Genomic DNA, 57671 nt, shown 5'->3' on the forward strand with positions numbered 1-57671 from the left:
CCATAGTTGCGCCAATTATAATAATTTTAAATATATCTACTATAGTCGTTAATAATTCATTAGTAATAATTCTAGCAATAGAAGAAGTATCTTCTTGAAATCTTGAAATTAATTCTCCTACACTAATTTCGTCAAATATACTTTAATTGGAAAATCTAATATTTTATTATACATATCAGTCTTTAAGTCATATACAATGTTAGTAGTTGAAAAATTGAATAAATAGGATTGAATAAAATTTACAATTGAATTTGCTATAGATGCCATTAAAACATATTTAATATTGGTATAAACTGAATTTATATCCTTTTTAAATAGATCTGTTATTATTTCTCCCCATAATAATGGTTGAACTAAAGAAAATAGTATTCCACAAAGTATACATAAAAATAATAATATTAATTTTAATGTATAAGGTTTAATGTACTTGGATACTTTCTTTACTAATAATAAATTTTGTTTTTTAACTATATTCATCGTGGTCGAGATAAAAACTCGACATTCACCTCTTTTGGCCCAGTTTGTTGATATAAATAAGTACTAACTCCCAATAATTATGCCCATCTTATTTATAAGGATTATGTATAATTATAGTGTTATTTCATTATCTGCATACTGGTATTTCTACCAGGTAAAATAAATTCCCACGGTAGTTCTGTTGTATAAATCTAGATTTTCTATTTGTTACTAAAGATGTTGGGTCCGATAACGGCTTTAATGCTTGTTCAAGATGAAATACTCACTCTATCGGATTAGTAGAACTACGACCTAAATAATGAGCTTAGGATCTATTTTCATTCTTAACTTTAGGGGGCCTACCAGAGGCCTTTAAAAAGTTTTTGAAGAGAAATTCGAGCAAAAATTGGATTAACTACTTTACATATTTAGACGGTTTGCTAAATCCCCTTAGAAAGAGGGGAGGTCCATGAGCATTTTACAGACACTTATTTTACTGACACTTATGGTAACGATTGGTTTCGCTTCACGTGTTGTTGGAATACTTAAATTATCTCTAGATATAGCGAAAAAGTAGCCCCCTGCCAAGGAAAAGCTACATTTTAACCCACTGAAAATGGTCGCACTTTCGGACTAAGTTGTACATAAAGCTGGGATATTAGAGCATCCCGGCTTTTACTTTTAACACTATGATTTTAAACTGCGTTTCACTCGGGTTCGACAGTTAAAAGCCGTTTTGCTACTTAAAATCCCGGAACCCGCTAAAATACTGGATATTTCCCTTCTGAGGGGGTAAAAAACGTAGACACACGGCAATTTATCCACGAGTGCCTCTAGCCCTTGCGCCACAAAGGTTTGAGGCACTTCTTGTGCCTACGGACTGTCGAACCCGAGAAGCAGCTTTCGGCTGTTTGACGCCTGTTCCTACAAACCGACTTCGGAGGGTCTACCTTCATCTCGGATACAGCATCGTGCTCACCGAGCACGTTCTTGGCACAAGCCACCCCGGCGGGTTGTATCTCTGCGTAGTGACCACTGGTCGGTATGGATGGCAAACACTTGTCCTGAGTTACCTAACTATGGGAGATAAAAGTTATTGAATACAAATAATGTGTTCCCCTTGTTTCAGTAAATAAAGTAGAAATGCACCCAGTCCATTTTCTTAACATCCATTTTCTTATACAATATAGAAAAAAGAATCCAATCAGACAATATTACGTATCACATACCTTGAAATAAAGCTAATTCTTTGAAGTTTACCATAGCTTGTCTGCAAACGCTTTTTAAGTTCAAATATATCATCAAAGTCGTTGCCGATTATTTTAATTATCAAATCAATATCGCGCTCGTAAATCCCTAAATCGAGCAACATCTTTTTTTGCTTGGAGGTCGAAAAGTAAAGGTATTCAATAGCACCAATTACCTTATCGTCTAAAACATTCAGCAAAGAGCTTTTTACAGATTTTAATCCCATAAAATACCGAACAAGCAATACCTTGGTATAAAATTGATGCTCGATGAAGCTCATTTTAATACTAATTGTTGTAGAAATTATATTATCAATCCCTTTTGAAGCAAAATACTTCTTTGTATTGTCCACAATTGTTTTAATTTTAGGGCGTCTTCTATGTATAAGGCTATTAACAATATTAGCTCTATAATTATCGCGTGTGCCTTCGGCAATATAATACAGACACTTGACTAAATTCAATCTTCCATGTTGAGTATTGATTAGGAGCGTTTGTAGTTCTTGTAGTAATTCTTGTTCGCACTCTTGGTAACGATAGTAAATTTCCCTTACTGTCTTAAACCTTGGACGACTGCCGATGTGCGTCAGGTATTCATCAATTGTAATCCCTAATGTTTGAAGAAATATAATTACATCAGGATGATTTGCTATATTGCCCTTTTGAATGTCTATATCTTTACTTTCGTCGGTCAATTCAAATTTTATACTTTTGATTGCATCAATTTTTTTATATTCTGGATCAGTTGGAGATTTTAAATAATATGCAGTTCCAATAAAATGCTTATTTAGCCTGCCAGTCCGACCAACTAAGTTATAAAAATCAAATGCCGAGAAATCTGCTTCATTATTGTTCTTATCGGACATTCTCGATGGCTTAGTAATAATAATGTTTTTTGCAGTTGTATTTACACCCTCAAGGAGTGTAGATGTGCAGAGTAAGCGATTATAAATATCACTGCTTTCATAGAAATTTAACTGGAACAATCTTGTGCCAATTGGTATTTGTCCATTGTGAATTAAATAACCTCTTTCCATTGCCTTGATGACGCACCAATCCTCGTGGATCTCTTCCCTTGCCCATTCCATAAAGAATTTCACTGTTTGATCTAACTCATCGATTATTGGCTCCTGTGCAATAAAATCATTTACGTATTTGTAAATTCCTGTAACAGTCGGAAAATAGATTAAGGTTTTTTCATTGGATGGTAATTTTACTAACAATTGCTGACACTCGGGATAGCGATCGTCATGTCGCAATATATTAATACTTCTCACTTCATTAACAACCGGCGAATAGGTTGTATTGTAAAACGCGGGTCGTTTTTCCAGTTGCTCAATATCCTCGACCGATTTTATAAACGGTGCCAGTAAAACGTATTTTTGAGCCTTTTGAGCCAAGTAAAAATATGCCATATTTAAAACTAAAACTCTGTCATTTTGAGGGTCGGTTTCCAATTTATACACTTCGTCGATAACTAAAAAATCAATTTCCTTAATCATATCATAAGCGCTTTCTTGCACGACTCTATCATGGGTAATAATGAAAATATTGTTCTGATTAAAGTCATAAATTTTTGCTTCGTCAATATGTGTATGAATTTTATATCTTGAAAACATACCTTGATATTTTTTGATTACTCTCTTAACGTATTCATCTACTAAAGCTAAAGTAGGAACAATGAGTACAATGTTTTGGGGTAAATAACGGGTAATATACTCAAAAATGCAATAGGTTTTCCCAAAGCTAGTTGGGGCGCTGACAATAAGTGCATCGTTATTTTTAATTTGATTTAAGATTTCAATTTGTTCAGGGTGCAGTGACAGTTCATCATCTAAAACTGATTCTGCCAAGGCTGAATAAAGGACAGAATCTAATGAGTAAGTATTTGAGTAAACGGTTAAATCTAATGCAAATAGATCATCTGCAAGCTCCCGTGCTTTTTGTGTTGGATTCGGTGCCGTAGCTAAAGATCGGATATAGTATTCCCTCAAAGTTTGAGGGTCATTACTTTGATGCTTCTCGCTCATAGTACGCCCTCCTTTCAGCTATTCCTTGGGTAAAGACTGCAATCAATTTGCTCTTATTGAAAATCGGAAGTGAAACTATTATGTAAACCGTTTCAAGCCCAAGTATAGCACCTTTTTTAATCATGCATAATTTTTTTAAAATATTGTCTGCTGTAGCGTCTGTTCCATGGGCAATAAAAATAGGTATGCCGATCTTTTTTACATCTGCTTTTTCGATAAAGTTCTCGATAGAAAGGCTTAACTCAACAACATCAGCATATTTATCTCCGAAGATTCCCATATTGTTTTTTAAAAAACGGCTGCTTAACATTAGAGTAAATTCGTCTTTAATCTGCTGTTCGTAAGTTTCTAGAGATTTGTTAATTAAGCCAGTACCATTTGATAAAGATTTACTTAGCTTAGATTCACCGAAAAGAATCAAATCATTTTCATGAGAATAAAAGAGCGTATCAATGCCATAAACATTCATGTTGGGGTCAGTTGTTAAATGCACCTTTGGAATGATGCAATCAAACTCGAAATATTCTGAAAGCAAATTGCAAAAAATGTATTCTCCCACCTTTCCCATTTTATCTAATCGGACTTTAAGGTAACCATCGCCAGTATCCTCTAACTCGTATTCATCAGTAAGAATCCGTTGTACCTCTTTCTCTATGGAAGCAGGAATTCTTTCAATATTATAATCATCAATATACAGCCTTAAATGTTTGAACAAAGTAACATAGTTCTTAGCCATGGGTTCAAAATGCAAATTCATTTTGTTTTCAGCATATCTCAATAAACGAGTTTCATCAAAAAAGTAATCAAACAGACCTTTATAAAAACTATGTGAATCAGCCAAATCGATGTGTAGAAAAGTTGATTGTTCATTTAGTATATGAACGGTAAAGTCATTAAATTTTTCTGTGCTGTGTGCAATCATAAAAACATCCCTTTCAAATTACCAACAGCTAACACTTTCCACATTTCTCATCGAATTCCTCCTAAGATCGCGGAAATATTCCAAGAAAAAGCAAAAAAGGTCAGATCGTCCAAAAAACGGCCTGACCTTTTGCTAACAAATAAACTAATTCACTTTTGACCAAGCACAAATATCCACAGAAAAAATTACCAACTGTAATGGAAACATTTACATATCTAATATGTTCCCGCGTTCGTCCTATACCTCAAAACTATCTAACCCAAACCCTCAAAACATGTTTTCGTGGACGTACCTGGTCCTATCAAATTGTTCTACAATTTGCTCCCTAAACTCCGAAACCCACACCACAGGCCACTCTCAGACTGTGAGTTTTCTCATACTTACCACGCACTCCACGTGCTGCGTCCACGGAAACAGTGCAGCGACACGTTGCTGTACAAAATTGTATGCGGGTTAAATCCTGCAACAAAGTAAAAACAGCGGAGATTAATAATCTCTAACTGATAGTTTGAGGAGTGGAATGATCGGGTAACGCCGTGAAACGCTTCCCCTGAGACTACGGCAAAAGGGAACGTTTGTAATAACAAATCCTTGATGCAGCCCGTCGAAGTCGGCGGAAGTCTGCCCCAACAATTGTTGTTGTGGAAATCGGCTTGGAGGCAAGCTGTGCAGATGATACGCCGGGGGTCTATAAATTGCTCATGGTGAGAATGTGGTGTAATGGCCACTGACGAAAATCCGAACGGAAGGGTCTACACGCGGAATTGGTAGAAATGCCATTGCTGTGCAATGCAGCGTATGTGGGGAAGAGTAAAATGTGTTTCTATGAAATTCCTTATACTATTATAGGTAGTATCAAGCATACAGGCTCAAAGGATAACCTAAAAGCAAATGTAAAGATAGAACTATTGGAACGTGGGAAGGTCGAAACGCTGAGTGATTACACACAATGAAGCGTTGGCAGGGAAAGCATAAACTATGTATAACCTGGCTTTATTCGGCGGATAGCGCAGTCAATATACCTATGAAACGGGGATAATAAGCCGTGGAGGGACAGGCTGTAGTCACAAAAAGTATAAACATCTAAGTGCATAGTATTCGAAGGTTCGAGTATGACTAACAAAGGTGAAATCCCCCCTTGTAAAGGAGAAAGTAACCGACTTTGACAACTGAAAAGAAGCTTAAAAGGCAAAAGCTACGAAATGCTGAATATTACGATTTCCAAGCAATTCAAGATGAGCTATACGAACAAAGCAAGCGAAATGAAGTATTTACTAATTTAGTAGAACTAATTACGATGAGAGAAAACATCGGTCTTGCTTATCGCAACATCAAGAAAAACAAGGGAAGTAAAACAGCAGGTGTCGACAAAAAGACGATTGATGATTTGGCAAAATGGGAAGATGAGCAACTTATTGATTATGTGAGAACCAGACTACAGTGTTACAAACCTCAAGCAGTCCGCAGAGTAGAAATACTGAAGGATAACGACCCAACGAAGAAGCGCCCATTGGGAATACCCACTATCATGGAAAGACTCATTCAGCAATGTATATTACAGGTATTAGAACCCATTTGCGAAGCGAAGTTCTTTGAACGAAGCAATGGATTTAGGCCGAATCGGAGTGCAGAACATGCAATTTCGCAAGCACATAAATATATGCAACAAAGTGGACTACACTTTGTAATAGATATTGATATTCGGTCATTTTTCGATAATGTGAATCATGCAAAACTAATAAAGCAACTATGGACGATGGGTATTAGAGATAAAAAGCTACTCTCTATCATCTCGGAGATGCTGAAAGCTGAGATTGCAGGAATAGGATTTCCAGAGCAGGGAAGCCCCCAGGGCTCGGTAATTTCACCATTATTTTCTAATGTCGTGTTAAATGAATTAGATTGGTGGATAGCAAGCCAATGGGAAACGATACCTACACAGCACCGATATAACCTGAAATATAAAGGTGCTAAATACACAGCACTACGGCGGACAAACTTAAAGGAATGTTACATTGTAAGATACGCTGATGACTTTAAAATCTTTTGTCGTAAAAGAAGTGATGCTGTAAAGCTGTTTAAGGCGACGAAGCAGTGGTTAATGGAGCGATTGGGACTAGAGATAAGTCCAGAAAAGTCCAAAATCGTAAACCTCAAACGCCACTACTCTAACTTTTTAGGCTTCAGATTGAAACTTCACAAGAAGGGCAAAAAGAAAAACGGAGATCAAAGATATACTGTAAAATCTCACATTTCCAAGAAAGCTGAAAAGAAAATCAAGGACAAAACGCATGAATTAGTGAAGGAAATCCAGAGACCACAAGGAGCGCAGACAGGTTACGGGGCAGTAAATAAATATAATGCTTACGTAATTGGAGTACACAACTATTATGCTATAGCGACCCTTGTAAATTTGGATTTCAGCCAAATTGCCTTTGGAGTTAGAAAGAGTCTTAAAGCAAGGTTCAAAGATGGAATAAAGCGGGCAGGAAAAGACCCACCGAACTATGTTAAAGAACGGTACGGGAGCAGTAGAGAACTGAGATATATCTATGGCACAGCAATAGTTCCCCTTGCCTATGTACGGCATAGAGTAGCGCTGTATAAGAAGAAAAGTATCAATAAATATACTGAAATAGGCAGGGAAGAAATTCATAAGCGACTTGAATGTGTTGACATAGATATGCTCATGTATTTAATGCGAAATCCTGAAAAAGGACAAAGCATTGAATATAATGACAACAGATTATCGCTGTATGCTGCTCAAAAAGGAAAATGTGCTGTCTCTGGAGCAATTCTTGAAATTGAGGCTATGTATTGCCACCACAAAAAACCATTAGTACTGGGTGGCGAGGATAAGTATAATAACCTTATACTCGTCACTAAGGCAATACATGAACTTGTTCATGAACCAGACAAAAGCACATTTAAACTCGCTGCTGCCGCTTTATTACTTGATAAACGACAAGTTGAAAAATTGATAGTTTTGAACAACCTTGCAGTAAAAATCTCTTAAGCAAAATCTTTCGAGTTGTAAACTATGCAAATTAGAATAAACACTAATTGTGATTGAACGCCGTGTGATGGGAAACTGTCATGCACGGTGTGGGACGGGGGAAAAGGCGGCGATAACATCAAAGTCTTACCTATCGTTATTATTCACCACCTGCATTTCAATCAATCAAAACACAAGATGATTCACCGTTTCTTCCAAATCTTCTTTTGCTGGCTTGCTGTACCGCAAGATCATATCGGCTGAAGCGTGGCGACTGAGGGCCTGCACTATAGAAATGTCTACTCCGCTGCGGACCAATTGAGTAATAAAGGTGTGCCGCAGGGCGTGGGCGTTGATCCCCAGTTGTTCCATGAGATATTGCACAGTTCTTTTGCTAATTCTCTCGCACCTATTGGAAAGGAATAGGGCTGGGTTGTTGTCAGTTCTTCGGGTGTCAAGGTACTCCGTCAAAGCCTTTCTCGATTCGTTGTTCAGGGGCAGCGTGGCGGCTTTCCCGCCCTTGGCCCACCTGACCGTTAGTTCGCCCTTCCGTTCTGATATTTCCACATCGCTCCGGTCTAGCTTCACTAGTTCCCCTACCCGTAGGCCAGTATTGAGCAGTAGCACGACGATAGCATAGTCCCGGTGATTACCCCGCCGGTCGGTTTCTCGCAATATGCGGTGCGTTTCTCTCTTATCTAGAGCTTTGGGTGCCTGCTGGAGGATGTTGGGTTGTTTAATAACCCTAATGTTTTCTATAGCCTTAGTTTTGTTAGCGTAACGACAGAAGGATTTTAATGCGTTAAAAATCTTATTGATTGTCCCAGCCGATTTCTTTTTGGCTACAAGATAGTCAATATACTGTTGAACGTCCGTTCTAACGAAGCCTGACAGATCTGTTCCAGTGCCTTTAAGCCAGCGGTCGAATTGGATAAGGACTTGGCGGTAAGTTTCCTTGGTAGTTTCCGCTTTGGCGGAAAGATGCTCTCGTACGAAAGATTCTATAGCATCCATATCGTTAGCCTTCTTTCTCGTTAGTTGGGTGCAACAGAATCCTGAAAATAGTGACTTAAATAATTCTGTGCAATATTTTTTACGGGATAATAGGCGTTTTAAGGGTAACACAGGTAGAATTGTCGTTCTGCGTAGTAATTCTGTGACAATTATTGAATCTAAAAATATTAAACGGGATACCTTTTCAGTATCCCGTAAATAGTTGCAGCTACCCTAAACAATGTCTAGGGCGACATCAGTTGGGTATTCTTACTTTAGTTCTCTTAGCCGCTTTGCTAAGGTATAAGGGATTATTTGATTTTGTTGTGTCTCTTTATATGCTTTCTCCATATGCATATAGTCCACAATTTCTTTACTTCTGTGATTCTTGAATTTTGTAGCCACTAATTCAAGAACGCTCAATTCTTTCAAGGTAAACTCCGAGATACTTACCTCTTTATTAGGGCATATTTTGTAGCAAATATCTTCATTAATTATATCTTCCACCACTTTAACCGTAGGCAAATGGATGATTTCGTCATACGCTATGGGCAAAGCCCCTAGTGGCTTATGCTTATACACTAAACCCGTCATCGATTTCCCATATCTACCGAAAAAGATGGTATCGGTGTACCATAAAAGCTTCATTAGTTTTACTTTATAAAGGTGATCCATAAATTGAGCAAAATAACCAATGACGTTGCTTAGTTTCTCAATATCCAATACTTTATAGCCATTGTAATCTGTTTCTTCTTCGAAGTTCACATACAAGCTTTCAATTTCCTGCCTCTTTAAATATAAATTACCCAATTCTACAACTCTCTCTTTAATACTCTTGCGTATTTTTGCATACTTTTCAGGGTTAAACCTTTCCTTATGCCTTTCAAGGCATCCAAGCGCAAACATTGGATTGTTGTAAACCATGCGCATTATATTGTCATACGTTTCATCCTGAATGAATTTACTTTCATACCTTGTAACTGTAACATCACCCCAACCTAACAATGCTGCAAAATCACTTTGCGTCAGTCCGTAAAAACTTCTAATTTTTGCAATGTCGTCAGATGTTAACAAGCCTTTCTTTACACGATAAGCATTCCTTGCCCGTAACAAGTTTTCATCCATTATCCCCCCTGGAACAAAATCGTTTTCTTCTTCATCGCTTAGTGCACAGCAATAATACACCTGCTCATAATCTACTACTTCGTTTTTAATAATGGCTTGAGTAGTTCCTTTTCGCTCTTCGATAGCATGAATCTTATTGCATAGTGGACAATCCATTTCGATTGTTCTTACTAAATAATCCTTATTCATTCAATACACTCCTTTCAAATCCAGCTTATGCATATGGAAGCTTTACCGGAAAAGGATACTTTGCAAAATGAAATGACACACAAAACACTTTACATTTTTGCCTATCCCTAATCTTGACTTTAATATATACATCCTTGCTCTGTATGGATTTTGCAAAAGCAAAAAACGGAGGCAATGAATTATCCTTGTCATCAATAAAAGTTTCAAGATACTCCGATAGCTCCAAGGCCATTAACTGATGAACCGCGTCGGCCATATCAAAATCAAGTGCCAGTAGAGTATTTCCCGTAGTATACGGATCTATGGCGGTTTCACTTCTCTTTTTTAGCAATATATCCAAATCCCTTGAAACATTAAAATACGGATTCACCAATATCTCTTTAATTTCCTTTAAAAATGTTTCTACCTCACATTTAGATGAAACAACTTTTGAACTCAAGTTTAACCCTCCTCCTCATATTATTATATGCTATCAATTGATAGTTAGTCAATTATCTGCTTTATTTTTGATAGTATATTTAGGCAAGAAAGGACCCCGATAGATAAAAGCTCGGTTGTTCATCACTTTCCTTTTCATTCGTTCCGTTCCATCTACAGCATCACCGCTGCAATCGTGCATTTATTTCCTCATCATTAAAATACTCGAGTGATCTGACGTTATCTATAACAGCGTTCTACCCTTGCCAAATTGTCCCTACCGGAGCCGCATCTTATTAGTTTTCAACCCAGGAAACGAGCTTTCAACCATCAGACAATTAATCCTGACAATTTAACGCTCGTTCATTTCACCGTGCATTCTCTTTAGCATACTTAGCTCAGTCCAAATACCGGTAGCATTTTGAACCCGCAAGCATAGTTGCTCCAAGATTCCAAAGGGTTGTAAGAAACTCCTGGGATTCTCTTGATGTATTTGATGACTCTTTCAGAATCCTTAATCGGCACATAAATAGTGATTCCCCCGTCGCAGTTCGGGCTGAATTCTAATCCGTTTTTCGTACAATACTTTTTGAGTTTTTCCATAGTTCTCTTGCCCCTTTCTTTGCCGTTTTGACGCTCATTAATAAGAAGTTTCCTTCATATATAATGAACCTCCCGCTTACCCAAACATCTGCATTAAATCCTCGGCCTCAGCTTCCGACAAGGAACAAAATTCTCCCTCACAAGTTTTCACTATTACTACGGTTCCAACGAGGATATCACCGTGATAGTTGATTCTGTTGGCTGGTAAACTAATAAGCTTCCCCTCTTCATTAATTAAAAAACCGAGATCGCCCATGAAATGAACGTGTTCGATGTAGCCACCAACCAATGACTGAAGGCTTGCCAAATCATGATTGACCTCTCTTATTTCCGCTGGAAGTCCTGGTTCGATTACGACGACACGTAGCATGTTGAAATCACCTCTTCCTTCCTATTTAAAAGCACCCACTTAACAACACGGTAAGGGGTGCCTCTTTTCTGGAACTCAGCTTATTTTTGTTCCTTACTTTTTGCAGTCATTCTAGCAGCCGCTTTTTTAGCCGCAACAGTGAGAAGAATCTTTCCGCTTCCTTTTCCAAACTCCCCAACCAGTTCAATAATCACTTTCTCAAAAAAGTCGGCTGTGGCAAAGGCAAGTTCCTTGTTGCCTTCACAAAGGAAGTCAATCGCTATTTTCTCAAGTGCCTCTGGCTCCGGCAAATTAGGCAATGCGTCTAATGTTTCAGCAAAAAGTTGTCTTTCGCTTTTCTTTCAAGTGCGCGAGCTTTTTCAGTCGCTTCTTGGATGAAATCTGCATCTACATCAAAGGCTTGAAAGCCAGCAACCCCCAAGGAACATTGCCTTTTCACATGGATGTTCAACCTTAAATCCTCTTCCTGAATATCGAAACATCCTGGATTAGATACGTTTTGCAAAAATAGCTCTCTCGGCGTTCTGCCTCGAAAGATTGCTTCGAGTCCGGCATTATTTACAAAATAGAATTTTCTCTCTGTGCCCCCAAGAACCCCTTTGATTTCAACGCTCGTTTGCATCGACATAGTGTGACCCCCTTTTTATATTTTAAAAATAGCACTTTTCTCAGCCGCTTCTACAAGATCGTCTGCGGAAAACCATGTATCAACGAACTTCTCTAGCTCAGGTTGCGGCCCCGCCTTTCCGCCGAGTACACACCCCATACATTGAAATTCCAGCTTCTTCTCGATTTCACGTGATGTCTCAAGTTCTCTGATGTTTTCATGGATGGATACTAGAGAGACTAGACAAAAAGATTCACTTTTATATGTAATAATTAATGACTTAGACAAAACTCCAAACAATGATGTAGTTGATGCATTAACTAAGTACTCAATCAAACCTATTCTTTGGACGCAAAGAGAATCAGCTGTCAGTGAACTGACAGCATAGTACTTGAAAAGTATATCTCTTTCTGCTAGACTCATATTAAGAGCGCCATATTTTTAGAGGGCCTTCGAGCCCCACATTTTTTCTTAAGGGAGAAGTGTGGGGTTTTTGCTTTTTAGAGCCCCAGTCGCAAGAAGGCAATGAAAAACATGACTGGTTACTGTTCTAAACGAGGTAACTCTTGGACTTATGTAATTGACGTAGGGGTTGACCCTAAAACAGGAAAGCGCAAAAGAACATCAAAAGGTGGGTTTAAAACTAAAAAAGAGGCACAAATCGCCTTGGCTAAAGTGCAAATTGACCTCTCTACCAATACATTTGTAGAGGAGTCGGATATCCTATTCAAAGATTTTGCCCAAGAATGGCTGGATTTGTATCAAAGTACCGGTAAAGTAAAGATCAGCACCGTTCGTGTTCGGATGCATGAAATGAGTAATTTAATGCCATACTTTGCTCATTGTAAAATGTCCAACATCACCAAGAAGATGTATCAAAAAGTCCTCAGTGATCTCTTTAAACGATTTGCGAATGTAACCCTTGAGGGGATCCATTCCACATGCAGAATGATCTTTAAGAAGGCCGTAGAACTAGATATTGTTAAAAACGACCCCACTCAGTACGCGGTCGTTCCAAAGCACAAAAAAACGGTTGAAGAGCTTGAAAATGCGAAGGAGAAAATTAAGTACCTTGAAAAAGAGGAACTTGCCCACTATTTAGACAAATGCAAAGAAGTTGGGAAACCTCAGGATTATGAAATTCTCACATTACTGGCCTATACGGGCTTAAGGGTTGGGGAGCTGTGTGCGCTAAAGTGGAGAGACATAGACTTTGAAGAAGGCACCCTCAACATAACGAAGACCTATTACAATCCCGATAATAACACCGTCAAATATCAACTACTCACGCCAAAAACCGAAACTTCGATTCGTTGTATTGAGGTGGATCCAGACGTTCTCTATGATCTGAAGAAACTAAAATCTTGGCAGAAGGAACTTCGAATGAAGTTCCGAAACTCTTACCATGATAAGGACTTCGTGTTCGTCAATTATGAACGATTCTTCGGTTATCCATTACTTATTAAGACCGTTGAGAACCATATGAACCACTTGTTGAAGGTTGCTGAACTCAATGAAGGCCTGACTCCCCACTCGTTACGTCACACGCACACCTCCCTGCTTGCGGAAGCTGGTGTTGGGCTGGAAGAGATCATGCGACGACTCGGTCACAAAGACGATGATACAACCCGGTACGTCTATATGCACGTTACCAAGTCCATGAAGAAAGAGTCCTCTCGCAAGTTCAGTGAACTCATGAGAGGACTCCGTAAAAATTCTTTATGAGTTATGGCAGCAAAATGGCAGCACCGCCAACCTTTGGAGTCTGGAACCCTTGGTACACAAGGCTTTCAGGCTCTAATTACATCATGCCGCCCATTCCGCCCATGCCACCCATACCGGCCATAGCGGATGCTCCGCCATCCTTTGATGGCAGGTCTGCGACTAAACATTCTGTCGTAAGAAGCATCGCAGCAATGGAACCTGCATTTTGCAGGGCCGAACGCGTAACTTTTGCTGGGTCAACAATGCCCGCAGCGATCATGTCTTCGTACACTTCGGTTAGCGCATTGAACCCAGTGCCTCTTGCGGAGGAACGAACCTTTTCAACCACGACTGAACCTTCATGTCCAGCGTTGTTGGCAATTTGACGAAGTGGCTCTTCGAGTGCACGGCGTATAATACTCACACCAGTTGCCTCGTCCCCTGTCAAGTTGAGTTTATCCAAAGACCCGATAGCATCAATCAGTGTCGTGCCTCCACCAGAAACAATTCCTTCTTCAACAGCAGCACGAGTCGCAGCCAAAGCATCTTCAATCCGGAGTTTTTTCTCCTTCATCTCGGTTTCGGTTGCTGCACCGACTTGAATGACCGCAACACCACCGGATAATTTAGCCAAACGCTCTTGAAGCTTCTCACGGTCAAAGTCTGACGTGGTTTCTTCAACTTGTCGTTTGATGGCTTCTACACGCTTCTTAATATCTTCTGTGTCACCAGAACCTTCAACAAGCGTGGTTTCCTCTTTAGTGACGCGAACTTGACGCGCACGACCGAGCATGTCAATGGTCGTATTTTCTAACTTTAGACCGAGGTCCTCGGTGATAACTGTTCCGCCCGTGAGTACAGCAATATCTTCAAGCATGGCTTTACGGCGATCGCCAAAGCCAGGCGCTTTAACTCCTACACAAGTGAACGTTCCACGGAGTTTATTGACAACCAGAGTTGCCAAAGCTTCCCCATCGATGTCTTCTGCAATGATCATCAGTTGTCGACCAGCTTGTACTACTTTTTCCAATACTGGCAAAACGTCTTGAATAGCACTGATTTTCTTATCTGTAATAAGGATGAAAGGATCGTTTAAAATAGCTTCCATTTTTTCTGTATCCGTAATCATGTAAGGAGAAATGTAGCCGCGGTCAAATTGCATTCCTTCGACCACTTCAAGTTCCGTCGTCATGCCTTTGGCTTCTTCAACGGTGATCACGCCGTCTTTACCGACTTTCTCCATGGCCTCAGCAATAAGAGCACCGATGTTTTTGTCACTCGCAGAGATTGAAGCAACTTGAGCAATGGCTTCACTAGTCTCAACAAGCTTTGCATTAGCTTTAATATCTGCAACAACAGCATCAACTGCTTGCTCAATTCCACGTTTAATACCCATAGGATTGGCTCCAGCAGCGACATTCTTAAGCCCTTCGCGGATGATGGCTTGTGCTAAAACTGTAGCCGTTGTCGTTCCATCTCCAGCCACATCATTGGTTTTGGTGGCAACTTCTTTAACGAGCTGTGCTCCCATATTCTCAAATGGGTCTTCCAGTTCGATGTCACGAGCAATCGTTACACCATCGTTTGTAATCAATGGTGAGCCGAATTTTTTGTCAAGGACTACATTACGACCTTTTGGTCCGAGGGTTACACGTACTGCTTCAGCTAGGGCATTTACACCGCGTTCTAAAGCGTGACGAGCGTCTTGATTAAAAACAATTTGTTTTGCCAAGGTACATTCAACTCCTTAAATTTTAGTCTTATTTAAAAACTAGCCTATGATTGCCAAAATATCTGCTTCTTTGAGGATGAGGTATTCTTCACCATCATACTTCACTTCGGTCCCAGCATATTTAGAGTAGATCACACGGTCGCCCACTTTAACATCAAGCACAATGCGAGCACCCTTTTCCATTTTTCCAGGACCTGCAGCGACGACTTCGCCTTCTTGTGGTTTTTCCTTAGCGGTATCTGGCATAATGATTCCGCTCTTAGTTTTTTCTTCCATAGGTAATGCTTTGATGATCACCCGATCTGCTAGAGGTTTAATGTTCATGAAGAAAAGTCCCTCCTTAGTGTTTTATTAAATATTTGTTAGCACTCTACTTAGTTGAGTGCTAACAATATATCTATAATAATATGCAAGGGGCCGCGGGAACGCAACCCCTCTAGGACACCAAAAATTGAATATATCTTTAATATACTCTATAAATCGAGTCATTGCTTACTATTTCAGGCGTTAGATACATAAATACACGCAAGGCCCTCCCCCGAACGGGATTTCTATATCCTCTAAACACTATAATTGCCAAATTTCTACCCTTCTATGCATGATTGAACGCCTAGATCAAGTTTAATTGACGCTGGGAAACTTCCTCATACATGGATCCTAACGCTTTTCGTACATAGTCATTCTCTAGATTAAGAAGGTATATCTTTGTTTTACCGATTTTCAGATTTGGATCGGAGTGCTCTCTCTCAATTAACATAGTTTCCTTTAACGTGTACCGAATAAATTCTTTAACTTGTGGAATAGATCGCCCTAAAAGTTCTGTCAAAGAAGCCCTGGCCTTTGTTGACGCAACGTAGGGCATGCGAGTCTGAAGAGTCCCGAGAATTTGAATCCCTTTTTCCAAATCCTGTTCTGGATGATACTCTACCTCAGGTTTTTCCTGGAGAACCCACTGCAAAAGATCCTCCCCCTCGCAATAAGGATGCAGTGCATGATGAACACTTCCAGCTACCCCAACAACCTTTACTTCTTTCCCCCAAGCTCTTACTTTTCTTAAGAGCGAAAGGAAGTCTCCATCCCCAGTAAGCAATAAAAACATGTCAAACGTGGATGCTCGCGTAAGCAAGATTTCTTGGGCTTCGAGCATTAACTCCAGATCTGCCGCATTACGACGAAGTCCTGTGCTCGCATAATTGTTTTTTCCATAGACATGGCGCGTAAACACATTTGTTTTCTCGAACATCGTTTGTGTTCGCCAAAACTCCTCTCGGTCAAAGTTAGCGTAAAGATAGATAGCCAATAATTCAACATTAATTCGTGCGGTATAAAGTTGGATGAATTCTACCAACTGCTCGGGCGTCAATTCATGGCCCCGCTCAAATAACCCAGTCCATATATTTTCGTAATCGACAAACGCAATGGCTTTCACAAACTTCACCTCACAAGCCATATGTTTACCATATTATACGCAAAACTTTGGACAGTCGTGACAAGCAGAATCGAAAGGAACGAAAAAGTATATGGGAGTTTGATAAAGAATAACCAAATAAAGAAAACTTGGCTAGCGCCAAGCCTTGGCGAAGGCGGTCGCCTTAGTTGCACTTATGCCTCCCGAAATTTATGCTTTCTGATTGGTACAAAAAGAGATTGGCAATTATTAGCCAATCTCTTTTTGTAATATTTGTCGGTCATTTAGCCATGCTTTTACAGTGTTGTTGCACATTCACTGGCTTCTCCTTTGAGGATTTGGATGCCGTGGGGAAGGGCCGGAGCAATCGCTGCAAAGCATTCGCGTACCGCTTTAGGACTACCCGGCATGTTGATAATAAGCGTTCGTTTCCTTAGGACTGCCACAGCTCTACTTAGCATGGCCTTCGGAGTCACTTTTAAGCTCTCCTGTCGCATCACTTCCGCTATACCCGGAACCAGCCGATCTGCCACAGCTAACGTTGCCTCAGGCGTAACATCTCGCAAAGAAAAACCAGTTCCGCCCGTTGTTAAAATCAAATCTAAGCCGACTTCATCCGCCCATTGGCGCATTTTTTCCTCTAGCATTGTCTGATCGTCTGGGAGCACCACATACTCCGCGACCTCTCCACCGATTTCCTGTACAAGTTTTGCAAGGGTTGGCCCTGAAAGATCTTCCCTTTCCCCACGCGACCCTTTGTCACTTGCTGTAATAACCCCCACACGTAGCATTAAGCCATCACCTCGATACTGTCTCCTACACGGACCGGTCCACCTTCTAATAACCGAATGAAGATTCCTTCTTTTGGCATGACACAATCCCCAGCCTGATAAAAAATAGCACATTTTGTATGACATTCTTTGCCGATTTGCGTTACTTCCCCGATACTCGTTTCTCCGATTTTAAGCTTTGTTCCAATCGGAAGGGTAAACAATTCCAGTCCTTCCGTCGTCAAGTTCTCAGCAAAGTCCCCTGGCCCAACATCCAATCCTTTATCCTGCATAGTCTTTATACTCTCCATAGCCAGTAAGCTGACCATCCGATGCCAATCTCCTCCATGCGCATCTCCTTCAAGACCAAAGTTCACTTTTAAGATCCCTTCGCCGACGTTCTTCTTACGCATTCCTTTTCGTTCGCTCGTACAAACAGCAATTATTTTTCCCATTATATTTGCCTCTCTTTCATATCTGAATTTTTTGTTCTCTTTTAACAGAAGTTTAGTGGCGGTTAGTCATCGGATATAGGAAACTCGTTTATGAAGCATAGCTTCATAAACGTTAGTTGAACTTATCCAGGGACTTACCGCCACTTCCTGCATGTTAGGATACAGAAGTTTAGTGGCGGTTAGTCATCGGACAAAATGGCCACTTTTCCCTCCTGATTTTTCTACTAAATAGATCTCCCCTATCGTCATAGTCTTATCAATGGCTTTACACATATCGTAAATCGTCAAGGCGGCAACACTCACTGCAGTTAAGGCTTCCATCTCAACCCCAGTTTTGCCATAGACCTTTACGCTGGCTTCAATCTCTACCTCGCCGGGTTCCACAAGTTTAAACTCTAGTTTCGCCCCGGTGATGGCCAACGGATGGCACATTGGAATTAATTGCGCAGTTTGCTTTGCTGCCATAATTCCCGCAACTTGAGCGACTGCCAAAACATCCCCTTTGGCAATCAGTCCTGAACGAATGCGTTCCAAGGTTTCTGGCTTCATCGTCACTTTTCCATGGGCAACCGCAACACGCGCTGTTTCGGCCTTATCACTTACATCCACCATTCGAGCGCGTCCTTCTTGGTCAAAATGTGTTAAATCCATTTCTTACCCTCCGATCTGAGACATTACGCGTTTATCTTGCCACGCCTCATCATTCATATGATGTTGTGCGGGTTTGCGCCAAACTGCCTGTGCCAATAGTTCTAAGACGTCCCTATCCGAGCTTCCATTTCGCAAAGCCTCGCGTAAATCCACCTCATGTTTACTGTGCAAACAGGCTCTAAGTTTCCCGTCCGCTGTTAAGCGTACTCGATTGCACGTATTACAAAAATGTCGACTTAGCGCGCTTATAAAGCCAATGCTTCCCTTAAACCCGCTTGGCCGGAAATATTCAGCAGGTCCACCACCGGGAATTTCCTGAGTTGGTATATAGTCTTTGATCCCTAAAAGTTCTTTCATCTCTTTAATTGAAACAAAGTCGGTCCGATGCTCTGAGCTAATTCCAATCGGCATAAGCTCGATGAAACGGACATGGAGCGGATATTGCTTTGCCAAGGTCAAGAAACTGGGCAGCTCTTCCGTATTAAACCCACGAACAACCACAACATTAATCTTGACTGGCTTCAAGCCAGCCTCAAGTGAACGAAAGATCCCTTGAATCACACGCGAAACATCCCCACCTCGGGTAATATCATGAAAACGCTCGGGATCCATGGTATCCAAACTGATGTTAACACGCTGAACACCTGCGGCTTTCAAGTCAAAGGCCATTTCCGGGAGTAACATACCGTTGGTCGTAAGCATGAGATCCTCAACCCCGGGAAGTTGAGCACCCTCACTCAGAAATCCTAAAATATCTTTGCGAACTAAAGGTTCTCCACCTGTAATTCGAAAACGACGAAACCCTAATTGAGTGCTTAACCTCATAAGTCGAAGTATCTCTTCAAAGGAAAGAATAGAGTCATGCGGCATCCACTGGACTCCCTCTGCTGGCATACAATACCTACAGCGGAGATTACAACGATCCGTCACTGAAATTCTGAGATAGTCGATATGTCTTTGAAATTGGTCCTGCATAGTTCCGCCTCTTTTCAAGATCGAATTTTAGGCAAATAAAAAAACCCGCGGTCTGTAAACAACCGGGGAATTAATTCCACCTGTCGACAGACTCCTTTCCAACAGGAGATATTACAGTTTCCCATAATACCCGAGTGTCTTTAAGACACTAGTCTGGTCCCCATAGCTTGTGCTTTAGGAGATCCAGCTTCAGAGCGATGACGATTCAATTTAATCTCTATGAAGACTATAATTCGCGATCGAATAAAGATTCCCTTTTTTTCGTTAATACATTTTGTCTTTTAATCTAAAAAATGATTCAGGTTTCTCTGAAAATATTGTAAACTAGGAGATAGGAAAAGCTCTGAGGAGGTTCATATGCCAAACGACACGGTTACCCATTCTATTCTTAAAGCAAAGGGTCCACTGCTCGCATGGGAGGAAGATACTGTAGTTCAAGAAGTTCCCTTAACCATACATTACAACCGTGAAGAAATTGCGACGCTTTTGTGCTCCCCTTCCCAAACTGAAGAGCTCGTCTACGGTTTTTTACTCAATGAAGGGTTCATCCGTTTTCCAGAGGACGTGTATGAAATCCGTCATGATCCCCTAGATCACTTAGTTTGGGTCGAAGGCAAACCCTGTCTCTTGCAGAAAGAGCTCATGAGCAAACGATTTGTTTCCGCCTGTTGTGGTAAAAGCAGAGCGTCATTTTGTTTCGCCAATGATGTCCTTATGGTTAAGCCGCTCACGTCAACCCATAGTATTCCACTCCAGGAAGCCTATGCCTATGGTGATTTTTTACAATCCCATCTACCGCTCTTTCAGTCAACTGGAGGCGTACACAGTGGAGGAGTTGGGTATGAAGGCGAAGTACTTCTTACGAGTTATGATATTGGCAGGCACAATGTTTTTGATAAACTTAGCGGCAGCGCCTTTCATTCAGGGTTATCTTTGGAAAACCATGTGATCTTTTTTAGTGGCCGAGTTTCCTCCGAGATCCTTCTCAAGGTTGCCAAAATGAAGGTTCCGATCCTCATTGCTCGAGGGGCACCGACAGATCTTGCCCTTTCTCAAGCAACCGCTTTGAACATCACCGTTGTGGGATTTGCTCGGGAGCAACGCCTTAATATCTATACCTGCGCGGAACGAATTATCGTCTGAGGATTGCTGTCCACTCTTGCGGCGTATTCACATTGCAGAAGATGTTACTCAAGTCAGGAAAATCCCGAAGCTCCGTTTCTTCTATATAACGAACGGAACAAGATGGATAGAAGTCTATAATCTTGAGGCGACCTGCCTCAAGATTAGTTCTGATTGAAGGAAGGCACCGCCGGTGGTAAAAGGCGTGTAACGGATGGAGCCCGGAATGAAGGCGTGGAACGACAACATCATACTCCGGAATCCAACCAGCTAGAAAATGGATAAGCTCTCCTTGCAAAAACGGCATGTCACAGGCGACAAAGAAAACGACATCATAAGTCGCTTCTTTTAACCCTTGGTAAAGTCCTTCTAATGGACCACGATCAAGACTTTCGTCTTGAATGATAGGAACCTCGTAGTGAGCATACAGTTCAGGCTTGTTGCTACTAATCAGAACTTCCGCAAACACAGCATGCAAGACCTCTAAACTCCGTTCAACTAAGGGACGGCCTTCCAGTTCAAGGAAGGCCTTATTCTTTTTCATCCGTGAGCTTTTGCCGCCTGCTAGCAAAACACCGGTCGCGTTCAACTTTGGAAGTTGTTTCCTAGAATCCTGTTGCAGACTAATTATTTTGAAAGACCTCCTCGTATTCCTCAGAAGAGAAGCCAATCAGCACCCGTTCTCCCACACACGTTATGGGTACAGCAAGCGCATCAGTCACTTCTTTCATTTCTTTTCTATGCTTAGGAAAGATAATATTTCGTTCCGTAAACTTAATTCCTTTACCCGAAAGGAATCGCTTGGCGCGCACACAGTGCGGTCAGAGTGGCACAGTATAAAGAATCACATCTTGTTGTTTTATAACTCTTCACTCCTTACACTATTTAATTCTATCTAGAATTCCAGTAAACTATTCTGCCTCCGCCTTCAAATGTATCACATCAAACTTTAACTGTCACGCGAGAAATCCTTACGTCATAGATAAGTTGATTCCTTTGTAAGGCTAATTTCTATATCCTGTATTCATATATTTACACTTGTATCCTTTTAGTTATATAATAGGTATAGTTTGTAATACTTACCAAGGCAAGTAATGCCCACTCAACTAAATACGTCTTGTCTTATTGCTAGGGGTGCCCCTCGGGGCTGAGATGAATCAGGCCAGACAAGATTTGGATTGGGAGAAAATGTTCGGCCTAGCCTTAGACCGGGAAAAACCGGAGCGTTATCGTAAAGAGTCCCCCCTGAGCATCAGGACAGCTGCACCATGTGCGGAGAAATGTGTTCGATGCGCCTCATGAACCGTATTATGGACAAGTAGACCCTAATTACATAAAGGAGCAAGCAGCTTATCCGATGAGGACCTTAGCTACTTGCTCCTTTGATTATCTTAACTCTATGGCGTTAGACGTCCGAACTTTCCGGTGAATATTTTCATAGGACTGGATTTGATTAATAAATAAAAGAGAGTCCGTAAACTATGCGTCTCTCATTTATCAGATATCTCCAACGATCATTCTTTTACCCACTTGGCGACCAAAAAATTAGGGTTCGTATTTTTTTGTTTTTCCAGTGTTAAAGCTCGGTCTACCGAAGACACCTCTGGCGGAAAATAAAGTGCTTTGCCAATTTTAAGCCGTCCCCCTACCTCCCATTGACGAATTTCGAATTCCGTGTAAAACCGTGCGTGGGCAAAAACGGATTCAGGTTTCGTATTAGCTTTCCTACCATAGAACTCGCTCCAGGGAGATTCTCCCGCAATAACTCCAATCACCAGACATCCTTTGGGCTCTATATGCTCAAATAATCTAGCTAAAATTTCCTCAGGATTTGGAATAAACTCGAAAGCACTCATCGAAAGAATACCATGATATTGCTCAAGTTGATCCATGATTTGAGTGATATCCGCATTAAGCCACTTTACCGAATATCCTAAGTTCGCAATTTTTTCTCGAGCTCGTGCCATCATTTTTTCAGATATATCAACAGCCGTGATTTGATACCCCTGCTTCGCCAGCGTAGTGGTGTATTGTCCTGTTCCACACCCAATTTCTAAGATCTTGAGACCGGATGGTTGAAAGAGCTGAACAACCAGGTCCCGCTCTACTTGATCAGCAATTCGTCCTATTTCCGTTTCGTACCAGTTGTCATAATCTTCGGCTATCGGATCAAATAGTTCAATCGGCATTATAATCACTCCCACTTTAGTTCTTTCTACTTTTCCCCTACAGTCCACCACAGCACATCTCACTCATGACAGATTTCAACCCGTGCGCTAAAGCGAAGTCTATGGTTTCATCAAGTGGAAAGGCCAACGTATTAATTCCCGCCGCTATGAGCCCTCTCTCCAACCAAGCCTTTTGAGTATAGGGTCGAGCACAACCAAAACTAATTTTAAGCGACGGATTCAAGAGACGAGTTTGAGCTGTGATTCTGATGATCTCAGCAGGATCCGGTCCAATGACTCCGCCCATCGGAGTATCCGGCACGGCTCGTAAAGCAACCAACACCAATGTTTCCAAGGGATAGTCACTTAACATTTGAATAAGGTTTTTTTCTCCCATTATTTTCCCGTAGTTTAAGCCGAGCACCACATGCGGGACGACATCTAAACTTTCGGTTAACAGGATTTCTAAAGTATCTATAAAGTCACTAGGCTTGCGGTCAAGATGATAAACCCTGTGAATTGTAGCGGCATCACCGATCATATCCAGAAATACTTTATCAACCCCAGCCTGTTTTAACCCAACTGCGGTTTCCTTATCTGCTAAGCCAGTATGCACATGAATCGTAAAATCCAGGGATTTTAGATAAGTTAAAGCCGGCAAAAAGGGCTTAAGGGGGACCTGCCCCTCTTGATTACATCCTCCAGTGATAAGAAGGCCCGTAACTCCTTTTTTCCGCAGGTTGATTCCCAGTTCCTGTAGTTTTTCTGGGGCTGGAGCCGGAATCATTCCATTTAGCATTGTCCCCTGACAATGGTCACACTGAAGAGCGCAGGAGGTTCCTGTGATGCTCACATTGAGAAATCGGCCTGAATTGTAAAAATGCTTACCTTCATAGTGCCTCCCGCCGGGAACTGCAAAGTGGATGAAATCAGGGAAGGTTCTCCGGCGCAGGTTCCAGGCTTCTTTTAGCAGATTAGGTAAGTTCGCACTTTGATCAAATTCCGTCCAACCTCCGATAATTGTCTTCCCTAGCATCTTCTCTTCATTCGAATTCACAATTGTTCAACACCCTCCATGAGCCCGGCGTAGAGTTCTCCCCTTATCTGCTCCACATCTTGTAGGTTGGGAACAAACGGATAATTGGCTAGGGTAGTACCTGGTCGTTCATTGCCATAGGGCCGATTACAGGCAGTTTCTCCATCATGCCCGGGACAGCCGGACGTGCGAAAAGGTTGGCCGGAAGCCACATAAGGTTCGACATCCATCCCAAAATCATAAACTTGTTCAGAACTATTAAAGCACATAGTTCTGGCACTCGCCAAATCATTCATAATTAGATAACGGGCTAATTGCATACGGCGGTATTGACTAAGAGAGGGTGCCGCTTTCTCCGCCAGAGCACTCCCCGGTTCGGGATAGAACGAAAACAGATGAACCACCGCGCCTAAATCGTGTACTTGCTGCAAAGCCATGACCATCTCTTGTTCGCTTTCTCCGAGGCCAACAATCAGATGAACACTGACCTGGCCTTGTCCAAAAACAGCAACACCCTTTCTTAAAATCTCCCAGTAATGTTCCCATCGATGAGGTCCCCGTACACCTTTTCCTCTGTATTCTTGGAAGATTTCTGCGGTAGCTGTGTCAATCGACACCCCAAGTTGATCGGCACCAGCCTCTTTGAGTTTTTGCAGGTCTTCCGTCTTGTTGATCAGCGTCGGGGCACAAAGAATACTAATCGGCAAATCAACTTCACTGTGTAAACGGGATACAAGACTTAACGAATCCTCAAAGGCTCTCTTATGGGTAATCATGGATAGACAGATTCGTTTCAAAGAGTTTTGATATTGTTTTGTCCGTTCGAGAATGAGATCAAAGGAGTAGGTGGGCCAAGCAACTCGGATGAACGTTGTCCCTTTGGTTTTTTCTGAACGTTTTTGTTCCAAACCACAATAACCGCAGCGTCCCTGACAACCCTCTTGATAAGTCAGAAGCAAGTTTAAGCAGGTGAGCTTGGCATTGCGATAAAAAATACCCCCCTTTAAACCGAGTGTCATCGCGGCTGCTAGACTCGTTTGGATAACCTCCGGACTTTCTAAACCAAGGTCCTCGATTTCTTGGGTAAGTTCAGCTTGGGAACGATCAGCGTGAGTGTTAGACATCACAGGCCTTCTCTCTGGCTAATTCCACGTCTAACCATTCCTTGAGTTGCTCTACCGTCATAAGCATTGATCCTTCAGAGGAATGAGTTTCTATTTTAAACAGCCAACCGCGCCCATAGGGATCTTGATTAATCAAGCGTGTGCTTTCCAGGACTTCCGCGTTCACGGCACAGATTTCCCCTGTCTGGGGAGCATAAAAACGCCCGACCCATTTTCCCGTTTCCAGAGAACCTACGGCCTCTCCTGCCTTCACCTGAGTACCGGATTCTGGCAAACTCAAGTACAAAATATCCCCCCTGTTGTATTGCCCGTAATCGGTTAAGCCAATGATGATATTTTTTCCTTCTCTTTTGAGCCACTGATGGTGTTCATCATAGAGTAATTCTTCTGGGAAATGCCACTCTCCGACCTTCATATCCTCACCCTCCTTATGGTTATCGTGCAAGTAACCAAGATTCTATTCTGTTTCAGGAACGTGAATAAACTATTCTTCCAAGGAGCGCCACAGTAACTCTGTAACGTCTAAGACCTCAAGCGGTAATTTTTCCTGTCTTGCCGCCATTTGCAAAGTCTGTACACATTGCTGGCACGCAGAGGTTAAAATAGTTGCCCCGGTTGCCACAGCCTCACGTACCCGTTTCACAGCAATAGCTTGACTTAAATCCTTATCTACGGCAGCTAGATTCCCTCCACCACCGCAACAGTCGGCCATCTCCCGGCGATGAGGCATTTCTACAAAGTTAACCCCCTCCATGGCCTGTAAAAGTTCTCGGGGCTCGTCATAGATTCCACTGTTACGACCCAAATCGCAAGGGTCGTGATAAGTGACGGTTTCATCTAAATTGCCAGGCACTAATTGTCTTTTACGGATTAATCCAGCTAGATACTGAGTTGCATGGAGCACCTCAAAGCCAAGATTTTCCCTAAGGATCGTCGGATATTCGTGTGTCCAGGTATGATAACAGGAGGCGCAGCCCGTTATTAAGGTTTTGACACCAAGAGCGCGTACCTTTTCCACATTGTGTTTGGCTAATTCAGTGACTTGTTGCGTGTTTCCTGAAGCGATGAGGGGAAATCCACAACACCATTCCTCACTTCCTAGAACGGTATAATTAATGTTTGCTCGATCCAATAAACTTACAATACTTTGGGAGATTCCAACCGACATCGGATAGAAGGAAGACACACATCCTACAAAGTAGGCAACCTCACTTCCGGCTTTTGAGACTTCTACTTCAACCTCATCTAAATCGTCCACCCAGTCAAGGCGATTTTCATTGGAGAACGTACTGATATTGTGTGTCGTTTTAATTTGCCGAGCCATCTGTGTTAAGTTCTGATGTTCCATTCCCCGAGCTCTTAAATCCTCCCGCAGATTCAACCAGAGCTCACGTGTTTTAATTCCAGCTGCACATATTTCCGCACATTTACCACACAGCGTACACTCCTGCAAACGCTGAGCATATTGGTCCGTGGCTTTTTCCTCTTTTTTCTTCAGGAATACCTCTTTGGCCAAAGCAATTTTCCATCGGGGTGCAGCGGATTCCCAACCAATTTCTCGGTAAACGGGACAGACACTTCGACAACTGCCGCAGCTTCCGCAGATATAACTGGTTTTGGCTATTTGCTCCCGAAGTTCTTCAATAGTTTTCATTGTCCTTTTCCTCCTTTTAGGATTTTAAGGACCAAAGGTCGCAAGAGACCAATCATGATCATACCAAAACCAAAGACATAGCTGTTCAGAATAATTGAAGGGGGATTGTAACCCTTTCCGGGATTGAGTAGAGCTTGGGGATCTAGAGCTTGTTTACGCTGGCGCCGACGCTCTCTCTCACCCCGGTCATATACTTTTCCCAAATAGGGGGTATTCCAAAGACCAATGACGTAGGGTTTACCACCAAAGCTTTGTCCCAACTTGTAAATCTGGCTGATGAAGCTAAGATCGGCAATGTAACGGATCGTGTTAAGTTCATCTGAGGGATAAAGAACCATCACCAGGGCCATTTCAGGAGACACGAGATGGGCATAAGTAACACATAGGGTATTTGTCTTTTGGGCCAACTTACTTAACCCCTCATAAAAAGCCGCAAAATTACTGACAGGGAGTGTAATTTCTGCCGCTTGTAGGGAAGGAAGTGTTTGTTCAAGCCGGAGGGATTTAAACCGATCGGCCCATTCCTCTGCTCCTACCCCATCAGGCAATAAAGTTCCGCCTAGGACTTTTACATGTTTTCTGATGTGAGCAACAGCTACATCCACCTCGTCACGCTTGCCCTCAAGATCAATTTCCAGACTGAACTTCCCCAGAGGAATCTCATGAGCGTATCCAGCTTCCTGGAGCATCATGATGAATTCCGGACTACTAAAATGAACATTGTACAGAGACGAAAAATGTTCTCCACCTAGCCAGGACATCATCGAGCCAGTATCCGTTTCGCTGTTAAATACCGCCAGCAGGTGTTCCTCTTTTTCTGGAACGTCACGCACCAACAGCTTAATCTCCGTAATAATTCCCCGAGTTCCTTCAGTGCCCATCAAATCATCAAATTGTAAGCCCAATTCCTCAGATCCCTGTATCTTTGTAAGATCTTTGCCAGGTCGTGAGAGTTCCACTATTTCCCCAGTGGCCGTCACCCCCCTTATGGCCATAATCTGATCGTGAACTGGACCATAAGGGACAGAACCGATACCTAACCCCCCCATGGAAACCCACCCTCCGATAGTAGCGGAGGGGGCACTGCTAGGGCTTGAGCAAACCGCACAACCCTGCTGTCGCAATCCGTCATCCAGGTCTTTCCAAGTCATCCCTGCTTTGACCCAGACCATTTTTCTATTGCTCCCCTGGCTTAGCTCAAGTTTGGAAAACCCTTGGAGGCGATTCGTATCAATTACTAAACCACTTCGCATCGGAACGGAATTGAAATAGGCGGTAGAGCCTCCGCCCCGGACGGTGACCGGTATTTTGCCTTGCTTTGCCCACTTGATCAAACTAGAGATTTCTTCTACAGAGATGGGCTGAACCACGGCTTTCGGTACAGGATTCGTGAGTAAATGGACAAAAAAACCAGGGATATAGGCTACATCTTTAGCATATGGGGCACATTCAAAAGGGTCGGTTGTGACCCTTTTCCCACATATTTTTTGCAAAGCTTGTTCCATAACTACCCCTCCTTACCCGGAACATTCCGGGTAATTTCTCCCTTAAGCCACACTGCGGCTTTCGCCCCATCCATGAGTTTGGCGGAGTCCTCCTGGAAATTGTTAGGCTCAATCAAGGCAATCCAGCCAGCTCCATAACAATCCTGGTTCATCTTTTGCGGTTCATGCAATAACTCTTTATTGACTTCCACGATCTTACCTGCTACAGGTACCTCGATACGTCCCGCCCATTTCCCCGACTGCATAGAGCTGAGAAGTTTACCTATTGGTACGTCTTTACCGACTTTAGGTAGTTTAACAAACGAGATATCTCCCGCCAATTTCTGGGCAAAATCATTCATCCCTACTCTGACTAAATTTCCCTCTACTTTCACCCAGGCATGGTCTTCAGTATAGTAGAGGTCATCGGGTAAATTGTATCCTTCAATAATTGCCATATTCTCCACCTCCGTTAGGGTTGTGCATGATAGGAACTGCGGACTAATGGGCCACATTCCACTTTTTTAAAGCCACGCTCAAGGGCCTGCTCCCGATACCAAGCAAACATACTCGGAGGAATGAACCCTTTTATCGGCAGATGTTTAGGCGTGGGCTGCAGGTATTGGCCGATAGTCAGGTAATCACACCCTGCCTTTCTCAAGTCACGCATGACCGTACAAACATCTTGCGTTGTTTCCCCTAGACCGACCATCAGCCCACTTTTGGTTTTGATCCGAGGGTCCAGTTTTTTAACATTTCTTAAAACCATTAACGAACGTTCGTAGTCTGCCCCTGGTTGTACTTGAGGATAGAGATGCTGAACGGTTTCTATATTGTGACCGATGACTTCGGGTTTAGCGGCAACAACGGTTTCAAGCGCTGATTCTGATCCAGCAAAATCCGGAATCAATAGTTCGATGCTTGTCTTCGGGGTTATTCGTCGTAAGGCTATAACAACTCGGGCGAATTCTCCTGCTCCGCCGTCGAATAAGTCATCCCTGGTAACGGATGTGATGACAGCGTGTTTGAGGTTAAGAGTTTTAACGGTCTGAGCTACCGCTTCCGCTTCCGCTGGATCAGGAGCACAAGGAATTCCTTTGCTCACCGCACAGAAACGGCATCCCCTAGTGCAGACGTCACCAAGAATCATAAACGTGGCCGTACCTAGAGCAAAGCATTCACCCGCGTTAGGACAACATGCTCCCTCACAGACCGTGTGCAAACGGCCCCTTGCCAAAAGCCCTTCCATTTCTTCTATCACGCCCGATAAAGGAGCCTTTACCCTTAACCAACTTGGTCGATTAACTTTTGCTTCTAGGCCGTCGACAGCCAACAACGTTTCTATTTCTTGGGATATTGGGCGAATTTCCCATTGAAAAAGCGCACACATTTCTTCAATAATCCTATTTTTGACCTTGGAAATACTAATTGAACTGTTTAGTTCTTCGGCAAGCGAAGTCATTTGCACACCGGACAGGCCGCAAGGAACAATGGTCTTAAATTGAGACAAATCCGGGTTAACATTAATGGCAAAACCGTGAATTGTCACCCAATGATTTACCCCTAATCCAATGCTGGCAATTTTCTTTTCCCCAACCCACACTCCAGGAAATCCAACCCGTCGCACCGCCTTGATTCCAAATGTAAGGAGAGTCCGTATAAGCATTTCTTCTATTTTATAAACCAACAAATGAATGTCTTTATCGTAGTCTTTAAGATCTAGAATGGGATAGCCTACAAGTTGTCCCGGACCATGGTAAGTAACATCTCCACCTCTTTCAATCTGGAAAACTTGGAACCCATGGGCGGCGAGCCATTCTTCATCGACTAAGATATGTTCCCTGCGACTGTCTTTACCCGCCGTAATTGTGGAAGAGTGTTCGACCAAGATAAAGCTATCTGCGACCTGACCCTCAATCCTGAGATTTTGTAAATTCTTCTGAAGTTGCCAAACCGGTTTATAGTCCGCTTTCCCGAGGTCAAGAAGATACGTGGGGTGAAAAGACCCAACCATCGGTTATCCCCGCTTTCTTTAACCGCCAAAAGCTTTGATGCATTCGCGAACTTTTGTTACGGTATAAGCCATTGCCGGGCCGCCTCCAAAAGCGACAGCGACTCCGGCTGCCTCCAGCACTTGATCACCAGATGCTCCGGCATTCATGGCATTATAAACATGAGCGGCAATGCAGTACTCACATTTCCCATAAATGGCGATGGCCACCGCCATTAATTCTTTTTCCATGATCCCCAGTTCCCCTTCGCAAAAGACTGGAGCCATGAGGCTTTCGAAGCCAATCGCTAATTCTGGGGCTTCTTCTTTCAATTCTTCCAACCCACCTGAAAACGCCCCCAACAGGTCGTGAGGTGTTTCTTTGCCTCCGGTCTTGATGAGAAGATCGTCATTGCCTTGCGGATGTAACTGGAACCAAGGATAGGGATTCTCCAACATTTCTATAAGACGGCCTAAAAACTCTGCAGCGAGTGAACCATCGATGATTCGATGATCGAGAGAAAGGCTAAGTGTCATAAAAAAGCGGTTTTCTAAGCGACTATCGACCATTATTGGTTTCTGTTTTATCGTTCCTACACCGAGAATGGCGGTTTCCGGTCGATTAATAATGGGGGTAAACCCTTCCACTCCGTATGCTCCCAGATTGGTAATCGTGAAGGTGCCTTGTTCTATCTCCTCCGGATTGAGTTCAGAATTGCGTGCTCGCGTTGCTAGGTCTTTAATTTTGGCTGAAATCTGTTCCAGGGTAAGCATTGGAACATTTTTCAGATTGGGAACGACAAGCCCCTCTTCCAAGGCGACGGCTACCCCAACATTGACCGATTTGGCTAATTCAATTTCCTTCTCGGTGCTCCGCGAGTTCACCAGCGGGAATTCCGATAAAGCCTGTCCTGTAAACTTAACAAGGAAATCAGTAAAGGAAAATTTAACTCGTTTGTCCGCGCCCAACTCGTTTAATTGCTCCCGTACATCTTTCAATGAGGTCATATCCACTTCTTTCATGAGAGTGACATGGGCAGCCTCTCTCCGGCTCTTAAGCATACGCTCCGCGATGACACCCCGCATGCTCAGAGGATCAATTGAACGCAGTTCAGAAGTCGTCTCTCCCTTGACCTGAAGAATGTAATTTAATACATCTGCTTCAACAACCTTGCCGTTTGGACCGCTGCCATTAATTAAACCAATTGCGACGCCTTCTTTATCGGCGAGTTTAGCCGCACGAGGAGATACCTTGCCAGTACTGGCAAAAATCCCAAAAGGTTTAACAGGTTTTGTTTCTTTCTTCTTCTCTCCTTCGCCACTCCCACCTGCTAGTGCTGCTTGTAGAACACTTTTCGCCTCTGCCAGAGCCCCTTCTAAAGAAGCGGCATCTTCCCCTTCTTCCGCTAAAACAGCAAGTGGAACAGAAATCGGGAAACTCGAGCCTGGAGCACCAATGATCTTATAAAGTACTCCACTATAAGGTGAATCAACTTTAATGTTGACCTTTTCTGTCATCACTTCTAAAAGTGCCTCTCCTTGGGCAACCGTCTCCCCTTCGTTTTTGAGCCAGCTCACTATTTTTCCTTTTTTCATGGTTAGGCCTAATTTAGGCATGAGCATAATATGTGCCATTCTAATTTCCTCCTGAATTTTATGCTTATTTTCTTTGTTTTAAAGAAGTTCAACGATTTATGAAGTAACCTTTTTCAGCAGCACGTTTTAACGTTCTTTTGTAATCGACCACATAGGGACCCGTCTGCGCAAGTTCTATTTCGCAACAATCATCTGGGCCAACAATAATTTCCCTTTCACCATCGAGTGCTATGACACAAGGGCGATGACGTACAGTTACTTTCTGACCGGGACTCATTAATTCGTGTGAACGAACAGGAATTGATCGAATCAAACCAGGTGCTACTGCCGCTTTTACCTGAATTATAGAACCTTGATTTTGGTCCAGCATTTGCTCGCCACTTGCTGCGACGATTAAGTTAATTCCCTCGGCTGCTCTCATATCGATAGGATGCAAAGCGCCGACGATTGCCGCAATACCTATATGAAAGGGCTCGCCACGTGTTGCCACAATCTGCCGGACCTTACCCATGTCCCATATGGCCCGGGAACCGATGAACTGATCTTCGAGCACAACCGCGTCGATTAAGGCTATATCTACAGCTTTACCATTGAGATGGATTATCAATTTTTTGGTACGGAGAAGAGAATATTCCCGTTCTACCACTCCTGTTGCAACTAAACCAGCTGCCAATCCCGCTAGAGTGCCTTCCAACATGACCGAGAAAACATTGTTGGTTCCTGTGGAAACAGGCATGATAGGAACATCTCCGGCCCCTTTAGCTACAACCCTATTTGTTCCGTCACCACCCAGGGTGATCAAACAACGTACTCCTAATTCTGCCATTTTAGCCGCCGCAAACTGTGAATCTTCTTGACACGCATTCCACTTCATGGGTACGAGCTTTGTTTCCATGGTTAGCTGATTCTCACCGATGAAGAAATCTAATGCTTGCTCATAAAAATTAAAATAGTCCGGCATAACCCAGACCCTTTGAACCCCAGCCGCTTGAAGCCCAAGCAAAATTCTCCGAATTAAATTAACTTTTTCCAGATTATCAAAGACAGTGGCGTGAGCCACCAAACGTCGGATGTCTTTTCCTGAAGCCGGATTTGCAATAATTCCTGCAATCAAGTTCATCTCCTCCTACCAAAGATTAAGGGTGGCCGGACGGACGGCCGCCCTTCTTCAAAAGCGAAATTACTTTACGAAGACATCCTAAAGAATAGATTTTATCCCAGAACGGATTTCACCGCATCAATGATTTTGGCCTCATCCGGAATATAGGCTGATTCTAGGCCAGATGCAAAAGGAATTGGAGTAAAAGGTGCTGCTACCCTTTTAATGGGAGCATCGAGAGAATCAAAGCATTCTTCCGCAACCATTGCTGCTATTTCTCCCCCAAATCCTCCTTGTTTGACAGCTTCATGCACAATAACCAACCGTCCAGTTTTTTCTATGGATTTATACAATGTTTCCTTGTCAAATGGGATAAGTGTCCGAGGATCAATCACTTCTGCATCTATTCCGTCTAGAGCTAGGGTTTCCGCTGCCGCTAGCGCTTTATGAAGCATCATAGAATAAGCTAAGATTGTGACATCTTTTCCTTCCCGCTTGATATCCGCCTTGCCAATGGGAATTGTATACTCCCCTTCAGGAACTTCCCCACCTGCCCCATAGAGAAGTTTGTGTTCTAAGAACATTACCGGATTATCATCACGGATGGCAGTTTTCAACAAACCTTTAGCATCTGCCGCCGTCGAAGGCATAATGACTACAAGTCCTGGAGTATGACAAAGCCATGCTTCTAGGCATTGAGAATGTTGAGCCGCTGCGCCCACTCCAGCACCGCAGGCCATTCTTAATGTCAGCGGTACCTTCGCTTTGCCACCAAACATATAACGCATTTTTGCTGTCTGGTTTACTACCTCATCCATGCATACACCTAAAAAGTCGTCAAACATGATTTCTGGCACTGGGCGTAAACCCGCAACAGCGGCTCCAACAGCTGAACCCATAATAGCGGTCTCCGAGATCGGAGAATCCAACACTCTTTCCGGGCCAAATTCATCAATAAGTCCAGTTGTTACTCCAAAACACCCACCAAATGCTCCAACGTCTTCTCCTAGAATATACACATTCTTATCCCTACGCATTTCTTCACGGAGAGCCTCATTAATTGCTTGAGAATATGTCATTTCCGCCATAATAATCTCACCCCTTCTAATTCCTTAATTGCAATAAACATCGGTCAACAGTTCATCTTGAGAAGGCACAGGACTCTTCTGAGCATACTCAACCGCATCAGCAATAATCTTTTTAACTTCAAGATCGATTTGCTTAATTTCCGCTTCCGTAGCCATTTTCATTTCTTGCAAACGGCTCGCAAACCGTGGCAAAGGATCTTTTGCTTTCCATGCGTTCACTTCTTCATCGGTCCTGTATACGGTCGGATCCCCTTCAAAATGGCCATGATGTCGATATGTTTTGCATTCAATTAAGATGGGGCCTCCACCCGCACGGGCACGCTTCACAGCTTCTTCTGCCGCTTCGTAGACCGCCATAACGTCATTGCCGTCAACGACCACACCAGGCATGCCGTAGGCCGATGCCCGGTCTGCTATGTCCTTTATGTTTTGATGCCTTGCCTGGCTCATAGAAATGCCGTACCCATTGTTCTCATTGACGAACACCACCGGCAATTTCTGAATACTCGCCATGTTCAAGGACTCATGGAAAGTCCCTCTGTTCGATGCTGCATCCCCAAAAAAGCAGATTGCGACTCCATTCTTTTTCATATATTTAAGGGCAAAGCCTGCTCCAGTCGCCAAAGGTAGACCCGCACCCACTATTCCATTTGCACCTAGGAAACCCAGTTCTATATCTGCGATATGCATGGAGCCGCCTTTTCCTTTACAGAATCCGTCGATCTTACCAAAAATCTCAGCCATCATTTTGTTCACCGAGGCTCCACGAGCAATCGCATGTCCGTGGCCACGGTGGGTGCTGGCAATATAATCCTGTTTCTCTAAGTTCGCACAAACTCCGGTAGCCACAGCCTCTTCACCAATGTACAAGTGAACAAAGCCAGGAATTTGACCCTGCGAAAAGAAGTTAGCCACTGTTTCTTCAAATTCACGGATCGTACGCATTTGACGATATAAATCAAGCATTTGTTCTTTATTAAGCGCCACTTAATATCACTCCTCATCCGAATAAGTTTTGATTCCAGTCCAAGTCCACATAAACTGTCACACAAACATTAACCACCAAAATGCTATTAACGCTATCGCCCAATCCAGGCACTAACATCCCCTCTACTTCCATTCCTCCTTTGCTGACCGTGATATCCTTTCTACCGAACGGAATTTGATTTAACACCTCCTCCGTCCGAACCAATTCAGGATAAGGGGCAGCCACATGAACCTTTACGACCATTTCATTGAGATTTTTTAAGTTAAAAACCTCAACAAGACCACACAAACAGCTCCTGGAAATGGCATCACGCACCGCTTTCGTAGCTGCCTTCGTCACATCCTGTCCATGCAAGTCCGTACCAACTCCTAATTCGATAATGTAGCGTTTTAGATTCATACCTATCCCCTTCTCTTCTGAATATCCGAATAAATGATATATACGCAAGCCATGTGCCAAACTAGACTCTCATGAAAAATTTAATGTAAAGCTGCGAAACTACCTTGTTTGAACGATTCTTGACAATTCATTTAAACCTGCAGCGTTAAACACTTCACTAGCCCTGTATCCATCCAGTGGTCGCGAATTGAACATTCGTTCGATCTTCGAACAACGTTTTAGAAATCTCAATAGAAAAACGCCTAGATATTCCAGGCGCTTTTTCAGACGAGTTGTATCGCTTAGCTCGGTGAGACCAATATTTTGATATTTACCTCTTTCCGGTTTACCAGTTCTTCAAATCCCTTTTCTATAATATCATCGAGTTTAATTTTTCCCGTAATCATGGGTTCTCCCTGAATCCGGCCATCATTCATTAAAGCAATCGCCGTACTAAACTCTCCATTATAGGCCAAGGATCCTATAATGTGTTTTTCATTAGCGGTAACCTCGAAAAAGTTAAACGTACTCTCACGTTCAAAGATACCTACCATGACAACTTTACCGCTTTTTCTTGCCAATTGTATGGCCAGTGGTGCTGTCTTCTCATTCCCGATACATTCGAAGGTAATATCCGCTCCTAATCCGTCGGTAAGCTCCTTGATCTTTGCGACAACGTCTACTTCTCTAGGATCGAAGACTGCCGTTGCCCCCATATTTAAAGCATATTCTTTTCTAGCCTTAGCCATTTCAATCACATAAACTTTACTAGCTCCAGCTGCCTTCGCAGCTTGTAATGTCGCGAGCCCGATTGTTCCCCCGCCCAGGACAACGACTATATCTCCTTCGATAACAGGTGCCATTCGAACTGCATGGATCCCAACAGCTATCGGCTCGATTACGGCTGCTACTTCGTAGGACATATCATCCGGAATTTTATATATCGTATAGGCTGGTACATTGACATATTCTGCAAAGGCACCATCCGTCATCAACCCAGTAAACGCCAATTTTTCGCACATATTGTAATTCATGCGTTTACAATGATAACATTCCCAACACACTTGGCATGCATCAGGTGCAACCCGATCTCCCACCTGAACATTTTTTACTCCTGGGCCGATTTCTACCACTTCTCCGGAAAATTCATGTCCAAGAATAATTGGTGCTTTACTACCTGTTAGCGCATCTGGCGCTGAAACAGGAATGAAAATTGGCCCAGCTAAGTATTCATGGAGATCGGAACCACAAATTCCACACCATTTAACCTTTACTTTTACCCACCCTTCACCCGGTGTAGGTGGCTCCGGTACATCCACAACGCGAACATCTTTTCTTCCATACCACACTGCTGCTTTCATTGATTATCTCTCCTTTAAAAATATAGTTATTCTCCAATATTCGAAATACTTTGGATGCTCTGTTTAAAAAGCCCAAGTTTACTAAAAATGAACAAGCTTTAAAAATTTCAAACCTTATTTGTTCTTTTTGATTAAGCCATAAGAACCGAAATATACGGCATAAATCAACATAACTAAAATCATTAAATCTATCCACGTTAAAGGATCTCCACCGAATCCTTTGCTGATCTCAGCTTCATGCAGTACCGAAATCGCAAACCACCGGGTATAAACCAAAAATGTTATCAGCCCCAGGCCGTAAGTAATCACCACTCTGATAACCTTTTTCGAGACGGTATTTAGAGGTTGATTGTCAAAAACTGTCGACCACGTTAAGACCCAAAACAAGATACAAACCCCTAATTGAGCTGGCCACATTGTAATCGCAACTCCAAGAGATTTCTGAGCCTCAACAGGGATCAGGAAATTTTTAAGGATAGCCAAAAACAAGAAATAAATACCTGTACCGATGACAAAGTTGCCGAAGAGTGATACCAGAGCAGTTTTGGCTCTTGAACCCAATTGGCTCCACGGCCAGTTATCTAAGGCATTAGCTGTCGTAAGCCAAGAGACAATAACTGAATAAAACCAGCCAACCGCTGTGACCAATGGAAGAATCACTTTTCCGCTCTGGGACCAACTGGCTACGCTCGGATAAATTAATATCAGATAACCCAAAAACGCCAGGAAAAACCCTTCAAAGAACTCTATAATCCCGACCCATGGCTGCTTTAGCCCTAAATCCACCCATGGCCAATGCCCCATGTTTGTTGGTAAGATACCGAAAAAGTAAAAACCCATTAGGACAATCATGCCGGTTGCCGTCCAACCTGCTCCGCTTGGATTAAAAGCCGGTTCATAACTTCCGATGCCGAAAACGAGTATTCCCACTGTTAGAAAAGCTAAAACTGCGCCGGTAACAAATGTAACTAATCCTGATAGAGGTTGCTTTAAGCGATGAAAGGGCCATAGCTCACCATTAAATGCCAGGAATACAACCTCTAAAATGAACCAGAACATGACAGCACCAAAGGGCTGTGGGTACAGTTTCCATATGCCTTGCTTTGGATCCGCAAACAAATTCCAAACCACAAGACTAACTACCAGAATTATTGTTAGGTGCGCCAGTGCAAACGTGATCGGATTAACGGATAAACCAAATTGTTTCTTGGCGCTAATAATCTCACCGCCCTTCCCTGCCGCATTGGTTGAAGTATCCAACCCATACACCTCCCAATTAAATTGCCTTTCTTTCCAACTCTCCATTACAATTGTTCCAAAAAAATCTCCGATGGCTTAATGCTTTCTCGCGAAATACCCCCTAATTATCAATTTGGCCAGCCAGTTTTCAATATATTGCAAATTTTGTGCCAAAGTTTAATTTTATCGATCTTTTGAAATACCTCTAAACAATACTATTTTAATTAAGGTATGTTCAGCTTTTTGTATACTATCCCTAAAAACAAGTGCCCGGGAACTGAACAGTATGTTCGTTCCCCGAGCACTTGCTAACCCCTAGCTTTTTTAGTTTGTCATATAAAGTATTGCGTCCGATTACCTTGTCCCTTCTCCTTATCCCTTGGCATGAAAACAGAAAGTACTTAAAGACGAACGCAGTTCGCTTCCCAGGCACTTTTGTTTCCTTCTGGCCTATTCTTGAGTCACATTAAGGTTGCTCAAAAAGCTGACCTATGAAAAACGTTAACCTCTCAGCCGAGAAACTACATAGTAGCTAACTTAACCTATATGTTAACTCATTATAACGCCACCACAAATATTAATGGCTTGACCCGTCATATAGTCGGCATCAGCAGACGCCAAATATGAAACCAAGCAAGCGACATCCTCTGGCGTCTCCACCCGACCGAGAGTTATGAGTTCTGAGAATTTTTTCAATGTTTCCCCTTTAGGCAAATCTAGGTAAATACCCATCTTCTCGTCGATTAGATCCCACATATCGGTACCAACGATCCCCGGGCAATAGGCATTGACATTAATTCCGTAAGGCCCCAGTTCTTTGGCTAAAGCCTGGGTAAATCCCACTACCGCAAATTTGGTAGCGCTGTAGGAAGACAACAGGCCAAACCCGGAATGCCCGGCTATGCTAGCGCAATTAATTATTTTTCCTCTCTTTTGCTTGATCATCTGCTTGGCTGCAGCCTGGTCGCATAAAAATATTCCTTTAGCATTTACGGCGAAAATCCTGTCCCAGTCCTCTTCTGTGATCTCGATAGCCTGTTTAACTTGAGCAATGCCAGCGTTAGCTACCATTATGTCCAGTTTACCAAATTCCGCTACTACCTTTTCTACCATTGCGTAAACCGCCGGCCCGTTGCTGACATCAGCTACGATTGCTAACGCTTTTCTCCCCAATGCTTCAATTTCTTTTACTACCTTGTTCACCGTCTCACTATTGATATCGTTGACCACCACTTCAGCCCCGTCTTGCGCTAATCGTATAGCAATTCCTCTCCCGATACCCCTCCCTGCCCCGGTGACAATGGCCACTTTACCCTTCAGCTTCATGTTCATTTCCTCCCTCATTCCTCGCAGTCTTCAGAACTCTTAAAAAAGTAATAGTTAATCCATGATTTCTCGCCCCTAAATACCCTTGTCCTCCAGCACTAATTACTCCCCCCTTTCCGGCTAGTTAATGGATGTTAACGCAAGTTCCATGCCAAACCATTCATTCCAAAAAAAAAGGCCTATAACTTCTCTTCGGTGGGCACTATCTCCTACATTATGTACTTTCAAAAAATTGACCAAATAACGAACACGGGTTCTGCAGAAGGCCGCCAATCATTCAACAAATCGATCGTCGTAGCAAACTCCCCATTAAAGACGATAAAATATGCCCAAAAAACGAACAGTGTTCGCTTTCCGGGCACTTCATTCACGTCAAGAGTGTTAAATCCATTCTATGCTCTAACCCCCAACTTCCTCAACTTGTCATATAACGTATTGCGTCCAATTCCTAAAGCTTTTGCCGTTTTGGTAATATTGCCATTAAACCGGTTTAATGTTGACTCAACAGTAATCCGCTCTATTTCTGTTAATGAGATGACCTCCCCCACCTCTTGCAGAAAGTTCGGCTGCCGATGTATACTGCGGGGTAAATCCGTAACACTGAGATATTCCCCCTCAACCACATTCATGGCATATTCCACCGCATTTTGTAATTCTCTTACATTCCCAGGCCAGGAATAATTACGAATGGCCTCGAAAAACTCCAGCTCAGCTCCACCGATCTCTTTACCCAAGTTTTCTGAGAAAATGTTTATTAAATGAATGGTTAAGAGGTCAATATCTTTCCCTCTCTCCCTTAAGGGTGGGATGTGAATGTTTAATACATTTAAGCGGTAATACAAATCTTCTCGGAAACGTCCTTCCTCGACGGCCCTCATCAGATCCTTGTTGGTCGCTGCAATAATCCGGACGTTAACAGGAATTACCTTTTCTCCACCAACCCTCGTTACTTTCCGTTCCTGTAAGACCCGTAAAAGGTTTACTTGCAATTCTATGGGCATATCCCCGATTTCATCCAGAAAGATGGTCCCCTCATTGGCAAGTTCGAACTTACCAAGATTTCCTCCCCGCTTAGCCCCGGTAAAAGCTCCCTCATTATAACCAAATAGTTCACTTTGAATTAGTTCTCGTGGCAGAGCTGCACAATTGACTGCGACAAACGGCCCCTCCGAGCGACCGCTATGATTGTGGATCGCTTGGGCAAACAGCTCTTTACCAGTTCCACTTTCACCTGTAAGTAATACATTGGAACGGGAATTAGCCGCAACCGAGATCAGCTTAAATGCTTTCTTCATTCCCTCACTTTCCCCGATAATATCTAAACAGGTAAAGCGGGCAGTTGCCCCTACCATTCTGTTGACTAAACTACGCACCTTTCTTATTTCCCGCAACGTAAACACTACGCCAGCGATTGTACAGTTTTCCTTCAAAATCGGCCTGGAAGAACTTGTGCAATGAATGCGCTCCCCGCCTTGATCCAGGACAATTTCTTCATCAGTGTTCCAGATGCAGTTTTTGGCTATTTCACTAAATTTATTGTTAGGACCAAGAATCAAACTCAATGGTTTGCCAACGACATCTTTGTCAGACAATCTCATAATGGTATAAGCTGCTGGATTAATATGAATGATCTTTCCATCGTTGTCTACGGCCATCAATCCCTCCGTAACGCTACTGGTCGCGGCAGCCAACAATTCGTAAGCCTGGTTTTTTTCCTCTTGAAGTTCTTCCTTGCGTAACTGATTTTCTATCATTTTTGAAATTTTTGAACTTACCAAATAAAGTAAATTTGCTGCTTCCTTTATTTTTTCTTCCGGAATAATTTTGACTTTATTTAAAGCTTCTAAATACTCATTAGGATCTACTCCAAGCACTTCGGCGTGTTTTATAAATTTTTCCTTTTCCGGTTGCTCTGCTAAGACCTGTCCTCCCAGGATTGCTCCGATTCGTACGCCGTTCAGCATTATAGGAGCGGCAAAATCAACCATGCCATTTTCACAGTGGTACACCGCAGGCTTTCCGGTTCTGGTTGATTCTTCAGCGCCTTTCTTATCACTAATTTCACAACGTTTCAAACCTTCAGAGCAGCTTCGATTATACTTCATACAAATATCAATAAAATTTATCGGCTGAGTCACTGGGTTGTTATTCTTATCAAATGTTAAAGCGGCAACACCTGTAACACGAGAAAAAGTGTCCTGAAACTGCTGCAAAAATTCTAAGTCAATAACATCCAGTAAATTAATTTCCTCCCCGTTAAAATCCATTAATATTTCCTCCTTGTAAAAAAATCCCACTGTAAAAAGAAGCTATTTTTTGTACTATTCTGTTTTTTATAACATAATTATTATTTCCTATTCCAAATGTCTTTAATTTGAAAGACCTAGCTTACGCCCCATTAGTCCATGGTGTGGACTAATGCACTTGTTAACCGTCTAAACTCTGACCCCTAACTTTTTTAGCTTGTCATATAAAGTATTGCGTCCGATTCCTAAAGCTTTGGCAGTTTGCGTAATATTACCGTTAAACTGGTTCAGAGTGGATTCAACGGCAATCCGTTCTATTTCCAACAAAGAAATAACATCGCCTTCAGTTCTTGCCGACCGTGGATAGCTAACAACAGTACGAGGCAATTCTTTAACGGTAAGATAATCTTCTTCAGCTATATTAATGGCGAACTCCACGGCATTTTGCAATTCCCTGACATTCCCAGGCCAAGAGTAATTTCTGATTGCCTGTAAAAATTCCGTTTCTGCTCCTTTAATCTGTTTGCCCAGGCTCTCCGAAAAAACTCTAATCAAATACATTGTCAGGAGTTCGATATCTTCTTCCCTTTCCCTTAAAGGAGGGATATGAATGCTAAATACATTTAAACGGTAGAATAAATCCTGGCGAAAGCGTCCCTCATCAATATCCTTGAGCAAATTCTTGTTGGTAGCAGCTATGATGCGCACATCAACCGGAATTTCTTTGTCTCCTCCAACCCTGGTCACTTTTCGTTCTTGTAATACCCGCAAAAGGTTCACCTGCAATTCGATGGGCATATCACCGATTTCATCTAAAAAGATGGTCCCCTCATTGGCCAATTCAAACTTTCCTGGATTTCCCCCTCGCCTTGCTCCAGTAAAGGCTCCCTCATTATAACCGAAAAGTTCACTTTGGATTAGTTCTCGTGGCAGAGCTGCACAATTGACTGCGACAAACGGCCCCTCCGAGCGACCGCTATGATTGTGGATCGCTTGGGCAAATAATTCCTTCCCCGTACCGCTTTCTCCTGTCAAAAGAACGTTTGAACGGGAATTCGCGGCGATAGAAATTAATTTCAAGGCACTTTTTATCACTTTAGATTCCCCTACAATATCCTTACAATAAAAACGGGCAGTAGCTCCTACCATCCTGTTTACCAAACGGCGAACCTTATTAATTTCCCGCAAGGTAAACACCACACCAGCAATTGAGCCATCTTTCTTAGAAAATGGACGGGCTGAACATGTACAATGGATTCGGTCCCGTCCTTGTTCGTGCACAATTTCCACATCCGTTTTCCAGAGAAGTTGGTTAGCCATTTCACTGAACTTCTCGTTAGGGCCGAGGATCGATTTCAAAAGTTGGCCTGTCTCTATTTTTTCGCTCAAGCCGAACATTTTTTGGGCAGCCTGATTGATATGAATAATCCGGCCTTCATTGTCCACGGCCAGCAAGCCTTCAGTCACGCTCTCTGTTGCTGCACTCAATAATTCATATGCTCGGTTCTTTTCCTCCTGGATTATTTCCTTCCGCAATTGATTTTCTATGGCTTCTACCGCCGCTACAACCATACCCAATGTATGAGAATACACACATTCGGCGGGGCCGGAGATATCAAAGCATCCGATAATCTCCCCGAGAGAATTATGAATCGGTGCTCCAGAACACGTCCAGCAATGATGCGATTGGCAAAAGTGCTCAGACCCTGAAATTTGAATGGCTTTATTGATGGCCAACGCTGTTCCGATCGCGTTAGTCCCAACGGCCTGTTCTGACCAGTTTGTACCCTTTATAAACCGAATTGTACCTGCAGCCTTGTCCAATATCCCAGAATCGCCGCAAGTGTGCAAAATCCTCCCTTCCTTGTCTGTAATCACGACCATGAATCCCGAACCCTTTACACTTTGGTAAACGGTATGCATGAAAGGTTTGGCTACCTCTACTAATCTAGAGTTATGATTGATTAGTTGTTGCAACTTTTCGTGGTCCAACGTGTCCTTACCTTTACCATCATAGGGGTTTATGCCAAGTTTCTTACAGCGATACCATGATTCAAGGATCTCTGAGCGTGTAACCGTTGCATCACCCATGCCGCCCTCGATAAAGTTTCTCCATGCCCCTAACGAATCTTCTACACATTTTATGGATTGCTTGGACATCTTAAGCCCCTCCTAAAACCTTTTCTGCTCACGAATGGTTTTAGACTCGAAAAAACCATTACCTTCAATTTCTGGTTTTTTCCATCGATGCCTTAAACTTATGTATTCTAAAATGTTGGCCACTACCATCCTTCGGGTTGACCCCGTCCCTAGCACATCAATCCAAGACTTTACTATTGGAGAGTGAACAACACTAAAATCAGTTCTCACAGAAAAAGTCAAAAAAATCCCAAACACAAATTATTTAATAAAATAATTACGCCTTTATTATACGATACTTTGTTTCGAAGAAGAGGGAATTGTTTACAAAGTCTTATTTCGCTTGCATTTTCTCTATTTCACGCGGCCAGAGTTTATCTTGTTTCGTCAAATGTGCAAAGAATTGATGCCAAGTCTTCAACTTGTGCCACATACTCTGCAATTTTTTCTTGGCATAGAATTTGCATTAAGAAGTTTATGAACGCAAAATTCACTGTTAGGAGTACTCGTTATGGAATTTTACAATCTTAACCTAGTGACTTGGTTTGAATCACAGGTTATTTATCACGCTCTTGCCCACCTAAACCGGGAGGCGTTAATACTCTGTACCCCGGCAACACCTTATGTCTGTGCAGGGTTCCATCAGGATATACCCAGTGAAGTCGATTTAAAAGCTTGTAAAGAATTCGGGATCCCCCTATTTCGTCGCGAAGTTGGAGGCGGATTAGTCTATTTAGATCACAGGCAGATTTTTTTCCAAATTGTTCTTCACCGGAAAAATCCAGACATCCCCATCAACCGGGAGCGGTTTTACAGGAAGCTCCTCGAACCAGTAGTACAAACGCTTAGAGATTTCAACTTAGCAGCAGAGTTACGTTCACCTTGTGACTTAATTATTAACTCCAAAAAGATTTCTGGCAACGGCGCAGGTCAAATCGGAGAGTGTAATGTCTTAGTTGGGAATATTCTAATGGATTTCAATTTTGAGGTTATGTCTTCTATTATCCGTGTCCCATCAGAGGATTTCCGCCAGGAGTATTTACATCAAATGCAAGCAAACCTCACGACATTGCAGTCGGAAATGGGGAGAGCCGTATGTAAAGAGGAAGTTATCGAAAGGCTCAAAATCAACTTCACCGGAGCCTTCTCGCTTACTTCAACCCAACTAGACAATCAGGTCCTTGAAGAAATCCGCAAACTCACCCCTATGTTTCAATCCACGGAATGGCTCATGGAAGCCGGGCGTCGCCTCCTCTATCGGGAGATTAAAGTAGCGGAAAACTGTTATATCAGAGAATACCAAGTCTCTCTTGATGGTACTGACCTGACATGCCGTTTAGTCCTCGCTGGTCAATGTATTACCAAATTAACCATAAGTGACTCCAATCGCTTAATCCCTCCCCTACGTTTGCGGCGGTTGGAATACTCCCTCCTCGGAAAAAAGATAGATTTTAATACATTAAATGAAGCTTGTATGGAAGCACATGTCTTAAACCCCTTTCAGGCAAAAAATCTTGCCCTTACCCTAAGCGGGAAAAACGCTGCTGGAACTGCGTGATGATCCCTTCAGTATGACGGTTAAACTACCAATCTAAGTTTCAAAGTACTCTGGGAATGCAAACCAAGTTTTTCGTACTAAGACAGAAAAATCTGTCTTTTCCCAATTGGTATTATATTCTACTTTTCTTTTAAAACCCCTTTGTATAAATTCCCCAAATCTTATCAAATACTGCCGAGGATACTGTGTCAACACGTTAATGTCTCCCGTTCGAATACTGTCAACTGCTAAAGAACCCGCGATTTTCCCAGCCACTATTGCTGGGAAAATCCCCTCTCCACTGATAGGATGAGTATGTCCTGCCGCATCCCCAACTAACATTATGTTTTTCTGTTGCATCCTTAACCGGGGTCCTCCGATAGGAATCGCTCCACCAGTCGTTCGTATCACTTCTTCACTAATCACCCCTTCTTTGAATAAATATTGTTGAAATTCTGCTAAAGCGGTTGCTACACTGCCGCCTAAACTTAAATCAATGCTAACCCCGACATTTGCCAGATCATTTTTAGGAAAGAGCCAAGCATATCCGCCGGGAATGGATGGACTAAAGTAAATTTGAGCCCATTGCGCCCTTTTCCTTAACTTGACCGTGATTTGCTTAGCATAGGCTAAAATTTGAGGTGGGCAGTGTATTGCCTGGGCTACCACGGATTTAGGTCCTTCCGAACCTATAATAATCCCCGCTTTAACCACGGATAATTTTCCTTGCTTATTGATTAAAACACCCTGATCCGTAACCGCTACTGCCCGTGCTTTAGTAAATAACTTAACCCCAGATTGAACCGCTCTCTCAGCTAAATAACGATCAAAGACATCCCTGTTGAGTATGTAACCAGGTGCCCGTGTTTGAGCCACTTGTTCTCGATGAATATAGGTAACGAAACCTTCCACCCTTTGAGCTATGCAATCCGCTGGAACAGGTACTTCTGCAGCTAAACTCAATGGTACATACTCTGCACATTGAACTGGTAAACCTATTTGTTCTTTTTTGTCTAACATCAACACCGAAACCCCACCGGCAGCCGCTGTAGCCGCTGCGGAGCTACCTGCTGGGCCAGCTCCGATTACTACAACATCTGCATTAGCCAAAATAGGAAGCTCGTCAATTTCAAACTCAGCGTTCATCTTAAGGCTCTGCGCACACATGACTCCACGTCCTGAGCACTTACACCGGGAATTTGATCCGGGTAATCCTTAAAATAAGACCTGATTATCTCCTCAATTTTGTCCCCTCCCAGGGGACAATCCTTTAAGCGGGCCTCAAGCTCAAAAATGACTGACGGATTATGGGTAAAGAAATCCCCGCTAAGTAATACGCTCTTCAAAACTCGTGCCTTTAACTCCGTCTTGGCAACCACCCGGATTAATCCGCCTTGTGTTTTAAGGCAAGCTTCCTTTATTTCTCCCGCCTCAGTTGGTAAACTAACTTTATAAATCCATTCAGGAGAATGGAAATACATTCTCTTCTCTCGAAATAATGCCTCTTCCCATGGATTAAGTTCGTCTCTAATAAATTGCATATCCATAACAGATGCAAATGCCGCACAAATCGCTTCTTTAATCTTGGACATATCCGGAACCTGACCAAGCTCTCTTTTAAGCCACGTTACCCGGTCCTCTACCGCGATAATATTCTTATCACTTATTTTTTCCATTGGAATTTTAAGTACCTTGACCATGCTCTCAACGTCAAAATCAACGAGTAAAGAACATTGGAAGATAAAGGCATTGCCTAATTCGGCTCCCCCTGTACCGCAGATCTTACGATTACCAACTTGAATATCGTTACGGGGCCGGAACGTTGCCTTTACACCAAGATCGGCTAAAGCTTTGACCATAACGTCACACAGCAACTTATAAACCTCATCGAGATTTCTTCCCGCCAGCCAATCCTTACCCGCATATATTTCCCATCCTAGTTCGGACGATCCCCAAAAAATTGCTCCCCCTCCTGTGATACGACGGTTGATTTCAATATTTTCTCTCCGACAATATTCTTCATCAATTTCTAACTCTACCGCTTGATGTAAACCCAATAGCGCACAACGGGGAGAAAATTGGAGAAACCGCAATGTATTCGGGCATTTTCCTGCGCTTCGGGAAGCAAGCAGGACCTCGTCCAAAGCCATGTGGTCGGCCGAATTTAATGGATTATTGTCAATTAGTCGCCAATTCATCATCACTAAAGTCCTCCTTTATTTTGATTTAGATGTTTGTTGATCATGTCCACTGTTCGATTTTCGAACAGTGGACGAAAATCGAACAGTGAATAGTGCCTCTTTTTATTAAGACACGTTGTAATTTAGCCAATTTTAGCCTTCGGATAGTACGAAGGTCGGCATTATCTTCTTTTTTTATTTTCATCCCTATATCTTTTTTATTTCTATGAATGCAATTCATATGCCAAGCCCAATGAAACTTCTTGGCATATGAATTGCATGTTTATTATAGTTATCACAGGTTGCTGCTTGTTTTCCTGTTCTACTCTGTGAATCTCAAACTAAATTTAAGTATGGAGAGGATGTGATTTAATTGTCATTAAAAGCCGCCTTTATTTTTCTTGCACCTCAAGCCAACCCTTCACAACATCAAGCGGAGATTCAAACCCCACAGGTTACCCTACTTATACGGGGAGTCCAAAATTACCAAGAAGCTGTTCATCTTGCACAACAACTGGTTACTGAAGGAGTTCAGGCGTTGGAATTATGCGGAGGATTTGGTAACATTGGAACGGCAAAAATTGTTGAAGCTGTAGAACATAAAATCCCAGTGGGTACAGTACGATTTGATTGCCACCCCGGGTTGAGCGGAAAAAGCGGGGATGATCTATTCCAAACTTAACCACCAAGGGCTGTGAGGATAAATCACTAATGTTCACAGGATTTATTTACACCTCTACCTATTAGTTATATAATGGGGATTAATACTTACTAGGATAAGTATTAATCCCACTCAACTAAATACGTCGTATGCTAGGGGTGCCCCTCGGGGCTGAGATGAGGAAACTCGATCCCTTTGAACCTGATCTGGTTAATACCAGCGGAGGAAAGCTAATCGTTATGCTTATAGAAGTATAAATGAGAATTGCTTACCACAGTTCTCATTTTTTTATATCTTTATCCTCCCTAGTACCATGACAGTAAGACGGGAACCCCGGCAAACACATACGTGATCAAGGGAAAGGAGGGCTGTACGTGCAAATTGTTGTCAACGGTGAAGCGCAGGAAATCCCCTTAGAATGTACCGTCTTCCAGTTACTTACTGACAATGCGGTGACCCTCAAAGCGGCGGTCGTAGAGCTCAATGGGAAAATTCTGAAGCAAGAACATTGGCAGAGTACTCTTTTGCAGGCTGACGACCGTTTGGAAATCTTAATTTTTATGGGAGGTGGCTGATACCGTGAACGATACCATACAGAGTGTTAATCCATCGGATGACAGTTTACTCATCGGAGGAGCGAATTTGCACAGCAGACTGTTCGTAGGAACCGGCAAATTTTCGTCTCATGAAATAGTGCCTCAGGTGCTGGAAGCGAGCGGCAGCCAAGTGGTAACTATGGCTTTGCGCCGGGTCGATTGGAAAAACCCCCAAGAGAATATTCTCAACTACATGCCCCCAAACACCATTTTATTACCCAACACCTCCGGTGCGCGCACAGCTGAAGAAGCCGTGCGCATCGCTCGCTTGGCTCAAGCAGCAGGCTGCGGGAATTGGGTAAAAATTGAGGTTGTACAGGATCAGCGTTACCTATTGCCGGATAATTGGGAGACGCTACGGGCCACGGAACAACTTGTCAAGGAAGGTTTTGTGGTACTGCCTTACATGAGTCCAGATCTGGGTGCCGCTAGGCGCCTGCAGGATGCCGGGGCGTCAGCCATCATGCCCCTAGGAGCTCCTATTGGCAGCAACAGAGGTTTGCAAACCAAAGAACTCATCCGGATTCTGATCGAAGAGATTTCTCTGCCGATCATTGTCGATGCGGGCATTGGACGACCCTCAGAGGCAGCCGAGGCTATGGAAATGGGTGCAGCCGCAGTGCTTGTGAATACTGCGATTGCCACGGCAGGAGATCCGGTGTTCATGGCTCAGGCCTTCCGCTTAGCCGTAACCGCAGGACGTATGGGCTATTTAGCGGGACCGGGTGAACGACGGATCGAAGCCGCTGCTTCCTCCCCCTTAACCGGCTTTTTGCAGGAGGGTTAACGGATGTTTTACGAGCAAATCACGGAATGGCAACCCAGGCTCACCGAGTCGAATTGGGCAAGTTTTAGGGGCGCCGATGTCGAGCGAGTGTTGGCCCGAGAGACTCTTCGCCCTCAAGATTTAGCGGTCTTGCTTTCCCCAGCTGCCCTATCTTACTTGGAACCCATGGCCAAAAAGGCTCAGGCTTTAACCATCCGCAATTTTGGCCGCACGATGGGTTTGTTTACTCCTCTGTATCTCGCTAATTTTTGTAGTAACCAATGCGTCTATTGTAGTTTCCATGCTGGCAATAAGATTGTACGCTGCAAGCTAACCGTCGAACAAGCCCTTAAGGAAGGGAAAGCCATCTCGTCGACTGGGCTACAGCATTTGCTGCTCTTGACGGGAGAATCTCGCACCCAAAGCGGACCCGCTTACATGGAAGAATGTGTCCATGCTTTGCGGCCCATGTTTGCCTCTCTGGGGCTTGAAGTTTATCCGTTATCCACTGAGGAATACCGACGTTTATACGAGGCAGGGATTGATTCTGTCACTCTCTTTCAAGAAACCTACGATGAAATCACCTATGCGGAGGTACACCCCGCCGGGCCCAAGCGCAATTATCACTACCGCTTGGAGGCACCAGACCGAGCGTGTGAAGCCGGAATCTCTGCCGTAAACATAGGAGCACTCTTGGGTCTCTCAGACTGGCGGCGGGATGCATTTTATTCGGCTCTCCATGCTGATTACTTGCAAAGGACTTATCCCGGGGTTGAAGTCGCGCTCTCTGTGCCGCGCCTCAGACCCTATGCCGGCAGTTTTCACTCCTCTGCTGCACCCGTTACGGATGCTCTCTTCGTCCAAATTATCTTGGCTTACCGGCTATTTCTACCCCGGGCGGGACTTACTTTATCCACCCGGGAAAGTCCGCAAATGCGCGAAAATCTACTCCCCCTCGGAATCACCCGAATGTCAGCCGGCGCTCTCACTTCGGTCGGTGGTTATAGTGATACAGCCAACGTAGGCAGCGCACAATTTGAAATTGCCGACGAACGATCCGTCCCTGAAGTGGTACGCATGATCCGGGCCAAAGGCTATCTGCCCTCTTTTTGCGACTGGGTGAATATGCGAGAAAAGGATGCTGTCGGACTATGAATCCTTTAATAACCGGATTGGCCGAGACATTGCCTCCAGAACAATTAGCTAAGATCCAACAAACAGCCGTAGGGATCGCCGGTTTAGGGGGCTTAGGCTCCAATGTCGCTTGGCACTTAGTGCGCAGTGGGTTTTCACACCTTGTCTTGGCCGATTTCGACCGCGTAGAGGCCAGCAACCTAAATCGACAAGTCTATTTCCCTGATCAATTAGGGCTTTTGAAAACCGAGGCCCTAGCTGAGAACCTATTAAAGATCAACCCCGACTTAGACTTGGAATTGTGGCCGATTCTCGTGACATCAGATAATGTCCAGTCGATATTTGGGCAGTGTACGGTGTGGGTAGAGGGATTTGACCAGACCCCCTCTAAGAAAATGTTCGTTGAAGAAGGTTTGGCATCTGGGAAGAAAATTATCTGCGCATCCGGACTAGCTGGCTGGGGAGACACGGATGCAATCCATACTAAACACTGGGGTTCTGGCTTATCAGTCGTCGGTGATTTTTGCACAACTGTAGCGGAAGATCAACCGCCACTCTCTCCCCGCGTCGGTGTTGTCGCGGCTAAACAAGCCAATTTAGTGTTGTCGTGGGTACTGGACGAAGGAAGTGATCTATTATGAATGAAATACCTTGCCTTCCAGCAGGCATCTATGCCCTCACCTCCGAACTCCACTCTCAAGGTCGCAGCAATCTTGAGGTGGCCGGTGAAATTTTGGCTGCTGGCGTCCCGATCCTTCAGTACCGGGAAAAAGCCAAAAAAGTTAGGATCATGTATGAGGAGTGTCTAGCGCTGCGGACTATGACCCAACAATATGGTGCTTTGTTCATTATCAACGACCACTTAGATCTGGCTCTTGCCGTAGGCGCTGATGGTGTGCATATTGGGCAAGACGACTTGCCCTTGTCAAAGGTACGTGAGTTAATTGGCCCCGATCTCATGATTGGAGTTTCTACCCATTCACCAGCTCAAGCAAGGGCGGCTGTAAAGGACGGCGCAGATTACATCGGAGTAGGACCTTTATTTGCCACCCATACCAAAATCGATGTGTGTGATCCGGTAGGACTGGACTATTTAGACTACGTCGTCAAGAATCTGGAGATCCCGTTCGTCGCAATCGGCGGCATCAAAGAGCATAATCTAGCCGAAGTTGTCAAGGCGGGAGCTCGGACCGTCGCCTTAGTCACCGAGATTGTGGGCAATCCAGACATTCCGGGCAAAATAAAGGATTTACAACGCATTATGGAGACACAGACCTAAGCGCAGTATGAAGTATAGAGAAAGAGTGTGATTAGATGAGTACACAAATGGAACAGGCCAAAAACGGAGTCATTACGGCGGCAATGCAAACGGTCGCTGCCAAAGAGGGGCTGACTGCTGAGGAAATTAGACTTCGAGTGGCGGCGGGCAGCATTGTCATCCCAGCTAACCACAATCATACATCGTTAAGTCCCGAGGGCGTCGGTCTTGGACTTAAGACGAAAGTTAATGTCAATTTGGGTATCTCCCCGGATTGTGCCAACCTCGATAGTGAACTGGCCAAAGTACGCATGGCTCTGGACATGAAAGCGGAAGCGATTATGGATCTCAGCAACTACGGTAAAACCGTCGAATTTCGCCACCGGCTCATCAACATGTCCCCAGCTATGATCGGTTCGGTTCCTATGTATGATGCCCTTGGCTATTTAGATAAAAAGTTGGAAGACATTACACCCCAAGAGTTCTTAGCCGTGGTAGAACAGCACGCCCGAGACGGGGTTGATTTTGTAACCATCCACGCTGGCATAAACAGGGAAACCGGCCGGCACTTTCAACAAACCTCCCGCGTCACCAACATCGTCTCCCGAGGCGGGTCCCTACTGTATGCCTGGATGGAATTAACCGGGAAGGAGAACCCTTTTTATGAGTATTTCGATGATCTCCTAGATATATGCGCAGAATACGACGTGACCTTGAGTCTAGGGGATGCCTGTCGACCGGGAAGCATAGCCGATGCCACAGACGGAGCCCAAATTTCGGAATTGATCGTGATGGGAGAGCTAACCCAAAGAGCCTGGAAACGCAATGTTCAAGTCATGATTGAAGGACCGGGCCACGTTCCCTTGCATGAAATTGTGGCCAATGTCCAGTTGGCGAAAAAACTTTGCCATGGAGCACCCTTTTACATTTTAGGGCCGTTAGTCACCGACGTTGCTCCCGGTTACGATCACATCACCAGTGCAATCGGCGGAGCTTTAGCCGCTTCGGTTGGAGCAGATTTTCTCTGCTATGTGACACCAGCCGAACACCTTCGTCTTCCCACTTTGGATGACGTGCGTGAAGGAATCGTTGCAGTCAAGATTGCAGCTCATAGCGGGGATATCGCCAAAGGGATTCCCGGAGCCGCCGAATGGGACCGGGAGATGAGTCAGGCCAGACAAGATTTAGATTGGGAGAAAATGTTTGACTTAGCCTTGGACCGGGAAAAACCGGAGCGTTATCGTAAAGAATCCGCCCCTGAGCATCAGGATAGCTGCACCATGTGCGGGGAAATGTGTTCGATGCGCCTCATGAACCGTATTATGGACAAATAGATTTTATAGAACTACACGGTATAAAGAAAACTTGGCTAGCGCCAAGCCTCGGCGAAGGCGGTCGCCTTAGTTGCTCTGCCACCTGAAATTAATACTTTCTGATTGGTACAAAAAATGGGCCTTCGGTATTGAAGGCCCATTTTTTCGTACTAATTAAGTTTCGTGATCTTTACGCCACAGACTTTATACTCATACGTTTTTGTGACTTTATCATACGCCCCATTGGTTAAAACGTTCGTTGGAGATTCATCATAGTGAAGGGTCATAAAGACCATTCCGAGAGGCACCCGTTCGGTGAGTTTGATCTTTGTTTCCAGTTCTCCTCGGCGGGATGCCACTTTGACGACTTCGCCGTCTTCGAGTCCGAGCTGTTTTCCATCCAATGGATTAATCTCCGCCAACTCTTCTGGAGAATAGCTTACTAGGGCTTCTGAATTTTGTGTAAACACATTATAAAGGGAAAGTTTACGCCCCGTATTGAGTAAGAAGGGATACTCTTCATCCGGTTGTTCCCCAGGTAACTGGTGGTCGATCGGAACAAAGAGCCCTTTGCCCCGGTTGAACTTCCCTTCATGTAAGAACTTGGTCCCAGGATGTTCAGCATGCGGCACTGGCCATTGCAAGCCTTGAGTACCTAGACGCGCATGGGTGATTCCGGCAAATTGAGGGGTAAGTTTCGCCACTTCTTGCATAACTTCTTCCGAGGACGAATATACGAATGGGTAACCCATGCGGGTAGCCAGTTCGCAAATGATATCCCCATCAACCTTAGCGTTTCCAATAGGCTTGATGGCTTGATTAACCATTTGCACCCTGCGTTCCGTATTCGTGAAGGTACCCGTCTTCTCTGCAAAACTAGCCCCTGGTAATACGACATCGGCCAATTTAGCCGTTTCAGACATAAAGATCTCTTGCACAACAAGGAAATCAAGGGCCTGAAGGCCTTTACGCACATGGTTCGCATCGGCATCTGTAATCACGGGATCTTCCCCCAAAACATACAAGGCGCGAAGATTTTTGCTCACGGCCGCGTCGAACATATCCGGAATCATAAATCCTGGATTAGGGTCTAGGGAGACGCCCCAAGCCGCTTCAAATTTCGACCGTACTTCTGGACTTGCAACCTGTTGGTAACCGGGGTAAACATTGGGCAGTGCTCCCATGTCGCAGGCGCCTTGGACATTATTTTGGCCGCGCAAGGGGTTAACCCCAGAACTCTCCTTACCCAAATTACCCGTAAGCATGGCTAGATTTGCCAAACTCATGACGTTATCCGTGCCACAAGTGTGCTCTGTAATCCCTAAGGTATAGAAGATCTCTGCCCGTTCTGCAGTCGCATAGATTCTAGCAGCTTCCACGAGCTGCTCGACGGGAACTCCGGTTATTTTACTAACCACTTCGGGAGGGAATTTTTGAATAGCTTCTCGGAATTCCTCAAACCCTTCCGTACGTTCTTCAATGAAAGCACGGTCTTCCCAACCGTTGGCAAGAATAATGTTCATAATCCCGTTGATCAGAGCAATATCTGTTCCCGGACGAAGCCTCAACCAAAGATCTGAACACTCAGCAAGGTTAATGCCCCGAGGATCCACTACAATCAGCTTGGCCCCATTGGCTAACGCTTGCTTCATTTTGGTTCCAATCACAGGATGAGCTTCTGTCGCGTTTGAACCAATCACAAACATAACTTTGGTATATGGAATTTCATTAATGGAATTTGTCATCGCTCCCGAGCCAAATGAAGTGGCCAGACCGGCCACAGTGGGAGCGTGTCAGGTCCTAGCGCAGTGATCGACATTATTGGTACCGATCACCGCGCGCATGAATTTTTGCATTAAATAATTTTCTTCGTTGGTGCAATGGGCAGAACTTAACGCAGCAAGGGAATTCGGGCCATAGGTATTCTTAATTTCGCTAAACTTTGAGGCCACTAAATCTAAAGCCTCATCCCATTCTGCTGGGACTAAAACCCCATCTTTTCGAATCAGAGGGGTCGTCAAACGTTTGGGACTATGAATCATATCCATCCCAAACCGCCCTTTGACACATAAGGCCTTACCATTGACCGGTGCTTCTGGATTTGAAGTCACGCCAATGACTTTACCGTCTTTCACATTTAGGTCAAAGTTACATCCAACCCCACAAAATGGGCATGTTGTTTGGACTTTCGACACTTCCCAGGGACGTCCTTTACCGACCATTTTCTTTTCGGTCAAGGCACCTACCGGACAGACCGAGACACATGAACCGCAGAAATCACAATCTGATTCGTGATAGGGAAGATTAAAGGCCGGGCCCACTTGGGCATCAAATCCACGGAATGAAAAGTCTAGAATGCTTTTTCCCTGAACTTCACTACAAGCTTTGATACATTTCCCACACAAGATACATTTATTAGGATCTCTTAAAATAAAAGGATTTCCTTCGTCAATTGGAAGGTTACGGCGCTCACCCTTATAAAGTTCTCCCGTGGCACCGTACTCATAGGCATACTCAGCCAAAGAGCAATTTCCCATTTTTTGACATGTCATGCAATCTAAGGGATGATTCGCTACCAAAAGTTCAAGAATCGTTTTTCGCGCAGCCCGAACTTTAGGATTTTGGGTTTGTACCACCATGCCCTGGGTTGTTTGCGTGACACATGACGGGGGAAGATTGCGCATCCCTTCGATTTGAACGACACACAAACGGCAGGCGCCTGAAGGGGTAAGCTCCGGGTCATGACACAAAGTGGGAATCGGAATATTATTCATACGACAGGCTTCTAGCACGGTCGTTCCCTTCGGAACAACGACTTCACGCCCATCAATTGTTAGTGTAATCAATTCAAAGTGCCTCCTCTCAGTTTATCGGTTAGGACTAGTTTAAGCGCGAGTAACCGCATCAAACTTACACTTTTCTAAACAGGTTCCGCATTTGATGCAAGCAGCTTCATCAATCTTATACGGTGTTTTCTTATCCCCTGAAATGCAGCCAACCGGACAGTTCTTGGCACAAAGTCCGCATTTCTTGCATTTTTCCTCATCAATTGAATAAGTGAGTAAGGCAGAACAAACATGTGCTGGACATTTATGCTCAAGAATATGTGCTTCAAATTCGCTCCTGAAGTACTTAAGCGTGGCCAACACAGGATTTGGTGAGTTTTGCCCCAGTCCACAAAGCGAAGTCTCTTTTATGACCAAGGCGAGATTCTCCAGCGTATCGAGGTCTTCTAATTTCCCCTCTCCTTTTGTGATCCGATCCAGGATGTCCCACATCCGCTTGTTCCCTTCCCGGCAGGGAGTACATTTACCGCAGGACTCTTTTTGGGAAAAGTCTAAGAAAAAGCGCGCAATATCCACCATGCAAGTGGTTTCATCCATGACAACCAGACCACCCGAGCCAACCATAGCTCCTGCTTTGGTCAAGGTGTCATAATCCACTTCAAGGTCAAGCATTTCATCGGGTAAACAACCGCCCGAAGGGCCACCAATCTGCACCGCTTTAAAGGCCTTACCATTTTGAATTCCGCCCCCGATATCAAAGAGAATATCACGGAGAGTGGTGCCCATGGGAACCTCTACCAGGCCCGTATTGTTGATTTTCCCAGTCAGAGCAAAAATTTTCGTCCCTTTACTCTTTTCTGTTCCGTATTGGGTATACCAGTCGGCACCATTTTTCAAAATGTGAGGAACACTGGACCACGTTTCCACGTTATTAATATTCGTGGGTTTTCCCCATAAGCCACTCTGGGCAGGAAATGGCGGACGAACCGTTGGCATTCCGCGCCTTCCTTCAATGGATGCCATAAGCGCGGTTTCTTCGCCACAGACAAAAGCACCTGCTCCAGCCCTAATTCGAAGACGGAAATTAAACCCGGAATTCAAGATGTTTTCGCCTAGGTAACCCGCTGCTTCCGCTTGAGCTATCGCAATTTCCATATGTTTAATGGCGAGTGGATATTCCGCACGGCAGTAAACATACCCTTCGTCAGCACCGATAGCAAAAGCACCGATTAACATGCCCTCGATGACAGAATGAGGGTCCCCTTCTAGGACACCACGATCCATAAAAGCCCCGGGATCTCCCTCGTCAGCATTACAGATGATGTATTTTTTATCGCCCGGAGAGTTCCGACAAAAGCCCCATTTAAGCCCAGTCGGAAACCCTGCTCCTCCTCGTCCACGAAGTCCGGCTTTCTTGACCTCCTCAACGACTTCATCAGGCGACATCTTTAGCGCATTTGCTAAACCCTTATAACCATCTCGTTCAACATAATCCTCGATCCGTTCAGGGTCAATAAAACCACAATTCTTTAAAACAACACGCACTTGCTTCGCGAAAAAATTGGCGTTAGCAAATGTGGTCGCAGGGCTTTTGGTGAGAGGATCTGTGTAGAGAAGCCGCTCTACACGCTTCCCTTCCTTAAGGTCTTGAGCTACAATTTCAGGAATATCCTCAGGCTTTACAAGCGTATACAGTGTTTGTTGCGGTTCAATAATTAGGGTCGGTCCCTGTTCACAAAAGCCGTGGCATCCT

53 protein-coding genes, 1 pseudogene and 2 riboswitches (1 of these 56 running past the window's edge) are annotated in these 57671 nt (G+C 43.7%); of the genes and pseudogenes, 12 read left to right on the plus strand and 42 right to left on the minus strand.

All coding sequences use genetic code 11. From position 1 onward, the window contains the following. Nucleotides 1-117: 117 nt before the first annotated feature. The 3 genes from DSOL_RS29965 to DSOL_RS07250 form a co-directional block, all read right to left on the minus strand. Complete coding sequence (locus DSOL_RS29965) at nt 118-477, minus strand: ABC transporter transmembrane domain-containing protein (RefSeq protein ID WP_075364211.1); 360 nt, start codon at nt 475-477, stop codon at nt 118-120. 1183 nt (nt 478-1660) lie between these two features. Further along, a complete protein-coding gene (locus tag DSOL_RS07245) occupies nt 1661-3733 on the minus strand; it encodes a DEAD/DEAH box helicase (protein WP_075364212.1) in 2073 nt (690 codons plus the stop codon). Further along, the gene (locus DSOL_RS07250) at nt 3711-4655 is read right to left on the minus strand and encodes a Hachiman antiphage defense system protein HamA (protein ID WP_075364213.1); all 945 of its coding nucleotides are present in this window, start codon (nt 4653-4655) and stop codon (nt 3711-3713) included. The genes DSOL_RS07245 and DSOL_RS07250 overlap by 23 nt, the downstream gene beginning before the upstream one ends. Nucleotides 4656-5817: 1162 nt before the next feature. On the opposite strand from DSOL_RS07250, the gene ltrA reads away from it, so the two are divergent. After that, nucleotides 5818-7671, plus strand: a complete 1854-nt coding sequence (gene ltrA, locus DSOL_RS07255) for a group II intron reverse transcriptase/maturase (RefSeq protein ID WP_075364214.1) — start codon at nt 5818-5820, stop codon at nt 7669-7671. A 165-nt stretch (nt 7672-7836) separates the two neighbouring features. Here ltrA and DSOL_RS07260 read toward each other — a convergent pair whose 3' ends face one another. The 8 genes from DSOL_RS07260 to DSOL_RS28760 form a co-directional block, all read right to left on the minus strand. Further along, nucleotides 7837-8664, minus strand: a complete 828-nt coding sequence (locus DSOL_RS07260) for a tyrosine-type recombinase/integrase (RefSeq protein ID WP_075364215.1) — start codon at nt 8662-8664, stop codon at nt 7837-7839. A gap of 249 nt (nt 8665-8913) precedes the next feature. After that, on the minus strand, nt 8914-9957 hold the full coding sequence (locus tag DSOL_RS07265) for a type II TA system antitoxin MqsA family protein (protein WP_075364216.1): 1044 nt from the start codon (nt 9955-9957) through the stop codon (nt 8914-8916). Between the two features lie 25 nt (nt 9958-9982). Continuing rightward, on the minus strand, nt 9983-10396 hold the full coding sequence (locus DSOL_RS07270) for a hypothetical protein (RefSeq protein WP_075364217.1): 414 nt from the start codon (nt 10394-10396) through the stop codon (nt 9983-9985). Between the two features lie 371 nt (nt 10397-10767). After that, the gene (locus DSOL_RS07275) at nt 10768-10977 is read right to left on the minus strand and encodes a hypothetical protein (RefSeq protein ID WP_075364218.1); all 210 of its coding nucleotides are present in this window, start codon (nt 10975-10977) and stop codon (nt 10768-10770) included. 76 nt (nt 10978-11053) lie between these two features. Continuing rightward, nucleotides 11054-11347: a DUF3846 domain-containing protein gene (locus DSOL_RS07280; RefSeq protein ID WP_075364219.1), complete on the minus strand. Its 294-nt coding sequence runs from the start codon at nt 11345-11347 to the stop codon at nt 11054-11056. Between the two features lie 80 nt (nt 11348-11427). Next, the gene (locus DSOL_RS07285) at nt 11428-11637 is read right to left on the minus strand and encodes a hypothetical protein (protein WP_075364220.1); all 210 of its coding nucleotides are present in this window, start codon (nt 11635-11637) and stop codon (nt 11428-11430) included. A gap of 14 nt (nt 11638-11651) precedes the next feature. Then, a complete protein-coding gene (locus DSOL_RS07290) occupies nt 11652-11975 on the minus strand; it encodes a hypothetical protein (RefSeq protein WP_075364221.1) in 324 nt (107 codons plus the stop codon). Nucleotides 11976-11990: 15 nt separating this feature from the next. After that, a complete protein-coding gene (locus DSOL_RS28760) occupies nt 11991-12377 on the minus strand; it encodes a hypothetical protein (protein ID WP_235838727.1) in 387 nt (128 codons plus the stop codon). 111 nt (nt 12378-12488) lie between these two features. Between DSOL_RS28760 and DSOL_RS07300 the strand changes: the two genes are divergently transcribed. Beyond that, on the plus strand, nt 12489-13679 hold the full coding sequence (locus DSOL_RS07300; RefSeq protein WP_075364222.1) for a site-specific integrase: 1191 nt from the start codon (nt 12489-12491) through the stop codon (nt 13677-13679). 76 nt (nt 13680-13755) lie between these two features. On the opposite strand, the gene groL is transcribed toward DSOL_RS07300, so the two are convergent. From groL to moaA, 7 genes are all read right to left on the minus strand, one after another. Further along, on the minus strand, nt 13756-15390 hold the full coding sequence (gene groL, locus DSOL_RS07305; protein ID WP_075364223.1) for a chaperonin GroEL: 1635 nt from the start codon (nt 15388-15390) through the stop codon (nt 13756-13758). 39 nt (nt 15391-15429) lie between these two features. Beyond that, on the minus strand, nt 15430-15714 hold the full coding sequence (gene groES / locus DSOL_RS07310; RefSeq protein WP_075364224.1) for a co-chaperone GroES: 285 nt from the start codon (nt 15712-15714) through the stop codon (nt 15430-15432). A gap of 286 nt (nt 15715-16000) precedes the next feature. Further along, nucleotides 16001-16819: an NYN domain-containing protein gene (locus tag DSOL_RS07315; protein ID WP_075364225.1), complete on the minus strand. Its 819-nt coding sequence runs from the start codon at nt 16817-16819 to the stop codon at nt 16001-16003. Nucleotides 16820-17094: 275 nt separating this feature from the next. Further along, nucleotides 17095-17589 carry a molybdopterin adenylyltransferase gene (mog, locus tag DSOL_RS07320; RefSeq protein ID WP_075364226.1) on the minus strand — a complete coding sequence of 165 codons (495 nt, stop codon included), beginning with the start codon at nt 17587-17589 and terminating at the stop codon, nt 17095-17097. Continuing rightward, nucleotides 17589-18023 carry an MOSC domain-containing protein gene (locus DSOL_RS07325; RefSeq protein WP_075364227.1) on the minus strand — a complete coding sequence of 145 codons (435 nt, stop codon included), beginning with the start codon at nt 18021-18023 and terminating at the stop codon, nt 17589-17591. The genes mog and DSOL_RS07325 overlap by 1 nt, the downstream gene beginning before the upstream one ends. Before the next feature lie 183 nt (nt 18024-18206). Continuing rightward, nucleotides 18207-18674, minus strand: a complete 468-nt coding sequence (moaC, locus tag DSOL_RS07330) for a cyclic pyranopterin monophosphate synthase MoaC (protein WP_075364228.1) — start codon at nt 18672-18674, stop codon at nt 18207-18209. Nucleotides 18675-18677: 3 nt separating this feature from the next. Beyond that, a complete protein-coding gene (moaA, locus tag DSOL_RS07335; protein WP_075364229.1) occupies nt 18678-19649 on the minus strand; it encodes a GTP 3',8-cyclase MoaA in 972 nt (323 codons plus the stop codon). A gap of 78 nt (nt 19650-19727) precedes the next feature. Then, nucleotides 19728-19854, minus strand: a riboswitch (molybdenum cofactor riboswitch). Nucleotides 19855-20006: 152 nt separating this feature from the next. Between moaA and fdhD the strand changes: the two genes are divergently transcribed. After that, nucleotides 20007-20792, plus strand: a complete 786-nt coding sequence (fdhD, locus tag DSOL_RS07340) for a formate dehydrogenase accessory sulfurtransferase FdhD (RefSeq protein WP_075364230.1) — start codon at nt 20007-20009, stop codon at nt 20790-20792. On the opposite strand, the gene mobA is transcribed toward fdhD, so the two are convergent. Further along, nucleotides 20782-21360: a molybdenum cofactor guanylyltransferase gene (mobA, locus tag DSOL_RS07345; RefSeq protein WP_075364231.1), complete on the minus strand. Its 579-nt coding sequence runs from the start codon at nt 21358-21360 to the stop codon at nt 20782-20784. The two genes, fdhD and mobA, sit on opposite strands and share 11 nt — an antisense overlap. A gap of 34 nt (nt 21361-21394) precedes the next feature. After that, the gene (locus DSOL_RS07350; RefSeq protein ID WP_235838729.1) at nt 21395-21583 is read right to left on the minus strand and encodes a glutaredoxin family protein; all 189 of its coding nucleotides are present in this window, start codon (nt 21581-21583) and stop codon (nt 21395-21397) included. Nucleotides 21584-21920: 337 nt separating this feature from the next. Between DSOL_RS07350 and DSOL_RS27155 the strand changes: the two are divergent. Continuing rightward, nucleotides 21921-22093, plus strand: a pseudogene (locus DSOL_RS27155) (phosphomethylpyrimidine synthase ThiC); the annotation flags it as partial. A 192-nt stretch (nt 22094-22285) separates the two neighbouring features. Here the strand turns inward: DSOL_RS27155 and DSOL_RS07360 are convergent. The 18 genes from DSOL_RS07360 to DSOL_RS07445 form a co-directional block, all read right to left on the minus strand. After that, on the minus strand, nt 22286-22960 hold the full coding sequence (locus DSOL_RS07360) for a class I SAM-dependent methyltransferase (protein ID WP_075364232.1): 675 nt from the start codon (nt 22958-22960) through the stop codon (nt 22286-22288). Nucleotides 22961-22997: 37 nt separating this feature from the next. Then, entirely contained in the window at nt 22998-23996 is a 999-nt protein-coding gene (locus tag DSOL_RS07365; RefSeq protein ID WP_235838730.1) for a radical SAM protein, read from the minus strand. Beyond that, a complete protein-coding gene (locus DSOL_RS07370; RefSeq protein ID WP_075364233.1) occupies nt 23993-25099 on the minus strand; it encodes a radical SAM protein in 1107 nt (368 codons plus the stop codon). The genes DSOL_RS07365 and DSOL_RS07370 overlap by 4 nt, the downstream gene beginning before the upstream one ends. Further along, on the minus strand, nt 25092-25514 hold the full coding sequence (locus tag DSOL_RS07375) for a glycine cleavage system protein H (protein WP_075364234.1): 423 nt from the start codon (nt 25512-25514) through the stop codon (nt 25092-25094). The genes DSOL_RS07370 and DSOL_RS07375 overlap by 8 nt, the downstream gene beginning before the upstream one ends. 69 nt (nt 25515-25583) lie before the next feature. Then, a complete protein-coding gene (locus DSOL_RS07380; protein ID WP_075364235.1) occupies nt 25584-26753 on the minus strand; it encodes a (Fe-S)-binding protein in 1170 nt (389 codons plus the stop codon). Next, complete coding sequence (locus DSOL_RS07385) at nt 26750-28258, minus strand: FAD-binding oxidoreductase (RefSeq protein ID WP_075364236.1); 1509 nt, start codon at nt 28256-28258, stop codon at nt 26750-26752. The genes DSOL_RS07380 and DSOL_RS07385 overlap by 4 nt, the downstream gene beginning before the upstream one ends. A gap of 2 nt (nt 28259-28260) precedes the next feature. Then, nucleotides 28261-28695, minus strand: a complete 435-nt coding sequence (locus tag DSOL_RS07390; protein ID WP_045572956.1) for a glycine cleavage system protein H — start codon at nt 28693-28695, stop codon at nt 28261-28263. 14 nt (nt 28696-28709) lie between these two features. Next, nucleotides 28710-30251: a lipoyl synthase gene (gene lipA, locus DSOL_RS07395; protein ID WP_075364237.1), complete on the minus strand. Its 1542-nt coding sequence runs from the start codon at nt 30249-30251 to the stop codon at nt 28710-28712. Between the two features lie 18 nt (nt 30252-30269). Beyond that, nucleotides 30270-31862, minus strand: a complete 1593-nt coding sequence (locus DSOL_RS07400; protein ID WP_075364238.1) for a 2-oxo acid dehydrogenase subunit E2 — start codon at nt 31860-31862, stop codon at nt 30270-30272. 49 nt (nt 31863-31911) lie between these two features. Further along, nucleotides 31912-32943, minus strand: a complete 1032-nt coding sequence (locus DSOL_RS07405; protein WP_075364239.1) for an ATP-NAD kinase family protein — start codon at nt 32941-32943, stop codon at nt 31912-31914. 92 nt (nt 32944-33035) lie between these two features. Beyond that, the gene (locus tag DSOL_RS07410; protein WP_045572952.1) at nt 33036-34010 is read right to left on the minus strand and encodes an alpha-ketoacid dehydrogenase subunit beta; all 975 of its coding nucleotides are present in this window, start codon (nt 34008-34010) and stop codon (nt 33036-33038) included. A gap of 24 nt (nt 34011-34034) precedes the next feature. Then, nucleotides 34035-34997 carry a pyruvate dehydrogenase (acetyl-transferring) E1 component subunit alpha gene (pdhA, locus tag DSOL_RS07415; RefSeq protein WP_045572951.1) on the minus strand — a complete coding sequence of 321 codons (963 nt, stop codon included), beginning with the start codon at nt 34995-34997 and terminating at the stop codon, nt 34035-34037. Nucleotides 34998-35010: 13 nt separating this feature from the next. Next, on the minus strand, nt 35011-35397 hold the full coding sequence (locus DSOL_RS07420; protein ID WP_045572950.1) for a Lin0512 family protein: 387 nt from the start codon (nt 35395-35397) through the stop codon (nt 35011-35013). 281 nt (nt 35398-35678) lie between these two features. Further along, entirely contained in the window at nt 35679-36737 is a 1059-nt protein-coding gene (locus DSOL_RS07425) for a 2,3-butanediol dehydrogenase (RefSeq protein ID WP_045572949.1), read from the minus strand. A 114-nt stretch (nt 36738-36851) separates the two neighbouring features. Beyond that, nucleotides 36852-38006, minus strand: coding sequence for a hypothetical protein (locus DSOL_RS07430; RefSeq protein ID WP_427854383.1), 1155 nt, complete (start codon nt 38004-38006; stop codon nt 36852-36854). Between the two features lie 519 nt (nt 38007-38525). Then, entirely contained in the window at nt 38526-39302 is a 777-nt protein-coding gene (locus tag DSOL_RS07435) for a glucose 1-dehydrogenase (protein WP_045572947.1), read from the minus strand. Nucleotides 39303-39694: 392 nt separating this feature from the next. Further along, on the minus strand, nt 39695-41569 hold the full coding sequence (locus DSOL_RS07440; protein WP_075364241.1) for a sigma 54-interacting transcriptional regulator: 1875 nt from the start codon (nt 41567-41569) through the stop codon (nt 39695-39697). A 168-nt stretch (nt 41570-41737) separates the two neighbouring features. Next, nucleotides 41738-43708, minus strand: a complete 1971-nt coding sequence (locus tag DSOL_RS07445; protein WP_075364242.1) for a sigma-54-dependent Fis family transcriptional regulator — start codon at nt 43706-43708, stop codon at nt 41738-41740. Between the two features lie 490 nt (nt 43709-44198). Here DSOL_RS07445 and DSOL_RS07450 point away from each other — a divergent pair, with 490 nt between their 5' ends. Continuing rightward, on the plus strand, nt 44199-45245 hold the full coding sequence (locus tag DSOL_RS07450; RefSeq protein WP_075364243.1) for a lipoate--protein ligase family protein: 1047 nt from the start codon (nt 44199-44201) through the stop codon (nt 45243-45245). 33 nt (nt 45246-45278) lie between these two features. Here the strand turns inward: DSOL_RS07450 and DSOL_RS07455 are convergent, their stop codons facing one another. Both DSOL_RS07455 and DSOL_RS07460 read right to left on the minus strand, forming a co-directional pair. Next, complete coding sequence (locus DSOL_RS07455; RefSeq protein WP_045572943.1) at nt 45279-46391, minus strand: geranylgeranyl reductase family protein; 1113 nt, start codon at nt 46389-46391, stop codon at nt 45279-45281. Beyond that, nucleotides 46367-47425, minus strand: coding sequence for a lipoate--protein ligase family protein (locus tag DSOL_RS07460; protein WP_235838732.1), 1059 nt, complete (start codon nt 47423-47425; stop codon nt 46367-46369). Before DSOL_RS07460 ends, DSOL_RS07455 begins: the two co-directional genes overlap by 25 nt. Nucleotides 47426-47777: 352 nt before the next feature. Between DSOL_RS07460 and DSOL_RS07465 the strand changes: the two genes are divergently transcribed. The 7 genes from DSOL_RS07465 to thiC all read left to right on the plus strand — a co-directional run bounded on the left by DSOL_RS07465 (nt 47778) and on the right by thiC (nt 53153). After that, nucleotides 47778-48086, plus strand: a complete 309-nt coding sequence (locus DSOL_RS07465; RefSeq protein WP_045572942.1) for a DUF6506 family protein — start codon at nt 47778-47780, stop codon at nt 48084-48086. Between the two features lie 123 nt (nt 48087-48209). After that, nucleotides 48210-48310: riboswitch (TPP riboswitch) on the plus strand. A gap of 129 nt (nt 48311-48439) precedes the next feature. After that, complete coding sequence (thiS, locus tag DSOL_RS07470) at nt 48440-48640, plus strand: sulfur carrier protein ThiS (protein ID WP_045572941.1); 201 nt, start codon at nt 48440-48442, stop codon at nt 48638-48640. 4 nt (nt 48641-48644) lie between these two features. After that, nucleotides 48645-49448, plus strand: a complete 804-nt coding sequence (locus tag DSOL_RS07475) for a thiazole synthase (protein WP_282433532.1) — start codon at nt 48645-48647, stop codon at nt 49446-49448. Between the two features lie 3 nt (nt 49449-49451). After that, nucleotides 49452-50582 (plus strand): 2-iminoacetate synthase ThiH, encoded by a 1131-nt coding sequence (thiH, locus tag DSOL_RS07480; RefSeq protein ID WP_075364244.1) that lies wholly within the window; start codon nt 49452-49454, stop codon nt 50580-50582. Next, nucleotides 50579-51202, plus strand: coding sequence for a sulfur carrier protein ThiS adenylyltransferase ThiF (gene thiF, locus DSOL_RS07485; protein ID WP_075364245.1), 624 nt, complete (start codon nt 50579-50581; stop codon nt 51200-51202). The genes thiH and thiF overlap by 4 nt, the downstream gene beginning before the upstream one ends. Next, the gene (gene thiE / locus DSOL_RS07490) at nt 51199-51840 is read left to right on the plus strand and encodes a thiamine phosphate synthase (RefSeq protein ID WP_075364246.1); all 642 of its coding nucleotides are present in this window, start codon (nt 51199-51201) and stop codon (nt 51838-51840) included. Before thiF ends, thiE begins: the two co-directional genes overlap by 4 nt. 35 nt (nt 51841-51875) lie before the next feature. Further along, nucleotides 51876-53153, plus strand: coding sequence for a phosphomethylpyrimidine synthase ThiC (gene thiC / locus DSOL_RS07495; protein ID WP_075364247.1), 1278 nt, complete (start codon nt 51876-51878; stop codon nt 53151-53153). A gap of 149 nt (nt 53154-53302) precedes the next feature. Here the strand turns inward: thiC and fdhF are convergent, their stop codons facing one another. Both fdhF and nuoF read right to left on the minus strand, forming a co-directional pair. After that, a complete protein-coding gene (gene fdhF, locus DSOL_RS26700; protein WP_083642369.1) occupies nt 53303-55978 on the minus strand; it encodes a formate dehydrogenase subunit alpha in 2676 nt (891 codons plus the stop codon). 39 nt (nt 55979-56017) lie between these two features. Beyond that, nucleotides 56018-57671 carry the 3' portion of an NADH-quinone oxidoreductase subunit NuoF gene (nuoF, locus tag DSOL_RS07510; RefSeq protein WP_075364250.1) on the minus strand. 134 nt of this gene lie beyond the right edge of the window, so only the last 1654 of its 1788 coding nucleotides appear in the window; its start codon lies beyond the right edge, outside the window; it ends in the stop codon at nt 56018-56020.

The sequence above is a fragment of the Desulfosporosinus metallidurans genome (genome assembly GCF_001936615.1).
In the GTDB taxonomy this organism is placed as follows: domain Bacteria; phylum Bacillota; class Desulfitobacteriia; order Desulfitobacteriales; family Desulfitobacteriaceae; genus Desulfosporosinus; species Desulfosporosinus metallidurans.

Coding starts and splice junctions, on each gene's coding strand:
- DSOL_RS29965 (WP_075364211.1), bottom strand. CDS start 477: ATGAATATAGTTAAAAAACAAAATTTATTATTAGTAAAGAAAGTATCC.
- DSOL_RS07245 (WP_075364212.1), bottom strand. CDS start 3,733: ATGAGCGAGAAGCATCAAAGTAATGACCCTCAAACTTTGAGGGAATAC.
- DSOL_RS07250 (WP_075364213.1), bottom strand. CDS start 4,655: ATGATTGCACACAGCACAGAAAAATTTAATGACTTTACCGTTCATATA.
- DSOL_RS07260 (WP_075364215.1), bottom strand. CDS start 8,664: ATGGATGCTATAGAATCTTTCGTACGAGAGCATCTTTCCGCCAAAGCG.
- DSOL_RS07265 (WP_075364216.1), bottom strand. CDS start 9,957: ATGAATAAGGATTATTTAGTAAGAACAATCGAAATGGATTGTCCACTA.
- DSOL_RS07275 (WP_075364218.1), bottom strand. CDS start 10,977: ATGGAAAAACTCAAAAAGTATTGTACGAAAAACGGATTAGAATTCAGC.
- DSOL_RS07280 (WP_075364219.1), bottom strand. CDS start 11,347: ATGCTACGTGTCGTCGTAATCGAACCAGGACTTCCAGCGGAAATAAGA.
- DSOL_RS07290 (WP_075364221.1), bottom strand. CDS start 11,975: ATGTCGATGCAAACGAGCGTTGAAATCAAAGGGGTTCTTGGGGGCACA.
- DSOL_RS28760 (WP_235838727.1), bottom strand. CDS start 12,377: ATGAGTCTAGCAGAAAGAGATATACTTTTCAAGTACTATGCTGTCAGT.
- DSOL_RS07300 (WP_075364222.1), top strand. CDS start 12,489: ATGACTGGTTACTGTTCTAAACGAGGTAACTCTTGGACTTATGTAATT.
- groES (WP_075364224.1), bottom strand. CDS start 15,714: ATGAACATTAAACCTCTAGCAGATCGGGTGATCATCAAAGCATTACCT.
- mog (WP_075364226.1), bottom strand. CDS start 17,589: ATGCTACGTGTGGGGGTTATTACAGCAAGTGACAAAGGGTCGCGTGGG.
- DSOL_RS07325 (WP_075364227.1), bottom strand. CDS start 18,023: ATGGGAAAAATAATTGCTGTTTGTACGAGCGAACGAAAAGGAATGCGT.
- moaC (WP_075364228.1), bottom strand. CDS start 18,674: ATGGATTTAACACATTTTGACCAAGAAGGACGCGCTCGAATGGTGGAT.
- moaA (WP_075364229.1), bottom strand. CDS start 19,649: ATGCAGGACCAATTTCAAAGACATATCGACTATCTCAGAATTTCAGTG.
- fdhD (WP_075364230.1), top strand. CDS start 20,007: ATGCCAAACGACACGGTTACCCATTCTATTCTTAAAGCAAAGGGTCCA.
- DSOL_RS07360 (WP_075364232.1), bottom strand. CDS start 22,960: ATGCCGATTGAACTATTTGATCCGATAGCCGAAGATTATGACAACTGG.
- DSOL_RS07370 (WP_075364233.1), bottom strand. CDS start 25,099: ATGTCTAACACTCACGCTGATCGTTCCCAAGCTGAACTTACCCAAGAA.
- DSOL_RS07375 (WP_075364234.1), bottom strand. CDS start 25,514: ATGAAGGTCGGAGAGTGGCATTTCCCAGAAGAATTACTCTATGATGAA.
- DSOL_RS07380 (WP_075364235.1), bottom strand. CDS start 26,753: ATGAAAACTATTGAAGAACTTCGGGAGCAAATAGCCAAAACCAGTTAT.
- DSOL_RS07385 (WP_075364236.1), bottom strand. CDS start 28,258: ATGGAACAAGCTTTGCAAAAAATATGTGGGAAAAGGGTCACAACCGAC.
- DSOL_RS07390 (WP_045572956.1), bottom strand. CDS start 28,695: ATGGCAATTATTGAAGGATACAATTTACCCGATGACCTCTACTATACT.
- lipA (WP_075364237.1), bottom strand. CDS start 30,251: ATGGTTGGGTCTTTTCACCCCACGTATCTTCTTGACCTCGGGAAAGCG.
- DSOL_RS07400 (WP_075364238.1), bottom strand. CDS start 31,862: ATGGCACATATTATGCTCATGCCTAAATTAGGCCTAACCATGAAAAAA.
- DSOL_RS07405 (WP_075364239.1), bottom strand. CDS start 32,943: ATGAACTTGATTGCAGGAATTATTGCAAATCCGGCTTCAGGAAAAGAC.
- DSOL_RS07410 (WP_045572952.1), bottom strand. CDS start 34,010: ATGGCGGAAATGACATATTCTCAAGCAATTAATGAGGCTCTCCGTGAA.
- DSOL_RS07420 (WP_045572950.1), bottom strand. CDS start 35,397: ATGAATCTAAAACGCTACATTATCGAATTAGGAGTTGGTACGGACTTG.
- DSOL_RS07425 (WP_045572949.1), bottom strand. CDS start 36,737: ATGAAAGCAGCAGTGTGGTATGGAAGAAAAGATGTTCGCGTTGTGGAT.
- DSOL_RS07435 (WP_045572947.1), bottom strand. CDS start 39,302: ATGAAGCTGAAGGGTAAAGTGGCCATTGTCACCGGGGCAGGGAGGGGT.
- DSOL_RS07440 (WP_075364241.1), bottom strand. CDS start 41,569: ATGGATTTTAACGGGGAGGAAATTAATTTACTGGATGTTATTGACTTA.
- DSOL_RS07445 (WP_075364242.1), bottom strand. CDS start 43,708: ATGTCCAAGCAATCCATAAAATGTGTAGAAGATTCGTTAGGGGCATGG.
- DSOL_RS07450 (WP_075364243.1), top strand. CDS start 44,199: ATGGAATTTTACAATCTTAACCTAGTGACTTGGTTTGAATCACAGGTT.
- DSOL_RS07455 (WP_045572943.1), bottom strand. CDS start 46,391: ATGTGTGCGCAGAGCCTTAAGATGAACGCTGAGTTTGAAATTGACGAG.
- DSOL_RS07460 (WP_235838732.1), bottom strand. CDS start 47,425: ATGATGAATTGGCGACTAATTGACAATAATCCATTAAATTCGGCCGAC.
- thiH (WP_075364244.1), top strand. CDS start 49,452: ATGTTTTACGAGCAAATCACGGAATGGCAACCCAGGCTCACCGAGTCG.
- thiF (WP_075364245.1), top strand. CDS start 50,579: ATGAATCCTTTAATAACCGGATTGGCCGAGACATTGCCTCCAGAACAA.
- thiE (WP_075364246.1), top strand. CDS start 51,199: ATGAATGAAATACCTTGCCTTCCAGCAGGCATCTATGCCCTCACCTCC.
- thiC (WP_075364247.1), top strand. CDS start 51,876: ATGAGTACACAAATGGAACAGGCCAAAAACGGAGTCATTACGGCGGCA.